Genomic DNA, 57,671 nt, shown 5'->3' with positions numbered 1-57,671 from the left:
AAAGCAGGAATAATGAGCATAGTTATGGAAAGTGGTGAGGTTCACCCCGGAGACCCGGTTAGAATACAATTACCTCCTTTACCTCATATACCTCTTGAAAGGGTGTAATGTTTTCATTTGAACCTCTTTTTTGTTTGAAAAGTATTTAAGAATATAAGATTATTATCCATTCTATCCCCGGAACGACAGCAGAACTTTAAACCCTTATTTAACTGCCGATAGTCCTGAGTATTGTTTAATTAATGGTGCTTCAGCCTCTATTTCATATCTTCCAGCTGCTACTGATCACGAATCGGCTGCAGCTTATATTTTGATGTTATGATGTTAGAATGGGTCACTGAATAAAATATTGTTCAAATTTAGTCAGCTGGCCTTGGTCCAGCGTCTATTCGAGAGTTTTCTACAGTCATGATCGGTCGAATGGTTATGTCTCCATTGACAAAAATTTGACAGGATAAACGCAAATGATCTTCCATTCCTTTTTCCTCAAAAGCCTTTTTTTCTTTATGTGTTACCTCAAAAAAATCACCTGCCAATATTTCTACTCTGCAAGTCGTACATTTTGCTTTCCCTCCACATCGATGGAGAATATTAATGTCGTTATCTTCTAGAGCTAATACTAACTTTTTACCCATTTCAACTTCAAAAGTTCCTTGGTCAAATACAGTTACGTAAGGCATTTTATACCACCTCATATATATAATATCTTCCAATTGGTCTTTAACATATTTATTGTCTTACCTTGCCCTTATGACATAATAAAATGTAAAGTCATTCCTGATTGATGTAAAAAGATGAATGAAGAAATGGAAAACTCGTTTTGCTTTCATTAATGAATAATAACTCTCTTGAAGACAAACTTTAAGTACATTAATAAATCTAGATTGAACAAGATGTAAACCGATATAAATAAATAAAAATCTAGATTGAACTTTTTGCGTTCAATGATGATTATCGCAAAAAAGAGAGTGAAAAAATAGAAGGGAGGTGCGTGTCTGTGAATAATGGTAATTGCGATTTTTCACCAATGAAACAAATATTAAAAGAGGATATTCGCCAAGTAATAACTGAATTACAGAATAACTTAGAAGCAATGGATAATGAAAACTATTGTCTTCTTGGAAATTTTGAAAAAATCAAAGAAAATTTTGTCTACATTGACATGAAAGCTGCAACTTTTTATTTAAACTGTTATTTGTCTCCGTTTACGGACAAATATCCCGAATTATCAATTTGTGTACAAAATATGTCGAATCTGAGACATGGTGGCTTAATTGTGATTCAACGGGAAGATTCTCTTGAGTCTTTGATTCAACCAGGAATTTCAATTGGAGCAGAATTAACCCATTCTTTATTGGAATCAATTTTTTTCCCTGGAAATCCACTACATGATGGTGCTGTACTGGTTACTCTTAATCATATTGATTCCGCAGCAAATGTCCTTCCACTTTCAGACAGATCATCAGGGGGTAAAAAACTTGGAACACGCCATCGTGCTGCTTTAGGTTTAACTGAACGAAGTGATGCTCTTGTACTGGTAGTATCTGAGGAAACAGGTAGAGTTTCATTTGCCTTAAATGGGAACCTGTACCCAATTACTAATCATGGGTCTCTATAGATAAGAATTTCTAAAATCATATTTTTTATTAATTACAGTCGCACTATATATAAATACAGTAACCACCTTTGGTGTTATCCTAGCTTATATTGGATACACAATTGGTCTCGCATTTTATTGAAATTCTGAACGCTTACTCAATTAACGGGCGCTTTAACGGGGGAAGGATCACAGAAATCATCAAAATTTTTAATAAAAGAATGATTCAAATGAATATATTAAGAGCGTGTTTTTGATTAAAATCTTTTTCAAAACACGCTCTTTCTTTTTTTCGTTTATAAAGGTTAATAGTATTAATTTGAGCAAACATTATTCAAAAGTTACAAATGCAACAATTTCATTTTTTTGTAAAAAATATAGCTTGATTAATATTGACCAGATAGGTCAACGATAGTACAATTTGATTGACTGATGTGGTCAACCGTAAATTTAGAATGAAAGAAAAGAGGGCTGCCCCTATGTTTTCAAAATTTTTGAACATGGATAAAGAAAAACAAGACCGTATAATAAATGCTGCGATAAAGGAATTTGCCCAGAAGGGATATGACAATGCATCCACCAATGAAATCGTCAAGGAAGCAGGAATATCAAAGGGGTTATTATTTCATTATTTTCAAAATAAAAAGCAATTATATTTATTCTTGTATGAACATATGATCGATATTCTAATGGATAAAATTATGGAAAAAATAAATTGGGAAGAAAAAGACATTTTTGTCCGCTATCGGCAAATCGCATTACTGAAAATTGAAATATATCAAATTTACCCTGAAATGTTAAATTTCGTTAAGTCGATCTATAAAGACTCCTCCCCTGCAGTTAAAATTGATATAAACAGCAGGGGGAAGGAATTGTTCGAAAGTTCCTTTAATAAATTATTTTCCGATATTGATCTTTCTAAATTTAAAAAAGGGATTGATATTAAAAAGGCGATCAACATTATTAATTGGACATTAGAAGGGTTTGCGTATCAAATGCAAGAAAAAGTATCGTCCCTATCCCTGGAGCAAATCGCTAGCGATAAGACAATGGCAGAAATGGAAGAATACTTGGAAATACTAAGGGATTCTTTGTACGAATAAGGTAGTGATCCATCATTTCTAAAATTGGTAATTCCGCATACCGATGAGAAAAAAGGGAGGAATTATAAATGAACGTAATAGAAATTAAAAATCTAACCAAAACTTACGGCAAATCAAGAGGAATATCCGATATTAGTTTTAATGTTGAACAGGGTGAAATTTTCGGGTTTATAGGACCGAATGGTGCCGGGAAGTCGACAACGATTCGCACATTATTATCGCTCATTTACCCAACGAGCGGCAGCGCCACTATTTTTGGGAAAGACTGTATTCGTTTTGCTCCAGAAATAAAAAAGGAAATTGGCTATTTACCATCAGAAGTTTTTTACTATGACAATATGAAAGTAAAGGAACTTTTAAATTACTCAGCCAGTTTTTATAAAAAGGATTGTAGTAAGAGAATCAAAGATTTAGCAAAAATAATGGACTTGGATCTCAATAAAAAAATTGATGACCTTTCTTTAGGAAACAAGAAAAAGGTCGGGATTGTTCAAGGGCTTCTCCATGAACCTAAACTTATTATTTTGGATGAACCCACGAGCGGGCTTGACCCATTAATGCAGCAAAAATTTTTTGAACTATTAGAGGAAGAGAATAAAAAAGGTGCTACGATTCTATTTTCGTCGCACATCCTCAGCGAGGTTCAAAGATTATGTAATCGAGTTGCCATCATTAAAGAAGGTAAAATCGTAACGGTAGAAAAGATTAGTACGTTACAGGAGAACAACTATAAAAAGTTTAAAATTGAGACGAAATCTGCCCTAGATAAGAATTATTTCCAAATCGGAGGGGTCAATAAATTAGAGGTTAACAATAACGTAATCAGCTTTTTATTTAGAGGTAATATCAATACAGTGATGAAAAGAATCGCGGAAATTGAAATCGCGAATCTATGGATCGAAGAGCCGGACCTTGAGGAGATATTTATGCATTATTACGAAAAGGAGGCCTAAGAAACTATGAATATCTTTATGCATGAATTGAAGGCTTATCGAAAGTCTACAATCATATGGTCTCTATCGTTAATTGTGATCATCGTTATTTTCATGTCGATGTATTCCTCATTTGCAGAGGATGCAGAGGATTTTAAAAAAATATTGGAAAATTATCCGGCTGCAATAAGAAACGCACTTGGGTTTAATCAAGAAAATTTCTTTACTATTATAGGATTCTATAGCTTCCCATTATCGTTCATTACTCTTTGCGCAGCAATCCAGGCAATGAATCTCGGCACTTCTATTGTCAGCAAGGAAGTCCTTGCAAAAACAGCGGACTTTTTGTTAACGAAGCCTGTTACCCGTACTAAAATTTTGACAGCCAAGTTATTGGCAGCTTTTGTTTCGATTGTCATGACGAATATCGTTTATTTCGCGGCAGCTAGCTTTGTGGCATTACAAGTCAAGACTGATGAGTTTAGCTTGAAAATTTTCTTTTTGCTGTCGCTTACAATTTTTTTCATTCAACTCCTATTCTTAGCCTTGGGGATCATCATTTCTGTTATTGTCCAAAGGATCAAATCCGTGCTGACCGTCTCGATTGCCACTGTCTTTGTTTTCTACTTTGTGGGAATGTTCAGTGATACGACAGGTGATGAAGTGAAACGTTATATTTCCCCGTTTAAATATTTCGACGCGGCTTATATCATTAAACATTCCAGCTATGAAGCAACATTTTTGATTGTTGGTGCAGTTATTATCATTCTTGCCATAGCAGCTAGTTATGTCGTCTATAACAAGAAGGATATACATGCTGTTTAAGAATGCTTGCTTTACTTGTGGAACGCTATATGGAGGAGTTGGGTCATGAATATATTTTTAAAAGAAATGAAGTATCATCGAAAATCGCTCATATTTTGGAGCATCGGTGTCTTCCTTATGGTGACATCAGGAATGACTAAATATGAAGCATATTCGTCATCGGGGCAATCGATAAATGATTTGATCGCAGATATTCCAAAATCGCTGCGGGCTGTATTGGGTTTCAGTGATTTAGATTTAACGAAGGCCAGCGGCTACTATGGAATGCTTTTTCTCTATTTATTATTAATGGCAACCATTCATGCGGTAATGCTTGGAGCAACCATTATTGCTAAAGAAGAACGGGATAAAACATCCGAGTTTTTATTCGTCAAACCAGTATCTAGAAGTAAAGTCATTACAAATAAGCTATGGGCAGCATTCACTAATATCGTGATCATTAATCTAGCAACATTCGTTTCGTCCATTTTTCTTTTAGGGAAATATAGCGATGGTGAGGCGGTTAATGGTGAAATAGCCATATTAATGGCGGCAATGTTCTTTTTGCAGGTCTTGTTCATGGTCATCGGCAGCGCACTTGCTGCTGTAAAAAAGAAGCCAAAAACGGCTGCATCTGTAGCGGCTGGAATCCTTTTACTAACGTATTTGTTATCAATCGTTATTGATTTGAATGAGAACCTTGATGGCTTAAGATATCTTACACCATTTAAATATTTTGAAGCGAAAAATGTAATGTATGGCGGCGGTTTGGATGTAATATTTGTAGTAATTTCACTAATATTGATTCTAACACTTTTGGTCGTAACCTATGTTTTTTATAAAAAAAGAGATTTGAATGTTTAGTACAAAGACCGTAATTTTCGGTCTTTTTTCATGGAAATAAAAAGCAACAATGAAATGTAAAATAGCCTATTAAATAAAACTTTTGAAAGCAAACAGCTAAAAGATTTATAAAAAATTCAACTATTATTACTCAGGATTTGTAAATATTTAAATCCTTGAGCTTTATTCCAGAAAAGGGCGCTTTTATGAAGTAACTAAAGCCTAATAAATAAATAGTGATGGCTGGAGTTAGTATAGTTTCATGAACACATTTTAGTTAAGTCCTTACAATGATAAAAAAATCATATAACGAAGATTCTTTTAAAAGAAATTAGATTCCTATAGATTCCACAGCTACAATGTGTGAGTTACAAGTTACTGATTCAGGAAAACAGAAAAAGGTCATTTATATATGTATGTGGAGACAGTAGCATTCCTAAAGATGAGGATAAACTGCGGCAGTAATAATGAAAAATGCTTTGGACAATACCAAGCGAAGTGTGGTAAATCAAAAACTAAATAAGGTACTTGTTAATATCTACTTTAATATGTTTTCATCTGAATCAATTTTTAAGCCTATTGAATCAGAAGAGCAAGAAGTAAAAAAGTATGAGTAGGTAGGCTCATTTCCATGCACTTGCACATTATATCAATGAGCAAGGATTCACAGGAATGACTTTATAGAAGCACAGTGCACCTACTGGTCAGCAAAGATAGCCAGAAACTAGCGGAGTTTACGTCTTTTAATGAAAGTTGTCAAAAGGTAAACGATGATAAAACGTTTTATATTTGTGAGAATTACGTTTGTTACAAGCCGATTACGAATACAGAAATGGCGATCAATTTATTAACCCGGTAATTTTACCGGGTTTTTGGTTGCTTTTTATATAAAAAAAGGCATATGATAAATAAGGAGTCTCAATCAGAAAAGATATTAAACGAAAGAGGATTTTAAATGATTACAATAAAAAGTGAACGAGAAATACATTTGATGCATGAAGCAGGAAAGCTTCTTGCTGCGACGCATAGAGAAATCGCTAAAATGATTAAGCCGGGCATTACAACTTGGGAAATTGAAGAGTTTGTCGACAAATATCTAGCAGAGCACGGTGCAACGCCGGAACAAAAGGGCTATAATGGCTACAAATATGCAACTTGTGCATCTGTGAATGATGTAATTTGCCATGGTTTCCCGCAAAAGAAAGCCTTGAAAGAGGGAGACATCGTAACGATTGATATGGTTGTGAATCTTAATGGTGGATTGGCGGATTCAGCGTGGACCTATGCAGTTGGTGAGGTTTCCGAGGAAGCTCAACGTTTGATGGATGTAACAAAAAATGCACTTTATAGAGGCATTGAAGTTGCCCGGGCAGGCAATCGCCTTGGTGACATTGGACATGCGATTCAATCTTATGCAGAAGGCGAAAAATTTTCTGTAGTCCGTGATTTCACAGGACACGGCATTGGTAAAACAATGCATGAAGACCCTACTGTTTTACATTATGGTAAACCAGGTAAAGGTGCTCGTCTGAAAGAAGGAATGGTCATAACAATCGAGCCAATGTTGAATGCAGGAACATGGCATATGAAAATGGACCAAGACGGCTGGACCGCTAGAACAACGGACGGCAAACTTTCCGCTCAATATGAACATACTCTTGTTATTACAAAAGAAGCTCCGATTATTTTAACGGAACAATAAGAGTATTTAAAAAAGCAACGGCCTAATAATTGGCCGTTGCTTTTTTTATGTCGTAAATATCATTATTTATTTGAAAGAATACCTCGGCAGAATATTCAGAATTCTATTCAACCAATAATAGATGAAATCCCAAACTATAGTACTAAGTGGATTAGGCATTAAAAACTTTACTATTATGTGGTAGCACAGGATAATAAGGGGAGGACGAAGAAATATTTATTCTAACGAGTTAACTGATACACAATATAAAGGAGGTTTTGACAGTGAAGAAAGGGGAAAAACTGTCTACAACGGTAGAATCGGTTGGTTTAAGTCAGAGAGAATTTTTAACGATTTTTTTACTGCATTCTTTAACAGTAAAAACAAATTATCCAAGGGCGATTCATCAGGACCTGAAAAATACGTTTACTGGAAAAGTGCATAGCTATGACTACTTATGTAAGATTTCTAATACTCTTGTCGAATCCGGCCATTTATCATTATACACGAACAAGGGAAGAAATTATTATCAAATAACGGAAAAAGGGAAAGAACTTTATAAATGGTACCAGGAGAATTTTCTAGAACGCTTTTCTGAAGTGAAAAATGTCATTGACCGCTTTATGTTCGATTTAAAAGGATCTGGTGAAAACCCTCCGGTTGTGAACGAACTTCCTGAGGAATACCGATCTTATTTCTCGAAAATAATATCCGTAAAGGACTTAGTCCGTTATGTCACATTGAAGGCGGCTTTCAAAAAGAAGCCCATTTATATGGGGGAAATAGGGGACCTGCTTAAAAATCAGTTCGGTTGGATTGCTTCTAACGGGTATTTATACGATTTATCACATGAAATGGAAGAGACCGGCCTGCTTGTTGGCAGATGGGAAAGTGAAAAACGAACAAAACGTTATTTACGAATTACGGATGAAGGACAACATCATTACAAACAGATTGCTGATTCAGCCGCATATCAAGTACAGGAAATTCAAAAATACATGGCCAGTGTGGTTATGTTTCTAAAAGATAAATCCTGACTGAGAAATGAACAATTCGCTCCAGTTCTAGTTTCCTGAAGAACAGATAAATCCCCTTTAGCTGATGTAATGGGATGGTTCGATGAACATGCTTAAGTTGAACCAATCAGGGGTAAATATTATATAAAACAGTTCTTATCAAGGGGGAATTCACATGGTAGAGAAACACGATGAAATGGGCAGTTTGTTTACGTTTATTAAAGGTCAGGTAAATAAATTACCTATTTCAGAATCGAAAAAGAACAAAATGCTCGATCAGCTTTTGAAGCTTAAAACGATGACGGTCGATGCGAGGGAACCGCGGATTGCTCTTGTTGGGAGGCGCGGTTCAGGGAAGTCATCACTGATTAATGCAATGTTTGGCCAAGAACGGCAATACGTTAGCTCCGTTAAATCTGGAACTGGTAAAGGTAAATGGCTTTGGTATCCGAGTGATTCTCAACCTAAAATTCGTCTGCTGGACTCTCGTGGATTGGGTGAGAGTGAGACTCCTACGGAAGACTATGAAGAAGAGACACCAATGGATGAATTAATTAAAGCGGTGACTGAGGAACAGCCGGATGTGTTTCTTTTCTTAATCAAAGCAAAAGAAACGGATTCTCGGATTGAAGAGGATTTACAAGAGTTAAGTAAATTGAGGAAAATTGTGAAAGATAAACATCATTATGATGTGCCAGTAATCTGTGTTATCACCCAGGTAGATGAATTAGATCCGCCACATTATAAACAAGTACCTTTTGATGCCCACCCTAAGAAAAAACATCATATTGATGAGGCCATCGGTTTAATGGCTAAGCGGTTTAAAGAAAGTGAAATCCCACTATTAAACATCATTCCAATTTGTTCATATATTGATTTTGATGAAAAGGGAATAATTGAATATGACATGCGCTGGAATATAGATTTGCTTTCTGATTACTTAATTGAGGCCTTACCCAGTGAAGCGAAACTAAAGACTGCAAAGGCGATACAGAGCCAATTCGTTAAGAAAAAATTTGCGCGGACTATCGTAGGTACGTTCACGGCCATTGCCAGTCTAATCGGTGCCGAGCCAATCCCTTTTGCTGATTTTCCAATATTGACTGGTATCCAAGGACTGATGATTGTTGTGATTGGTTTTATCGCAGATAAAGATATCAATACGAAAACTGCCAGTGAATTCATCACAGCTTTAGGAATTAACGTCGGAATTGGTTTGCTTGTCAGGGAAGGTGTTCGAGCTGCAGTTCGATTCATTCCAGGTGCTGGTCTTGCTGTTTCAGGTGCGGTAGCGGGAGCTGTTACTTATGGTATTGGTCAAGCTGCCATTGCATATTTCATAGAAAATAAAGATATGAATCAAGCGAAAGAAGCTTATAAGAATGCTAATAAACAATATAAAAATGAAGACATTAACTCTTAATGTACAGATTCAAACTGTAATCACCACTAAAGTGATATGATAAAGGTGAGTTCTAGCAGATGCTGATTCCCCTGCTAGATGGTATAGGATATTGTTTTACATATATAGAAGGGATGATCTTCATGTCGTTTTTTCAATCAGCAGAGCAAAAAGAATATATACAAAAATTAGAGGCGGCGATTAAGTCTTTTTCCGGACGATCTGAAAATCTTGATGAATCAAAAGGCTTTCCTTTTGAAAACATTCAGGAATTAAAGGATTTCGGATATCCTAAATTAACGCTAGCAAAAGAGTATGGAGGTAATGGTGGATCCTTGTATGATTTCCTCCTTAGCCAGGAGAAAATAGCTGAGTATTGTGGTCCAACTGCCTTAGGAATCGGCTGGCATGTAGGAACGGTACTTTCTCTGACTGAAAAAAGACCATGGGAAAAAGAGGTTATGGACGAATTGTTTGATGAAGTGTCCAAAGGTGCCCTCATCAACACGGCAGCATCAGAGGCAGGAACAGGAAGTCCGACACGTGGAGGACGTCCTGAAACGACAGCTATCAAGAAAGGTAATCAATGGGTATTGAATGGCAGAAAAACCTTTACGACCCTATCACCTGTCCTAGATATTTTCCTTGTTACAGCCTGGGTACCTCACGATGAGCAACTTGGCACCTTTTTGGTTCATCGAAACATAAAAGGGATAAGTATAGAAGAAACATGGGATATGATTTCTATGCAGGGTACAGGAAGTCATGATTTAGTGTTAAATGAAGTCATCCTTCCAGATAAGTATTATGTCATGCAAAGCAAACCTGGCAAGAAGAAACCTGAATCATGGCTGTTACATATACCAGCCTGCTATTTAGGAATCGCGATGGCTGCAAGAAATTATGCAGTCGAATTTGCGAAAACTTATTCACCAAATAGCCTGCCGGGACCAATTCGAGATCTTCCTAATGTTCAAAGAATGATTGGAGAAATTGAACTGGAATTAAGTGAAGCACGCCATTTTCTCTATTCTGTCGCGGAAAAATGGGAAACACAAACTGAAAATCATGATGAATTATCGAAAGAGCTGGGTGCGGTTAAGTTATCAGTCGTAAACAAATCAATATCTATCGTTGATAAAGCGATGAGGGTCGTTGGGGCCAAAAGCTTACAACGGACGAACCCATTGCAACGTTATTACAGAGATGTACGTGCGGGACTTCATAATCCTCCAATGGACGATGCAACGATTACTATGCTCGCAAAAGCAGCTCTTTATTAAAGAATTATATTTGTGCTGCACTGAAATGACTGTTTCAGTGCTTTTTTTTGTCTTTTTTGAGAAGTTCTCACCTATTCATTTTTTAGACTGAATCGACCGCTTCTTGTTTCGTATTCTATTATGTACTTCAGTGTTTTGCGCTTTTCTTTATTGAAAATTACTCAATAATTTTACTAGATTAAAATTCCCTAACTTGTTATGATTTATATGCATTTCAAAATTTTCGCAAAACATTGAAAGTTCGGTGTAGATATGAATCTTATGACCAAAGATTTACTGATTAACTTTTTATTAATTCTTCTTCCCATCTTTTTATTGCAAATGGTGTATCTAGTGAAATACGTGTACCGTTTAGATGCATTAAAAGGATGGTTCTTAGCCATTTTTCCTATTCTTTCACTTGTTCTATGTATGTTATTTCCAGTAGTAATAGAAGAACACTTTGTTTGGGATCTCCGATGGATTCCATTTCTTTTAGGTGGTTTATATGGAGGTTATCGATTAAGTTTTTTATTAATAGCTATCACTCTTATTATTCGATATTTGTCGGGGGGAGAAAATGGATTTTATATTTCATGCATCACTTTTCCGTTAATTGGTATTTCAATATCTTTTCTTTCTAAATACTATTTACAAATGTCTGTATTCAAAAAAAATATCGTTGGTATTTTATTAATCTTTATTGTTCAGATTCTTACACAGTTTATTGCAACACAAATATTTGGAATCAATATAGGTATAAGTTTATGGAAACAATACTTTATAATCCAAGTCGTTGGCATTGTTATTGTGATTATTCTGTGGGAGGCCATCCTTGCGAATTTTCAGATTTTAGAAAAATTAGCAAAAGCAGAAAAGTTACAAATCGTAAGTCACCTTGCTGCAAGTATTTCACATGAAGTTCGTAATCCCCTAACAGTAACTAGAGGATATATTCAAATGTTACAAGAGGAAGTTTCTTCGCAAACAAAGGTAAAGTATGCAAATATCGCTTTGAGGGAATTAGATCGAGCTACAGAAGTCATTAATGATTATTTAACGTTTGCAGCAACAACCCCTGAAAATAAAGAACACTTAAGAGTGTCCGATGAGATTCAGCATGCGGTAAATATTATTAAGCCCTTGGCAAACATGAATGGAATAGACATAAAATTATCGCTTTTGGAAGATGACGCTTATTATATCATAGGAGAAAGAAAAAAATTTCAACAGTGCTTGTTTAATATTTTAAAAAACGGCATCGAATCGATGCAAGTTAATGGTGAACTATACATACATTTAATCCATCACGCCCCAACAACAACTCTCCAAATTAAGATTCAAGATAAAGGCGTTGGCATGACAAAAGAACAAATAAGCCGCTTAGGTGAGCCTTATTTTACGACAAAAGAAAAAGGGACAGGACTAGGTATGATGGTTTCTTATAGTATTATTAAAAGTATGAATGGAACTATTAGTGTGTCAAGTGTGAAAGGGAAAGGAACTTGCTTCTGTATTAAACTTCCTATTCATAGAAACGAAAGTGATAGATTAAAGAATTAATCCATCCTAAGTTTGAGTGAATTGACGGTTTTGAGAGAATACTTTATCATTTAATTAAACTACCAATTATATGAAATAATTCAATAATGCATTTGATGCCAAAGGGAGATGATTTAAATGAAAACGCTTGCAGATGGACAAATCATTTGGGAACCGAGTAAAGAACAAATCGATCAGACGGTATTGAGTCATTACGTGAATTGGTTAAAGGAAAAGAAAGGTTTGGCGTTTCATAATTATCATGAGCTATGGAAATGGTCGGTTTATGAGCTAGAGAACTTCTGGGCGTCAATATGGGATTTTTGTGAAGTAAAAGCTGAAAGAAAATATGACAAGGTTTTAGCAGATAATTCGATGCCGGGTGCAAAGTGGTTTGAAGGATCGAGACTCAATTATGCAGAGAATGCATTATCGAATGATCAAGAAGATAAAACGGCGATTTTTTTCCGTTCCGAGCATATCAAGAAGCAAGAGGTAAGCTGGAAAGAGCTGAAAGAAAAAGTTGCCTCTGTCGCTCATTCATTAAGGAAACTTGGTGTGAAATCGGGTGACCGTGTTGTGGCCTATATGCCAAATATCCCTGAAACCGTCATAGCGTTCTTGGCAACAGCAAGTATAGGCGCCATCTGGTCGAGTTGTTCACCCGACTTCGGGGCAAGAAGTGTCATTGACCGCTTTAAGCAAATTGAACCGGTTGTTTTACTTGCAATTGACGGGTATCAGTATAATGGGAACGTGTATGATAAAACCTCAGTTGTTTCGCAGCTGCAAAAGGAAATAGCCACTATCAAGCATACAGTGTTGATTCCGTACATAGATAAAACGAACTTTGAGGTAAATCTGAAGAAAATAATTCCATGGTCAACCCTTCTAAACGAATCAGCGGATCTATCTTTTGAAAGTGTTCCATTCGATCACCCGCTTTGGATCCTCTATTCATCAGGTACAACCGGAATGCCAAAACCGATTGTACAGGGGCATGGGGGCATTTTATTGGAGCATTTTAAATCCACACGATTGCATCAAAGTATGACTTCCGAAGATACCGTTTTCTGGTTCACAACGACAGGTTGGATGATGTGGAACCTGCTAATGGGTGGTTTGCTTAATGGAGCGACAATAGTTCTTTATGACGGTAGTCCTTCCTTCCCTAACATGGATACTCTTTGGGAATTGGCTGAAGATACAGGCATGACATTCTTTGGAACAAGTGCCCCTTTTCTAACGAATTCTATGAAATTAGGAATCAAGCCAATGGAAAAATATAATCTATCGAAATTGAAAGCTCTTTTTTCTACAGGAGCTCCTTTATCAGGTGACGGATACAAGTGGGTATATGGAAATGTTAAAAAGGATATCTGGCTCAGTTCATCGAGTGGCGGAACAGATGTCTGTGCCGGATTTGTAGGAGGTGTGCCTACATTACCCGTTAGAATTGGCGAAATACAGGGACGGGCATTAGGTGTTCATGTCGAAGCCTTTGATGAACAAGGCCAATCTTTAATTAATGATGTCGGAGAACTGGTCATTACCAAACCGATGCCATCCATGCCGCTTTATTTCTGGAATGACAAAGATGGGATAAGATACTACGAGAGTTATTTTGATACGTATCCTGGTATTTGGAAACATGGTGATTGGATAAAAATTGACGATAAAGGCAGTTGTATCATTTATGGACGTTCCGATTCGACGATTAATCGTTCTGGAGTACGTATGGGTACAAGTGATATTTACCGGGTTGTTGAAGCGATTGACGAGGTAATGGAAAGTCTTGTTATTGATAGAGAAGTGCTAGGGCGTGGTTCTTCCTTACTGATGTTTGTTGTTCTTAAGTCTGGCAACAGTCTAGACCCTACCCTGAAAGCAAAAATTAAGGAACAAATTAGAGGGAATGTTTCTCCTCGTTTTATCCCAGACCAAATTTATGTCGTTGAGCAAATACCAAAAACATTGAACGGAAAGAAAATGGAAGTTCCGATTCGCAAAGTACTATTAGGTTTTGAGTTTGATAAGGTAGTGAATCCAGACTCTATGGGCAATCCAGAATCGCTTCAATTTTTCAAAGATTTAGCATTTGAATTAAATGAGGGAAAAATATTCTAAGAATACTGTGGCTTTAAAATAGAGTCGTGATGTTTAAAAAATGTTCCGACGAAGAGTGGTTAGATAAGATATCCTGTTTAATGCAGGATATTTTTTATTTAACGAAAGTAGTAGGTTGGTGAAAAAAGAGGGAAGTAACTTTTTTCTTAGAAGACAAGGTAGGATAGAGACAACGGAAGAGAAAAATTTGTTATCCATAAGATTGATGAAGAAGTCTCTTTGAGATTATTAAATGAAGATGACGCAGAAGGATTTTATATATAAAAAATGGCTCGGTTGGTTCGACAGCGGGAGAAGCTAAAAGGGTAAAGAAGTACCTAAAACACGTTTTAAATCTACATTCTGACTCAACGGATATTTATTAGTAGATAAGATCAAAACCCCTTGTTCAATATGGACAAAGGGTTTTGATACAAATAAAAGTATAACTTTTCGAGTTAGAAAAATTGTCAATCTCCACAAGGAAAGCTACTTTGTATGATCATCACAGGAAAAAACCTGGGTTTTTGATTGTTCAAAGGCTCCCTGTGCTTTTCTAATTATTTCGCTAAGCTTTCTACCAATCGGTTTTCTTTCCAAATGACTGTAATACCAAGGCCAATGACGATAATGACAGCAGCGAAAAGATAAGGATAGTGGATGTTTATGTCAAATAGTAATCCTCCCATAGATGGCCCGGCGATATTCCCTAAGCTCGTATAGGTTGAGTTCATTCCAGCAACAAATCCTTGCTCTTTCCCGGCAGCTTTTGATAAAAATGTCGTCAATGCCGGACGAAGCAAGTCAAATGCAAGGAAGATGAAGCAAGTTACCACAAGAACTGCCAAAAAGCTAGAGATCATAGTGGACGCTACCGCAAAAATTGCACCGACGATTAAACATAATTGGATAAGCTTTTTTTCGCCGAGGATATCTACCAGTTTTCCAAACATAAATACTTGCACAACAACTCCGAAAATAGAGCTTATTGTAATGATAATTGCAATATCCTTCGGCGTGAAGCCGAATTTATGATCAGAAAATAGGCTAAAAACAGTTTCATAGGCCGATAAACCAAAAGCGAGTACAAATACAATGATGAACGCAATAAAGTAAAGTGGATTAAGTGATCTTTTTAAATCACCAATAAAGTTTGTTTGCTTTGTATTAGCAGAAACTTTTGCAAGCTGTTCCTTTGTCATCGGCTCTTTTAAAATGAATATTGATGAAAGGCATGCTAAAAAAGCAATGGCCGCTGCCAGGAAGAAGGGTAAGCGTATACCAAATTCTGCAATAAAGCCACCGATCCCAGGTCCTATTATAAAGCCCAAGCTAATGGCGGCTGAAATATAGCCCATTGCTTTTGGCCTTTCTTGAACAGATGTAATATCTGCAACATATGCAGTAACACCTGGCATAATAAAGGCGGCACTGATTCCCCCTAGGATCCTTGATAAATAAAACACGGATACGTTCGTGCCTACACCAAAGATAAGTTCTGAAACACCAAAAAGGAATAATCCGATAATGATGATTTTCTTTCTGCCGTAACGGTCAACCCAACGACCCGCGAATGGTGACATAACAAGCTGTGATACCGCAAATACAGCAACAAGATAGCCCATCGTACTTCCTGATAAATGCATGATATTCATAAATGACGGCATAACGGGGATAATGAGTCCAATTCCCAGAAAAGCAATGAATATATTGCTTAGAAGAATAATTAATACCGCCTTTTGTTCTTTTATTGTTTTCTCCATGTATCAACACCTCCTTTCTTTATGAATCATTGATGTGAAATACCTCTCCAAAATACTGTCCAAGAGGCTTCTAATTTATCCTTCAGCCGCTTCTCATCATTGCCATATACAAGCTCCAGCAAAATAGAATCGACTACTCCTAAGAAGGCAAAGGTCGGCGTTTTTGATACATCTCCGACTATTACTTTAGCATCGATCCAATCCTGAAATTTACTTTCCAGTATCACCTGCACCTTATCTTCTATATCGATTACTTCCTTTTCGATTGCTTTCGCAAGATGTGCTGGCGGAAAAAAAGACATACGTAGCCAAAACTTTAACTGCTCATTTTTTTGGAAAAGATCGATTACCAATTGTAGAAATCCGTATAAATCTGATTTAGGATTTTGTGAATCAATTTCACTGAAATATTGGAGTTTTGAAGATAATTCAGTCTCTTTAGCATCACGTAAAACTTGTAGAAAAAGATCATCCTTTCCTTTAAAATGTGCGTAAATGGATTGCTTTTTCATGCCGACTTCTTCAGCTATTAGAGAAAGGGATGCTCCTTCATAACCATGAATTGTGAAATATTTTAGAGCTGCCTCCTTAATTTCATTGCTTTTCAATAAAATCACCTCGAATCTAACGAACGTTCGTCAGTTATATTAGCAAATTAAATAAACATAAGCAAGTGGAAAATATATTTAGATATCTAAACAAATAATTTAATGTTAAATACTTTAGTAATAATAAATATTGTAATACAGATTATTATGTCAGGTATCGACTTACATAACCAAACGGGCCCTATCTGTAATATAGTGCAGCGCGGTAATGCAGAACGATCTTCAACCTAACAGGTGGATTTACTTCTATTACAGGGTTGCTACGCAACTTTTTTTATAAGTTGAGGTAATTTACTTATTATGGGAATCCGAACGATACTGAGAAATATGTTACAAAAGCATCTTAAATATCAACTTTTGAATAGCGACGAACTAAATATTTGCTTTGGTCTGACTAGACAATTTGAATTTGATAGTAGTTGTCTACCGTTATCGCCACTGCCTCTTACCAAAGAGGTAGAACGATAGGTATTTATTTCTTTGCAATATCCAGAAATACTAATCCAAAAAAAGCGTACGAAGAATTTAATAATTCAGTTTTACCTGCCATGGATTCAAGAACAAACAACAAAATCAGATACAGCAATTTTAGGTATAGAAGAATTAATAATCGAACGGAATGAAAAATACATATATTTCATAATGTGAGATTTCTATAATAACCATCTAAAGGTAGGTGGAATCGACGTCTTCTTCAACTTAACGGTGCTTTACTTCAATATCCGGAGCAGGTCAGCAGCACTTTTATGGAACTAACGGGGGCTTTAGCAGAAGAAGGTTCAATGAAATAATCAAACTTTTTTCAAAATGGAGTCTTTGTGTTAACAACCAAATAAGGTTACTTTTTATCAAACTTTATTACAAAGCTACAAATACAGGCGGAGCAAAATGGATCCGTCTTTTTTTGTCCCCATCTCTATTAGTTTTTGAACTGCTATTTAATAGTACCTATCAATTTTGCATGCTAAATCATGTTACATACATTCTATATGAAAAATTCTAAAACCCCCTTTTATCATTTTTTGTTTAAAACGAGACAAAACGAGACAACATTCTCATTTTGTCTCGTTTTGTTTCTTTAGAAAATAGATAAATTCCTAATATAGCGAATTTTCATTTTGGCACGTAAATTGCACTATATATTATTGACTCATTATTAAGATTGGGGGCTGGAATATGGAAACGATTCAAACTAAAGAAATTCAGTTATCACAGGACAAGGCTTATTGGATGTACAAAAAAATGCTTGAGATTAGAAAATTCGAAGACCAAGTTCATGAATCATTTGCTAAGGGAATCTTACCAGGATTTGTTCATTTGTATGCTGGGGAGGAAGCGGTGGCAGTAGGAGTGTGTGCCCACCTTACAGAAAAGGACAGCATTACAAGCACTCATCGGGGTCATGGTCACTGTATAGCTAAAGAATGCGACCTAAATGGAATGATGGCCGAAATCTACGGGAAAGTAACAGGTCTTTGTAAAGGAAAAGGCGGTTCCATGCATATAGCCGATTTAGATAAAGGAATGTTAGGCGCAAACGGTATTGTCGGAGGAGGCTTTCCACTTGCTTGTGGTGCAGCATTAACTGCCAAGTATAAAAAAACTGATCATGTAAGTGTATGTTTTTTTGGAGATGGTGCTAATAATCACGGCACTTTTCATGAAGGGATCAATCTTGCGGCTATTTGGAATCTTCCTGTTGTTTTTATTGCTGAAAACAATGGTTATGGTGAAGCCACACCTTTTAATTATGCTTCTAGCTGCAAAACAATAGCCGATCGTGCGATAAGCTACAATATCCCGGGAGTTCGAGTGGATGGGAAGGATGTAATTGCTGTTTATCAGGCAGCAGAAGAAGCAGTTCAAAGAGCTCGCAGAGGAGAAGGTCCTTCATTAATAGAATGCGTAACCTATAGAAATTATGGACACTTCGAGGGCGATGCTCAGAAATATAAAAAAGAACAAGACAAGAAAGAACATAAACAAGAAAAAGATGCTATTGCTCAATTTAGAAAATACTTACTGAATCAGAATCTGTTAGCTTCAACTGAATTGGTTTCCCTCGAGAATTCAGTTGAAGAGGCAATTAAACAAGCTGTTAAGTTTAGTGAAGAAAGCCCATATCCAGAGGCTTCCGATTTATTAAACGATGTTTATGTTTCTTATTAAACAATAAAAGGAGGAATTGAGATGAGTAGAAAAATCAGTATGTCACAAGCAATAAATGAAGCAATGGCGCTCGCAATGAGAAAAGATGAAAATGTCATTCTTATGGGAGAGGATGTAGCCGGCGGAGCAGAAGTTGATCATCTTCAAGATGACGAAGCATGGGGTGGTGTTTTAGGGGTTACAAAAGGATTAGTGCAAGAATTTGGTCGTGACCGGATTTTAGATACACCGATTGCCGAAGCAGGGTATATGGGAGCCGCTATGGCAGCAGCTTCTACGGGATTACGTCCGATTGCAGAGTTAATGTTTAACGATTTTATTGGGAGTTGTTTAGATGAGGTTTTAAATCAAGGGGCCAAGTTCCGTTATATGTTTGGAGGAAAAGCGCAAGTTCCTGTTACGATTCGTACGATGCATGGCGCAGGATTTAGGGCAGCAGCTCAGCATTCGCAAAGCTTATATGCCTTGTTTACAAGTATTCCGGGACTGAAAGTAGTTGTCCCCTCTTCCCCTTATGATGCAAAAGGGCTGTTACTCTCAGCTATCGAGGATAATGATCCAGTAATCTTTTTTGAAGATAAAACGCTATATAACATGGTAGGTGAGGTACCAGAAGGTTATTATACGATTCCAATCGGAAAAGCAGAAATAAAACGGTCTGGTTCAGATTTAACCATCGTTGCTATCGGTAAACAAGTTCATACGGCAATGGATGCTGCTGAACAACTTGCTGGTAGAGGCATTGAAGTTGAAATTGTTGATCCAAGGAGCTTGTCACCGCTGGATGAAGAATCGATTCTTTCCTCCGTCGCAAAAACAAACCGTCTTATTGTGATGGATGAAGCAAATCCAAGGTGCAGCGTGGCCACAGATATTGCAGCATTGGTCGCGGATAAAGGATTTGATACGCTTGATGCGCCAATAAAAAGAATTACTGCACCACATACGCCGGTACCTTTTTCTCCACCACTAGAAGATATCTATCTACCTACACCAGAGAAAGTAATTAAAGTTGTATCAGAATTGTTAGGAGAACCATCTATTCTTAGGGTGTAAGTAAAAATGAAAAAGGCTCCACCTTTTTGGCATTGATCCTCGAAAGTTGGAGCCTGAAACCAATGATAGGCAAAGAAACAAAGCTGAAGGGAGAAAAAAGACATGGCTGTTGAAGTAGTAATGCCGAAATTAGGCATGGCAATGAAAGAAGGTACTGTTTCGGAATGGAGTAAGGGAGTCGGCGATACTGTAGAAAAGGGCGAAGCAATAGCCAGCATTAATTCTGAGAAAATAGAAATGGATATCGAGTCGCCGTCAGAAGGTACGATACTAAACATAGCTGTACCAGAAGGACAAGGCGTCCCTCCTGGAACAGTTATCTGTTATATCGGAAATCCGAATGAAAACGTATTGGTTAATGAGCCTGTTGCTGAAGAAATCAAGCCGGAAAACCACAAAAAAGAAACACAGAAAAATCCAGATCTACCTAATTTGCCAATTAGTAAAAATGTGGATCGTGTGATGATTACCCCTGTTGCACGTAAAATGGCACAGGCCGCTAATCTTGATATTGAGAAAATTCAAGGCACTGGACCGGGTGGAAGAATTACTAAAGATGATGTACAGAAAGCAATTAAGAGACCTGAATCAAAGCCTGAAAATAAAGAAGATAGTATCTTAATCCCTGCGCAATCTATAGAGAAAACACAGGAGATTCCTGTAAACGGAATGCGGAAAATTATTGCCACACGTATGCAGGATAGCTTACAAAGTAGTGCTCAATTAACTCTTACGATGAAGGCAGATGTAACCGCTTTAATCAAATTGCAAAGACAAGCTACAGAAATTATTCAAAAACATGATGATAGTAAACTGACGGTCACAGACTTTGTTGCCAAAGCTGTCGTCCATTCATTAAAAGATCACCCTAAAATGAACAGTGCTTATGTAGAAGATAAAATCCATTTATTTGAGCATGTACATCTTGGATTAGCTGTTGCCTTGGAAAAGGGGTTAGTTGTTCCAGTTATAAGAAATGCGGATGTCTGTACACTAAAGCAGTTATCGAAGAAAGGAAAGGAACTAGCTAAGCTTGCTCGTGAAGGTCAATTGCCATCTGAAGAAATGAATGGCTCTACTTTTACGATCAGCAATTTGGGAGCATACGGTGTAGAACACTTCACGCCGATTTTAAATACCCCGGAAACAGGAATTCTTGGAATTGGCTCTGCTTATGATACTCCGCTCTATATTGAAGATACGTTGGAAAGAAGAACTATTTTGCCACTCAGTTTAACCTTTGATCATCGTGTCTTAGATGGGGCTCCTGCTTCTGCCTTTTTACAAACAATAAAAAGATATTTAGAAGAGCCAATGACTATGCTTTTATAGAAAAAGGAGGAAATCTCTTGAATCGTATAGCAATTATCGGAGGCGGTCCTGCTGGGTATGTAGCGGCAATTACTGCTGCCCAGCAGGGAAAAGAAGTGATACTGGTTGTCGATGGGCCACTTGGAGGAACCTGTTTAAACGAAGGATGCATGCCAACGAAGTCTTTGTTAGAAAGTGCTGATACGTATGAGTTGGTGAAAAATGCAGGTGAATTGGGAATCCGTCTCCCATCTAACTCAATTGATATCGATTGGGAAGTGGTGCAGAAACGAAAGAAAGCTATTGTGTCGACACTTGTCCAAGGCGTTCATTATTTAATGAAAAAAAATAAAATAAAAGTAATTCAAGGAAGAGCTTCTTTAATAACGAACCACCAACTTCGGATAGAAAATGACAATAAATATGAAGAGATTGAAGCTAGTAAAATCATTATTTCTACAGGTTCCGAACCGATTCCATTACCATTTGCACCGTTCGATGGTAAATGGATCATCCATAGTGGCCAAGCCATGTCACTCCCTTCTATTCCTACTTCACTTTTGATTATTGGAGGCGGAGTCATTGGATGCGAGTTTGCAAGTATTTATAGCCGGATGGGCACTAAGGTTACAATCGTTGAGATGGGTGAAAAGCTGCTCCCAGGGGAAGATGAAGATATCTCAGCCGTCCTACATAAAGAATTGGAAAGCCAAGGGGTAATAATCCATGCCTCCACATCTGTCAAAGACATGAATACCAATAATAAGAAAGTATTTTTAGATAAAGGTGATGGCAGTATTGACGAAGTTCATGCCGATTACGTACTTGTTTCAATAGGGAGAAAGCCTAGAGTAAACGGAATGGACCTAGAGCGGAATGGTATTGATTTTTCCAAACATGGTATTTCTGTAAATAATCAAATGCAAACAAGTAATTCTTCAATATATGCCTGTGGTGATGTGATTGGTGGAATCCAACTTGCACATGTAGCTTTTCATGAGGGAAGAGTAGCTGCTCTGAATGCCTGTGGACACGAGACTAAAGTAAATTATCGAGCAATTCCTCGATGTATTTATACTTCCCCTGAGATTGCTAGCGTAGGATTGACGGAAACAGAAGCAAGAAATAAATATGGTGATATTAAAGTTGGAGAATTTCCTTTTTCCGCAAATGGAAAAGCGCTTATTTCTAACAAACAGATTGGAAAGGTCAAAGTCGTAGTAGATCCTCAATTTAATGAGATACTGGGGTTTTCCATCGTTGGCCCACACGCGACAGAAATAATTGGTCAAGGAACGGTCATGCTCCATGCGGAAATTACGACTGATATTATGGAAGATCTAATAGCAGCGCACTCAACCTTGTCGGAGTGCATACATGAGGCATTATTAAGCGTTAGTGGCCAAGCAGTGCATACTTAAATGAACTGAATCCTATTGAATTGGGGGTATTTTGTATGGTTATTAGTCATCGAACAGCGATTGTCACTGGTTCAGGTCGTGGAATTGGACGTGCGATTGCATTGAGACTAGCTCAAGATGGATTGAATGTGGTGATTAACGACGTCAATTTGGATAGCGCCGAATCGGTTGTAAACGAAATTAAGGAACTTGGACGTGAAAGCTTTGCAGTGAAAGCTGATGTAAGTAAAAGAAATGAAGTATTCAATATGGTTGATCAAGTTGTGGATCATTTTGGACAACTTGATGTTATGGTTTCAAATGCAGGAATTGCCCAAATTAAACCATTGCTTGAAGTAACTCAGGAAGACCTTGAACAGATTTTTAGTATAAATGTAAATGGTGTGCTTTTTTGTCTGCAAGCGGCTGCTGAGCAAATGAAAAAGCAAGAAGGCGGGAAAATTATTAGTGCTGCCAGTATAGCTAGTTACAAAGGGTTTAGCCTACTAGGAACTTACTCAGCAACTAAATTTGCCGTTAGAGGCATTACACAAGCGGCAGCACAAGAATTGGCTCAGTTTGGAATTACGGTAAATGCATACTGTCCAGGTATCGTCGGTACACAAATGTGGGATCTTATCGATGAAAAAATGGGGCAATATATGAATCTGGGAAAAGGAGAAGCATTTAAAAAGTTTTCGGATTCTATTACCTTGGGACGACCTGAGACCCCAGAGGATGTTGCGAAGTTTGTATCGTATCTCGCCTCACGAGATTCTGACTATATGACAGGACAATCTATCATGATTGATGGAGGCGTCATTTTTTCATAAAAACAAGCATTATAGGAATAGGCATTACGCATAAATGATTAATAAGTAAGCTTCACGTGAATGATCATGTGAAGCTTTTATTGTGAAGTTTTTGTTAATTGTAATCAAAATATTGTAAGCGCATACATAATCTACTATAATAAAGTGGACCTCGATCAACATCCTTTTTATTACTCCACGGTATTATTTCTCTTGATTGAAAAGACATGCTCTTATTTTTCAAATGAATGTTGAAAATGTTTAAACCAGATGATTAGAGGAGGATTATATGTTATCCACTAGTTGTTATTTACGTACATGGGAACGTTTTATTAGTGAGGGGGTTCTCGATTCAAATCGTTTGGACAAGCGAATTAAGGAATCTTGGCATCGCTGTAAAAAAGAACAAGTCAATCCGTATCTAAATAAAGGTAATCATGTGTTAACAAATGATTTATTGAACGTTCAAAGAGAAAAAAACTCCGTACTTCTAGATGTAGCATCGCCCCAATTAACAAGAATGAACCAAGCGATTAAAGAGTCTGGAATGATGGCTTTATTAGTAGACCCTGATGGATATGTTCTTTCCCTATCTGGAAACGAAAAAATTCTGGATGAAGCAGGTAAGATAAATTTTGTGGAAGGCGTACGCTGGACGGAGGGTGAAGTCGGAACAAACGCTATTGGAACTGCTTTGAAAACGGGGGAGGCAGTAATGATTCAAGGAACCGAACATTACTCTATTGCCTCACATAAATGGAGTTGTTCTGCAATGCCTATTTTTAATGAAGATAGGATGTTAATGGGCGTTTTAGATATATCGTGTCCGGTTGAATATTTTCATCCATCTATGCTTGGTATGGTTGCCACTTTGGCGTATACGATAGAACAAGAGATGGCGGTTCGCTCCTATAAAAGAGAGTTGTCACTAACTCAGCAATCTATTGAACTAGCAGAAGCTTATCCAGACCGCCCCTTTATTGTTTGTAATCATAAAGAAATCATCATTTCAGCCAGCAAACAAGTTCGTCAAAAAATTTCTCAATCTATTGGAATGAGACTGTCTGATTTTTTAAACTTTGGATACCAAATTGAAAAGGAAACTCTTCTTATTTCTACAGAAGATAAAAGGGTATCAGGAAAGTGTTTATTTTTATCAGAAGGTCTTAGTCATACCCAAAATAGGCTTTTTCCAACTTCTTCGCCATCTAAGTTGTTTAATTTCAAGGGTGAAATGGGTATTAGTGAAGCGTTTCAAAACACATTACATAAAGTAAAGCTTGTTGCACCAACCGAAGCTAATGTGTATATATCTGGTGAAACAGGGGTTGGAAAAGAGCTTGTTGCTATGTCTATTCACGAAAATAGTCCTCGAAAAAAAGGACCGTTTATCACCATAAATTGCGGAGCCATCCCCAAAGATTTAATGGAGAGTGAATTATTTGGTTATGTCGAAGGCGCATTTACAGGGGCTAAGCGTCAAGGGCATACAGGGAAATTTGAGCAGGCTAATGGAGGGACCATTTTTCTCGATGAAATTGGTGAAATCCCACATGCCATGCAAGTGGCGTTATTGCGTGTACTTCAAGAAAAAAAAATCGTTCCGATTGGTGGTACAAAAAGTATTTCTTTAGACATTCGCATTATTACAGCAACACATCGTAACCTTGCAGAGCTTGTAAATGAAGGATCCTTTCGCCAAGATTTATATTATCGTTTAAATGTTTATCCTGTATTTGTACCACCCTTAAGGGAAGGGAAAGGAAAGGGGATATTCCGTATCTTGTCCGCTATCTTAGTGAAGTGAATAACTGGAATATTCCATTATCAGAAGAATTATTAAATAGTTTAAAGGGTTACAATTGGCCAGGGAATATAAGAGAACTACAGAATGTTCTGCAACGATTGTCTATCTTGCTTCAAGATGGTCGAGTAGATTATGAACAATTATTAAATTCTATGCATTCACTAGCAATTACGCAGCAAGTGGATTGCCAGTCTCCGAAGGGAATTGATAAAAATTGGATTAAGGAAAATGAACTGACAACCCGAGAAAAAATACAAAGAGATTTAATGCTAGAGGCATTGCAAAGGACACAAGGAAATGTCACCGCAGCTGCAAAATTGATAGATCTCCCTAGAAGTACATTTTACAAGCGGCTTCATAAATATGGTCTATAGTCATGGATGTGTATTTTTCATTGGAATAAAAGATTATTTATATTTAACGGAATGCATGAGTATAGAGAGGGGTATGGCCTATGAAAACGAGAATTACTGAATTATTAGGAATAGAATATCCAATTATTTGCGGTGGCATGTTTCAAGTTGGCCGAGCTCAGCTTGCTGCTGCAGTAACTGAAGCAGGTGGATTAGGTATCATTACCTCCAAAACACAGGTTACACCCGAAGGTCTTCGTGATGAAGTACGCAAAGTAAAAGCATTTACGAAGAAACCCTTTGCTGTCAACCTGAATCTATTTCCAAGTCAAACTGCTACTCCAAATGAAGACTTTATTGATATTTTAGTAGAGGAAGACGTTAAAATTGTTGAAACCAGTGGCCGAAGTCCTGAGGCTTTAATGCCAAAACTTAAAAAGCATGGTTTTACTGTCATCCATAAGGTTGCAAGTGTCAAAAACGCACTGTCTGCAGAGAAATTGGGAGTCGATGCTGTTGTTATCGTAGGGAATGAAACGGGCGGCCATCCTGGCATGGGGGATGTAGGAACGCTTGTAATGCTCCCTAGAGTGGTTGATTCTGTTAAAATACCTGTACTAGCAGGTGGAGGATTTTCAGACGGTAGAGGCCTTATTAGTGCATTGGCACTCGGTGCTGAAGGGATTGTTATGGGGACTCGCTTTATGGCTACAAAGGAAGCCCCTATTCATGATAACGTGAAGAACTGGATGGTTTCAGCAAATGAATCGGATACAATCGTCATTCAGCGAAATATAGGAAGTCCTTCACGTGTAGCGTTAAATACTGTTAGTAAAGAGGTCGACCGACTAGAAAATGAGGGAGCCACTATAGGAGAATTAATCCCACTAATAACGGGACAAAGAAGTAAAAGCGTCTACTTTGAAGGTAATTTAGACGGAGGGATCTGGTCATGCGGTCAATCAGTCGGTTTAATTAAGGAAGTCATAACAGTTGATGAACTTTTAAAACAAATCGTTCATGAAGCTAAAGGTTCGTTGGAATATATCCAAAATCGTGTCGAATCGATTCGAACTTAATCAACAAAGCTTTTCATATAGAATAGGAAAACGCATATGATTTCCTATTCTATTTTTTATTGATGAATAGTATAAGCGACTATATAAAATGATTTCTTTATTTGTCGTTAATATGTGTTATTTAAAAGTAATTATTCTCTACATAGATTACTCAACTAAAACAGGTCATTGATGCTTTACTTCAAGGGAAGTTCTGCTGTTGCAACCTCTTTCTTAAGGAATGAAAGGATCAGGTTAGTTGACGAAAAAAAAATATGATAAAATACGGGTTTATATAAAAATATAAGCTATATGAGTTAGGAGATTTAAGAATGAGCATTACAATTAGGCAGGAACTATCTGAGGATTATAAAATTACTGAAAAAGTTGTAAGAAGTGCATTTGCTAATATGGAGTTTAGTGATAAAAAAGAACATGAATTGGTGTCTCGTATTAGAAAATCCGACGCATTTATTCCAAATTTATCTTTAGTGGCCGTGAATAAAGAAATTGTTGGCCATATTCTTTTATCTAAATTAAAAATTAATAATGACAATCAATTTGCTGAATCCCTTGCCCTTGCTCCTGTTTCAGTCTTGCCAGAGTATCAAAATGAAGGTATAGGAAGACTCTTAATTCTTGAAGCATTAAAAAAAGCAAAAGAACTTGAATACAATTCTGTTGTTGTACAGGGCACCCAGAATATTATCCAAAATTCGGGTTTGAAAAAACATCTTTATGGGGAATAAAAGCACCTTTCGAAGTACCAGAAGAGGCATTTATGGCATTGGAGTTGCAAGAAAATGCTCTTTATAATATTTCAGGAGTTGTTGAATATCCAAGTGCATTTTTGAATAAGGGAATACCTAAAAAAGGGTTAAATAAAAGAGCGCGATTCTTAAATAAGAAGCGCTTTTTTTTATGAATTAACTCGTACGTTAGTAGTATAAAAAGGAGCTGGTCAAAAAAACTGTTATTAAGATAAAATATTTGTTCATGAGCTAATCTAAAGATATATAATCGTGATTCCTAGCCATACTAATAAAGATTAAAATTTAGTTAGGAGGCAGTATTATGGGAAGATCAAACAATCAAAAATCATCTAGCAGAAAAAAATCATTACCTCAAACTCCCAAAAACTTAAAAATAGAACCGGAACGTGTTAATGAAGAGTTTTCTCGTGAGCTAGGTGAAAGTCCGAAAATAAGAGCTACAAGACCTAAATGAAACTAAGATACGGATTGATTACATGCCTTTATTAAATTTTAGTAAAACAGATACAAAAGGGGCCACAATAAGTGGTCTCTTTTGTATGTTTAAAAATCAACATTATTAAGGTTTACAAAGCTATATGTTGAAAAGATCATATTGTGTTCATATTCAGTAACTTATTTTACCTTAAAGCTATTAATTATCGCGCAATATGCGAAAGTACTCTCCGATTGCTGAATCTTTGTATCTCGTATCCTTTTCTCGAAATGCTTAGTTGTTTAGTGATTTTTTAGTACATTACAGAATACTACTTGAAATGACTTAGTAGCTATTTGAGCATTATTGTGTTTAATATAGCGGAAAAGAGACTCAAACTTAATGTTACGTTTAACATTATTAGTCATAATATCTTTATTATGATGTAATTAAGTTTGATCATTTGAAAGCGGATCTACTTTGTTTTTCTCCATCATTATTTCCTAGTGTGCTTAATAAGAATGGTTAATTAATTCAGCATTAATCTACCTAAGAGCGGATTTAATATTTGATCAAAATGTTTGATATTTATTAACATATTTCTGAAAGTTATTTATGCTAACCGTTCCTCTAACAGCATTTTCAAACACAACTTTGTTTAAGTAGCATTAGCAATAAACAGTTAATTAATAATAAAACATATTAACGGTATTATGAGAATTATGTGGGTAGAGAGAGAAGACTATCTTATTATTTCTTATTGGTAAGCGGAACTTATGATATTTCAGGTTGTTAATTAAACAACTGCATAATTTTTGATGGATTTATTCAATTCAATAAGGAATTTCCGTTTTTTTAAAATTATTTTAATATAACTTTTTCGAAGTGTTAACCCGAAATATTTCTCATTTTGCTTATATTTATATATATCAGAATAATAAATTTGTGATTTTAATTCTTTTTGACCTTTAAAGTTGAAGGATACCAAGTACAGAGCAAAATATTTGCTGAATTTGTAAGAGTTTTTATGTAAACAAATCGTGAGGAAACATTCTGATAATTAATGCTGGATTTAATTTGGGAAAAATCCGAAATAAACTACGAATGAAATATTAGATCCTGGTTAAAATAAAGATTGAAAATCATTTATGTACGTAGCCAGAAGAAATTAGCAGATAATTATAGAAATAAGTAAAAGTAAAGTAAAGTAAATTACATAAGATTTGAACTTTCTGTGAAATTAGTAAGAACCGCAATAATGAGAATTAAAAAACACATTATAATGCTGAGATTCTAAATCAATCAAATTTTTAACGAAATTATGATATATGATAATTATTTGATTTTTTCTAACTAAATGTAATTTCTAAAATTAATAAATAAAACAGATTATAAATAATAAAAATCTGAGTTTCCGTCTCACTTTGTTAAGTATTCTTAAGATATGAGACAAAATTAACAATTAAAATACAACTTCCTATAATATATATTATGTAAACTAGAATAAAAATTAGTTATGATATAGTTAAACCTTTGAACCTCCTTTATTATCTGGACTTTGGAACCTCTACCTCTTAAGATCCTTAGAATTATGAATGCTTTTCATGTGAATTATAATTAGAAGTTATTGAACGAATAATTTATTATCGTATATGCACCTTTGACTATAGTGGTTTGTTTGTAGTTACAGCAAGCAATAGTTGAATCCATTCTGTACATTCAATTTGAAAATAAGCAATTTGAATATGTTTATAGCGTTTTTGAATGGGCTTACAGACTATCACGAAAACAAAACTTGAGCGCGTTTCATACAGCATCAAATTAGATCAAGTTCAAAAACAAAAAAAATTAACCTTGACTCGGAAATTATGAATGGGATTGAAAATGGGTCATAAAACTACCGGTATATGTCTCTGTAGGATTTAATTTAAAATAGTGTTTTTCCGCTTCTTAAAACAAAATACATCGCGATTAGCCAAACCGAATGAAGTGATTTTTAAATACTTGCGACAACAGGAATCGGACGTTACGTAGGAACACATCTACTAAATTAAACGATATGAATTTATGGAAAAAAAGACTTTGCTGCCGTTTCATCCGCTTCTCCCCCCCAAGGGTTCGTTTCAAATCCACGATAAGGAAGTCTTTTATAAAGATGGAAAGTAATTGGGGATACGTGGCTATAAAGTGAAAAAGCACGGTTGCTTACTGCGCGTTTTTCCCTGTCTCATTTTACAGCATACGCTTACGCCCCCTTTTGTGTGTGAGGAAAACCATTTTAACATCGATTTACGGACTCTTCAGGAGCTTTTAGACCATGAAAGTATTACATCAACACAAGTATTTACGCATATCGCGTTTTTACAAAAGAAGAAAACCATCAATTCTTCGTTTGATATTTTGTAATCCCTTTTACTTAAAAAAATAACTACCTCAATTGGGTAGTTATTTTTAAATCTGTTTGATACTCCATTTGAGGATTTGTAGGTCGTTGATAGATTCCCCCATGAGTTAGTACCGGATAGGTTGAATATAAAAGGATTTGTCCTATATGTGGTTGCGTCGGTACATAATATTAGCTGGTTGAACAATGGCTAAGGCAGTCCATTGAAACAACATGGGCGGCATTACACCTGCTAAATAAAGGTATTTCAGACGAAGCTCCTTCCTTCTATATATACCTCACCACATACTATTAAAGGTTACCAGACTAATATTTTCAAATTCCCTTTGGACTCCAATACATTAAGGCTGCATGAAATGGATATTCATACTCATATTTCCCCTCTTTTTCTACCACATATTTATCAAGAATAGTTTTCACCTCATGGTCAGAATAATGCTGATCCAGAATTTTTGTAGTATTATCGCGAATCATTTCCTCATAAGAAGAATAGATTTTTTTGCTTTTCAATTTCACGATCTTACAGTCGGCTAGTATTCCAAGTTGATACAATACATTTAAAATGTGTATGTAATCTCGTTTTCTCAAATTGATTGTATATCCTCGTTGTTTCAATTCCATATAATGAGGTTTTTCTGGTCCTGTTGTCATACCTACGATAACTAAACGTGTTGCTGACTCATTCATTTTTAATAAGGTATGACCGATTTCTTTCATACGGTAGTAGCAATTAAAACCAAATACTACGTCATATTTCTCTCTTTTTGTCTCACTTTCCCACTTATTATTAATCAATTCCATGTTTTCGAAACCTTTTTCATTTGCCTGAGATGCCAAAAAACTGATAATGCTTTTTGAACTATCTATACAAGTTAACTTCCTGACTTCTTCAGCAATAGCGAAGGTATAATTGCCCCACCCAGGACCGATTTCTAAAACATGATCATCTTGATTTAATAATGTTAGTAGCTCTTGTTGCACAAGTTTTGCATAAGGGTCCTCTTTATGTTGTTTTTTCCCTTCAACCCTCGAAGACCAAAAAGCTTCTTCTGCTGCATCATCATTTAGCCTTTTCGGTATATTTCCAGTATGATCTACCATGGCTTGTCTCCAAAGTTCAATATAATCAAAATTATCTGTCTTCATCTTTTCTCTCCTCAAATTATATAATTTATGTATAATACTTTCTTAAACTATTCTACCCCATAGTTGCAAAAGAAAAAGAGCTGCAAATCAGCTCCTGATAATGAACAAAGCCCTTTTCAATAATGATCTCTCAACAGATTAGCATTCGTCATTCTTAACTTCGTTCAATGCTTTGTGTATTGACTCACTGTTACTTTTAAGGATTTCTATCACCCTATTTTATAGGTAATTATTCTAATAATACAATAAGATTATTCAAACAGAATGAAGTAATGTTTACATTACTTGCGAAAAAGGGAATGAGGCGTTCAGAAATCGTGTCTTTTACGGGAGAACAAGTCGATCTAAAGAATCAAACGATAAGAGTGTAAGGGAAATGCTGCCGCTTCTCCCACTCTATAAAAATTATTAAAGGTTTACACGTTTTTAAAATGCTGTTGGATATAAAAATTCACTTTATCAGGTACTTCAATTTGGATGAAATGCCCGGCATTTTGAATGATGTGAACCTGTGCATGTGGTAAACCTTCTTTCTGGAGCTTGTAGGCAAATTCAAAAGGGATATAAGGATCCTTCTCCCCCCAAATTATGGTGACAGGTATTTTGATCTGGTTTAGTTTTTGATTGTACGATTTAACCTTTTCTATATTTCCTGACCGGTATAGATCTAAGATGACTTTACCTGATTCGGGAGTTCTAAAGACACGATAGAAGTCTTCCAGAGTTTCGTCAACTATGTTCGGAATCGAATTCTTCATGTCAGTTTGAAATTGGGAATCATCTGACATGCGCTTCATTATTTTTTCTCCGACATTTGGTGTTCTCCAAATCTGAGCAAGTGAGTGCCACTTGTAATCTCCTGATATGGTTGTATTTGAAACAAAGAGACTTAGTATTCTCTCTGGATGATCACATGCCCATTTAAGTCCAATAAGTCCGCCCCAGTCATGTACAATCAGATGGAATTTATCTAGTTTTAGTTCCCTCGTAAAATCCGAGACAAACTGTTCATATCTCTCCCATGTTGAGGATTCATCAAACCGTTCACTTTCGCCGAATCCAGGGAGATCCGGTGCAATGGTTCTAAATCCACAAGACACAAGGCAAGGAATCATTTCCCTCCACAAAAGGCTGGACTCAGGTACCCCGTGCAATAAAAGAACAGGGGGGTCATTAACATTGCCCTTCTCAATATAAGATATCTTCTTTCCATTTATTATCATATTTTTCTTTTCCACTTTAATCTACCTCCTAAAATAAGTATGGTGAAACCTTATTAGCATAAAATCAGGTCATAGTTACTGGATTGTAGAAAGGAAATTTCTTTGGAAACAGACTATTGATAAAATACTGAATTGACTATACAGAGAGACTCAATGAAATTTCTACCAATCTCCCTCTCTCATTTCTATGTTTAACTGCGATTTAATGCTTGTGTTTTTTTATACAATGCTTATTTAAAAATGCATTCTCAGGGATTTTTTTATGATTAGTCTTTATTAATTCATGCATCTCCAATATATATTAGGTTTATATTGATTTCGAAATGTTTCCACATCAAGAATACTTGCAATGCAAAATTTTTTATTTACATAGAACTTATAAAACAAAACAAAAAAGGTAAAGCATAAAAATCAGGCCTCACCTCTGAAATGATTAAAACCTATATTTCTCTCAAGATATCAAAGCTAATTTATTTTACCTTGTTGTTCCGCTCTTTAATATACTGATCTAATTCTTTACGGGTGTTTCATCTAATTTATTTAATACCTTAAAGATAATTCATTTATCTCCCGCACCTTTTGTATCAAGGATTCTCTATTTTAGCATTTTTAGCAGATGACACTTATCTAGGATTAAGGTATTACCTTTATAAATGAATTTAGACATCTGTGGACTTTTGCTGAGTGAAGAAAAATATGAAAATGATAATGGGAAGGGCTATTAGAAATGCATTGTTTCTAGAACTTTTTACTGTAGGAATATCTGTTAATGACATTTTACTCATTCCCTCTTATATTAGTTAATAATTCTGGTGGTACGATATAATGCTTAGTTATGATTGTATTAAACAAGTTATAATCTTCAATTGGCAGTGCCGGAACAACTTCAGGATAACCAAAAATAGGACCTGAAACATTAATTGTAAACTCACCAGACGAAACAAAAAAGCCAGTCACATGTATTACATCATTGATTAATAATATAGCTATAATGATGTCCAGTATATCGATAAAAAGGTTTCCTTCTTGCGAGTGGTCCTTCCCTTCTAAACGATGTCCTCCAAAAAGAGGACCACCTAATGAGAGACTAAATCTGCCTGGCCTTACAAATATGCCAATGATTGTGATTTGCCCGGTTAATAATAGGATTGCTGAAGTAATTTCGATACTACGTTGAAAGGAGTGAATTACTTTTTTATTTGTATCAAATTCACAGGTCTCATTCAATATCATCACTCCCTATGTAGGCATTTTATTCAGATATACTGACAAACGTCACTTAATTGATTGATTTTTTATATTGTTTATTACTGAACGTATTGATTCTTCAATTTCTTTATATCCGGTGCAACGACAAATATTCGAAGAAAGCCATGATTTAATCTTTTCAGGACTAGGATTGTTGTCATTAAGGAGTAATGCCTGACAAATCAATATAAATCCTGATGTACAATACCCGCATTGAAAACCAAAATGCTCTACAAATGCTCTTTGAATCGGTGTATCCTTGAGACCTTCTATTGTAAGAATTTCTGTATCAATTGCCTCAATAGCTAACATTAAACAGGATTTTATTGGCTGATTATTCACTATCACAGTACAAGCCCCGCAGTCCCCATTTAAACACCCAGGTTTAGCTCCAGTAAGTCCGATTTTATCTCGGAGTACATCAAGCAATATATCTGAAGCCAGTATATCTATCTCGTACCACTCTTTATTTATTTCTAAATTAATTGTGATTCTTTGATTTGTGGGGTACCTATTCAAGTTCTTCACCACCTAAATATGACAAAATATTAGATAGGGTATTTTCTAAAACAAATAATCTATATCCATCTGATCCTTCAATATCGTTTAATATAGGACTTGGTAAATACTCAAAAGAAGCTAAAACTCGCTCCTTATAAGATAATTTCTTGTCATTTAGTATTTTTTCCATTGGAATTGAACGAAATGGATATGAGCATACCCCACTGAATGCAAATCTAATAATCCCGTCTTTTTTTAAAGCAGCAACTGTTAAAAGTGGGTATCCCGTGTCCCATTGCTTACGTTTCTTTACACTTAGGTATGGTGCTTTTAGATATTCTTTTTCTGTACCAATTTGAACTAGAAATTCCCCTTGGTCCAGGCGTAACTCTTTATTAAAAATCTCATTAATTAAAATTTTTTTTACTCCGCTTGGTCCTGCAATAATAACAGTACTATCTGATAATAAAAATGGCAGTACAGCCTCCCTATAAAAAATTTGTCCACATATATTTCCACCTATAGTAATTGAATTTCTTGATGAATAATCCGCAACCTCTTTTGAAGTATTCGTTAATAAAGGGAACACCTTGTTTTCTTCAAATACACTTAAACTCAATGTTGAACCAATGATTAGTTCATTGTTTTGAAAGCCGAATACCTTACATTCAGGAATACCCTTCAAATCAATAATCGCATCGGTATATATATAATTCAGACGTCCTAATGTTAAAATTTCTGTTCCTCCACCATAGTACAAAGGTTTTTTATCTTGTGATTTTAATGTTTGGTATTGTTCTATCGCTTCTTTTATGGATTTTGGTTTATAGTATTCGAAATTGTAAGATAACATCACAGTCTACTCCCTTTCTTCCCTCTCCAAATAAGTTCAGGGATTAACGGCAACTGGTTTAATGGTATTCCAGCAGCAAGAGATAAACAGTTACCGAGAGCAGCTGGCATGCCAAGAAGACCATGTTCTCCAAGGCCCCTAGCGCCATATGGAGCATCTAATTGTGGTGTATTTACAAATTCACAAATATATTCAGGATTTTCTCCATATCTTAACGGTCTATATGTTCTAAATTGAGGATTCAACACCCTACCAAAGTTATCAAAGTAGAACGTTTCACGTCCGCCAAAAGCTAAGCCCATGCTCATTGCACCCATTATTTGTCCTTCTGCAGTTTTTTGATTCAGTACCCTTCCTGCATCAATGACAGATATTGCCCTGACTATCTTGTAAGTATATTCATTTATGTCATACTCTACTTCAACCCCTTGTGCACCAACTGTCCATTCAGGTCCTGGCTTGCCTGCACCTGTTTCGGGGTCTAAATTTGTTATGTGTGGAATGGTATATTGTCCTCTACCGATTATTTGTCCTCCTATTGCACTTCCATCAGGATATTTATATCCATAAACTAACTGATTGAATGGTATTCCAATTTCAGGATCGCCCCTTAGATATACCCTTTCTTGACCGAGGTCGATGTCTTCAACTGGGGCTCTTAACACAATGGAAGCAAGTTGCTTTATTTGTAATAGAGCATCTTCGGCAGCTTGAATCGCTGCCCTCCCTGCCATTAATGTCGCACGACTTGCTACAGTTTTCCAATGTTCTGGAGTACTCTGTGTATTTACCTCCATCTGAACTTTTACATGATCAATATCCATCTTCAATTTTTCAGATACAATCTGTGCTAATACCGTTTTCGTTCCTGTACCGATTTCTATTACTCCTGATATGACGTTTACACTTCCATCAGGATTAAAGGTTAAAATGACACCTGAGCCAGCGTTGGTATCAATCGTAGAAGTTTTCCATACACAAGCTATCCCTTTTGCCCTTATTGTATTGTCGTTTATTTTAACTAGCTGGCCCTCTTCCCAATTCATTTTTTTCTTAAGCTCACTTATACATTTAGGAAGATTACCTACCGTGCTAGAATTCAATTGAACCTGGGTTGGAGTGGAATTACCTGGGAGTATCGCATTCATTTCACGAAGTTCAAGTGGATCTATTCCAAGCTTTTTAGAAAGGGAATCCATAGTCCGCTCAAATGCAAACAGAACTTCTGAATGCGCAAAGCCACGATAAGGTGAGGCATATGGATGGTTCGTATACATACAAAGAGAATCGCACCAAATATTTTCTATATTGTAAGGACCAGTGCAATCAACTGCTCCAGCACGACTCAGGTCTGTAGCCTTGTCAGCATATGCTCCTCCGTCCCAAAGATAAGTCATTTCCGCAATTTTAAGCAAACCAGATTTTGTACATCCTAATTTCACTGTCGCATCTAATCCTATATGACATGGTGATGTCAAAATATCCTCTTCACGACTATTTTCAACTTTTACTAGCCTTCCATTAACAGCCTTTGATGCAATATAGGCTAATAGTTCAAGTTGTACCGAGGCTTTACCACCAAAAGCACCTCCAACTAGAGGCGTGTTTACAATGACATTTCCGATTTCAACACCAAAATAATCACTTATTAAACGCTTGATCATGAATGGTGCTTGAGAAGAAGAGCTTATCACGACTTTATTATCTGCCCGAATTTCTGCCAAGGAACATCTTGTTTCCATAGCAACATGATCTGAAGGGGAAAAAGAGAACTTTTCCTCGACAATAATATCGCTCTCTTGCCAACCTTTTTTCATATCACCTTTTCGGATTTTGGTTCGATTTGCTATATTTGTACCTGGCTCAGGAAATACCTCGGATATTTTTTTATAGGTATCTAAATCTGGGTGGAGTAAAGGATATTTAGGATTTATGGCATCCATTGGTGAATTGATAACAGGTAAAGGTTCATAAATAACTTGAATACTGTCTGCTGCAAATTTTGCTTGTTTGGGTGTATCAGCAACAACAAGTGCGACAACTTCTCCATGATAGCGGACTTTATCTTGAGCTATGGGGTACCGATCCCTGATTTCTTCTCCTGTTAGCGGTAAATTCCCGCCAGTTATGATTGCACGAACTCCAGCAACTTTTTCAGCCTTGGTTATGTCAATATTTTTAATATTGGCATGTCCATACGGACTAATTACCTTTTTAACATGAAGGATTTTTGTTTCTTTATGGTCACCGGTGTAAATCGCTTGTCCTGTCACCTTATCCCATGCATCTTTACGAATTACACCTTTTCCGATAATATCCATATAGAATCCCCTCGTTATCATTATTATTCTTGGTTAATTGTTATCAAATACCAATTTTCCAAAATAAGTAATCTAATATATCATCAATGTAAGCAAACAGATTTCCCTCTAAAAAAGGCACAAGTATTCCTGTGCTATCTAAAACTTCAGAATATGTTTTGCCTCTTGGTTTCCTTGTATATTGTTAATTTCAGAAAAAGATATTTTTGTCTCTAAGTATTGGAGGTTGTAAACAGCCTTGAAAACTAGAAGCAACTAAGGAGTAGATAGGCTTTTTGAATACTTCGATGATGGTAGCCACCATTAAAGCAAATACTAAAAGGGTTTTTCGTGTTATGTAATTAACATCTATATCTTTGGACATTAAATTACTTCTAGGAGAAAAGTTTTCTATCAATATCAGATCAACATACTCAAGCTCAAGCATAATATATACCGTTCATTAACGTATGAATTCAAATATATGTATTACTAACTTTATGTTGAGTTATAAAGAAAATGTGTTTTTAGGGGGAATTAATAAATAATTCATTATATATACAATGAAATGTACAAAGTGTTTGGAGTGCATTTTGGAGCTAAGGTTTCCCATTAGAAGACCCTTTTGCTTTATGGCTTCATCTATATTGGTTTTCTCAGCTTATGCTTTGTAAGACAACACCTAATATGGAATATGATTAATGATTAATGATTAACGGTGAATCAGAAGAACATTACTTTTGTGATTTTTAATGTAATGATATTTAAACATAAGAAAAAGGAGCAAAACAATGCTCCTTTTTCTTATGTTATTAAACTAAAACGCTAATAGTTGAACGAGTAACTTACTTTATATTCTTTAAAATAAAAATTGTGTCATTTAATATTTACTTTTTAGATAAGGCTGTCCATGTGTTTTCAAGCCAATTATCAAAGTCCGCTCCCTTTTCACCTTCGTAAGTATCATAAATGTCCATTCTCATTTTCTTTAACTTCTCTTTGAATTCTTTAAACGTATGATCTTCAGGTAAGCTCTTCTTAATTCTTAACAGGATTTTTCGTAATCCCTTAATCAATTCTCCTTTTTTCCTTGAAGGTAATTGAACATCTTCACCGAATGCTTTAAGTTTACGGTAAGCGGCCTCTTGAATCTTATACACAGCATCGTTATTTATTATATGTGTAAGTACATCAATAACTTGTTTATTTTTGAACTGACCTAACTCTTCAATCGCATCTAAACGTTCTCTCCAATTCGATGTACGATTGGCAGATTTTTTTAATTCCTCATAATTTGCAGGTAACTCAATTTTTTTTGCTTCTTTATTATTCAAACGAATCATTTCTCCTTCTGTCTTTATGTAAGTATCTAAGGTTTTATAAAAAATTAAACCCGATACTACAAATATCCTTTTTACTAAGAAATTTATTCTTACATTTCTTATTATACCCTTTTCCATATGTTAATATAGTAAAATTTCAAGGCCTTATGATTAGTAATATCAATTAAAGGTTTTAATCAATCGAACTAAAAGGGGTCATCGAGGCGGCTCACCCTAACTTTCGATAAAATGAAGTTAAAAAAATGGAATAGAAACATCCGCTTCTGTACAATAAAAATTAAACTGTTTATATAAGTTCTCCTTAGATTTCTTACCAGCACATTTCGAGCAACTGATAATGCCATCTACCGAGTCAGACAGCTATAGTATGTATTGAAATCAATCATATAATTTCGTAACATATGCTTTAAGAATTGAGAATGAAATAGATTATTATGGATTAACAAAAAGAACCAGCAATTTCTCCTTATTTAAAGGAATTGCTGGTGCTTCTTATGCTTACTTGTTCTATTGACTAATTACCGCATTTTTCTTTCCATTCATTAATGTAATCCGCAAGCCTCAGCGAGTATTTCAACAAGATGCATACTTTTGATTCGCTTTGCCGCTCCCTCTCTTTGAATGCCAATGCTCATTTGCATCTGACAGCCAGAATTAACAGTGATGGCTGTGGCCACATTGGAACTACTAGGGTCAGGTGGATAGAACAATCCACTTCTTCAGCTTTTATATGTATATTTGCCAATTTTACTAATTTACTAATTTCAGTTGCATTCTTTGGTTGAATAACTATTTCAGGTAAATACTCTCCAAAAGAAGCATCATAGCTATAACAATACCTTTCTGATAAATCATTAAATATTCTGTCACTGGGGATAATCTGACTTATTTCAGCAAGTACTTCTTTCTCCATGCTTCTCACTGCCTTCTCTATAATAATCTAGAGATAAATGAATAGAAAAAATCATCATACCCACTTTATAGTTTTCGAATAAAAATATGGCTGATCGAAAAGATTGTACACATATGAATCGAGTTTCACGACAGAAAAGATCATCGATAAGTGATATCACTTCTTCAGTCAAACACTTTATCATTTTCCTAACAAGAGACATACTTTATTGAACACCTATCCAACATTTTTTATTAAATGAGGTTTTTATCGAAGTGATTTTGTAACCTCTGTCATTCGTATTCATTTTTAAGAATATAATAGCGTTGCAGTGTCCTGCTAGATATAATGAAATTAAAGAAAAAGGAGGATTTCTATTGAAAATTGCATTGATTCATGCAACAACAACCGCACTAAATCCGATTGAAAAAGCGTTTCAGACAGTTGAACCAGACCTTGAGCTTCTTCATTTCATGGACACGAACCTGCTTGCTTTAATGGAAAAAAGCGGCACGCTAACTCCAGAAATCATTCGCCGCTTTTCTTTATTAGTGAACTTAGCCTATGACTCTGGTGTTTCCTGTATTCAACTTACCTGCTCTGCATTTAACGATATTACATCAATTTTACAACCTCTTTATCCTGTGAAGTTATTTCGGTCAGATGAGGCGATGCTTGATGAAGCACTTCAATATAATAGTATCGGTCTAATATCTACAGTAAAAGAAACACCAATCGCCCTTCAAAACTATCTAAGAGATAAAAACCCAGACTGTATTGTGGAATCCATAGTTGATCCTGGGATTATTCACTTATTATCGCAAGGAAAAAGAACAGAACATGACGAGCGGGTAAAAATGATGGTTGAACAAATGGATGGAAGAACAGAAGTGATTGTGCTTTCCCAATATAGTATGGAACATGTAGCAAAGCTGGTTAACCCTTCTGTCCCCATCCTAACGGCTCCTTTATCAGCAGCAAAACGGTGTTTAGCTTATTTGAATGGACAAATTGTGTAAAAACCCGCAGGAAAAATGTCTGAAAAATTAATTAATTCAAGCTAGTGAATAATAAACTTATTGTCTACGTTTCTATTAACCGTTCGTATGATGAGAACCGCCGAAAACCTTTCCGACACCTTGAATTTTTTCAAGTATAACGATTAGAACGACTGATATGAAAATAACTACGCTTGACACGGAAGCAACGATTGGATTATAGGCATCCTGCATTTGTGAAAAAATCTCAATTGGAAGCGTACGCATTTCAGGTGATACCATAAAAAGAGAGACAGTTACATTATCAAATGATGTTAGAAATGCAAATAGTCCTCCTGAGATAGCAGCTGATCCAATAAGCGGAAGTGTCACTTTCAAAAAAACAGTAAGTGGATTAGCACCAAGTATAGCTGCAGCACGTTCAAGATTATAATCAAATCCACTTAAACCAGTTAAAACGAGACGCATTACATATGGGATACAAATGACAATATGGGCAATTAAAAATCCTGTAGAAGTACCGGCAAGCATCATTGGTGTGAAATACATCAACAGTGCAATACCTAAAACAAGCTGCGGCACACTTAATGGAGAAGTTAAGAGTGCCGTAATGTACGATTTGCCGGGTATATCATACTTTGCAATGCCAAGAGCCCCTAAAGTTCCAAATATGACGGAGAAAATAGCTGCTAAGGCGGCGAATTTGGAACTATTAATAAATGCTTCCAAAAACTCAGGGCGTTCTAAAATTTTGGTATACCATTGTAGTGAGAAACCTTCTGCTGGAAAACTTGGATAATTAGCACTTGTAAAAGAAGCAGGTATAACTACAATGAGTGGTATTAAGATATAGATTATTGCTAACACAGCAACAGCGATGCGAAGGCCACCAAGAGTTTTCATCATCGGAATACCTCCTTAAATTTCCCTTTTTCAAACATTCTAGTAAAGACAGCTACTGAAATGACCGTTGTTGCTAATAGAATATAAGAAAGCGCTGATCCAAATGTCCAGTGAAGCAAGTTATTTATTTGATCATATATGACAACTGGCATAACAGGTACATTTGCTCCACCCATTAGTGCAGGTGTAACATAGGCACTCATCGACAAGCTAAATACAAGAATGCAACCAGAGACAATACCAGGTATACTTAGCGGCAAAGTAATTGAAAAGAACCTTCTGAAAGGACTTGCCCCAAGAATTGCTCCCGCCTTATCTAAAGAAGGATCAATATTATATAAGCTAGCAACAATAGATAAGATCATGAAAGGCAGATATGCATTAGAAAGCCCGATAACAACTCCAATTTCCGAAAATAGTAGTTTCAATGGAGTATCTATAATACCTAGAGCCATCAACGTTTGATTTATCGTTCCGTTAGGCAGTAGCAATAGATACCAACCAAAATTACGAACCACTATACTTACCAAAAGTGGTGACACGATCAAGAGAGTGATGTACCCTCTAATTCGTGGTGAACTTTTTGCCATTGTCATTGCTACTGGATAACCTAGAAATAGAGAAACTAAAACCGAATATAAACTGATTTTCACTGTCAACCATAAAGAAGACAAATAGTAACTATCCGTAAATATTTGTGTATAGTTTTTCAAGCTATATACTGCATCTGCCCCACCAAGATTATCAGTTGAAATAAAGCTTAAATATAGAATGTATAGCATTGGAATGACAAAGAAACCAAAGATAAATAATAAAATAGGTGTTAAAAGGAGTAGTCCAGGTATCCAAACTTTTCTTTTTTTGAATTTAGGTTCTTTTTGTGGCTCTATTGGATTCATATCCTTTTCTATTTCTTGACTAGCATAACTTCTGATGGGCTCCATCCGATATACACCTCACTCCCATTTTGCCATGAATAATTAAAAGAAGAAGTCAAAACTTGAACACTTTTCCCTTGTAATAAAACATTAATTTCCCATGACGTACCAAGATAATTAATTTGACTAATCTTGGCTTTATGGTAATCAAAAAGTGATAAAGCGGTTTCTTCTGCAGGAACAATTTGTACCTTTTCGGGTCTAATATACATCTTCACCTCATCCCCAGCTTTCAAATTGCTATCATTTCCCATGATATTATCTGCATCAACATGAGTGATATCATCACCTATTTTGACTGAAATTCTCCGCTTATCCACTTCTGAAACTTTACCTTCAAAACAATTTGACTTTCCAATAAATTGAAAGACGAATTCTGTTTTAGGATGATTGTAAATATCAGTTGGGGTACTGATTTGTTCGATTTTACCTGCATTCATAACCACTACTCGATCTGACATAGACAGAGCCTCTTCTTGATCATGTGTTACAAAAATAGTTGTTACCCCAATCTCCTTTTGTAAACGTTTAATCTCGGCTCTTAGCTCATGGCGTAACTTAGCATCAAGATTTGAAAGGGGCTCATCAAGTAAAAGGAGTTCTGGCTCAACTACAAGTGCCCTGGATATAGCAACACGCTGACGTTGCCCTCCTGATAATTCTCTCGGATAACGATTTTCCAATCCTGACATTTTTACTAATTCCAGTGCTTTACTTATTTTCTTTTTTTGTTCAGCTTTACCTACTTTTCGCAACTTCAATCCAAAGCTAAGATTTTCATATACTGTCATATGAGGAAAAAGGGAATAAGTTTGAAAAACCATACCTAAATCTCTCTTATATGGCGGAACTTTCGTTACATTGTTCCCTTTAATATAAACCTCACCTCGATCTGCATCGAGGAAACCTGCAATAAGATTTAAGGTTGTCGACTTTCCACATCCAGAAGGACCAAGAAGAGTAAGTAACTCTCCTTGCTTCACCTCTAAATCAATGCCATTTAATACAACATTTGATCCAAATTGTTTAAATGCTCCTTTTACCTCTACATCATTTTTATTTGAACCTAAGTGTTGTACTGGTTCAAGATGTGTATGTGTCCTTTTAATTTCTACATCGTTTTTTAAGACTTCCATGTGTTCAACCCGCTCCTTTTTATTTGAGTTTTTTACCTAGTTCAGGAGTTACTTCTTTTGCCCATCTGTCAGATACTTCAGCACGAATCTCAGCAAACTTAGCAAAATCAGGTTTGAATGTTTTATCGGTTTCTTTAAGTCCGATTGACTCTTCGAATTTTTCTGAAATTTTCATTCCTTCTACCGTCGGATAAAATCCTTTCTCAGAAATTAGCTCTTGTGCTTCTTCACTAATTAAATAGTTGATAAATTCAAGTGCTTCTTCATTGTTAGGTGTATTTTTCACAAGTGAAGCACTAAATGCTTGAAGCGGCACACCTTCTTTAGGAACAGCCATTTTGATTGGAACTCCTGAAACAGCAAGTTCGCCAATAGAATAACTTCCCATCACGGTTACGTCAGCAGCTCCTTGTTGGATAGCTGGCATCATTTGTGTTGAATTTTTATAAAAAGTATTCGAATATCCTGCAAGATCTTTTGCTTTTTCAAGCCCTGGCTCCATGTTGTCTGTACTGCCGCCATTTGAAATTGCTAAACCATTAAGAGTATTAAAGCCCCAATCATTCGTAATGTCTGAAAATGCCGTTTTACCCTCGTAATCTGGAGATACAAGATCGTTCCAAGATTCAATCGATTTTAACCCTTTCTTTTTAAATGTTTCTGTATTGTAAGCTGGTGCAATAACCAAGCCGAATACTGGAGCAGCAGCCTTTTCAATTGGAATGAATCGCGAATCTACAGATTTCATATTTGGAACATTAGACTCATCAACGGAATCAATCAGTCCCTTGTCTTGAGCTCGTATTACATCAACAGGTACAAAAAGGGCGACATCAATTTGTGGAGAGTTTTTCTGTAATTCCACTTTTGACAAAATTTCACCTGATAAACCCGAAATATAGTTAACTGTAATCCCAGTTTCTTCTTTGAATTTTGGAGCAATCACATCTCGAATGGCACTTTCAATAACCCCGCCATTACCGGCTATCGTAATTTTTTTCTCACCTTTTTCACCTGTACTTGTTTGAGTTGCTTCCCCCGGCTTTTGTGGCGTCGGATTACCACATCCTGCAAGCATAACCAATAATATTATTGAGAATAAACTAATTATTTTTTTCAATTGATGAACCTCCCCATTTTACTTTATTAATGAATAATTCCTTGTTCGGTAAAATAATTTATGGCACCTTGATGATACTCAATTGGAATTTGCTTAATTGCTTCATTTAATGAAATATCAGAAGCAGCTGGATGTGTATGCTGCAACTCAGGCAGATGTTCATATAATGTTTTAACAAGATTGTACGCCTGCAAATCTGACATTTCGTCGTAAGTTAATAAGACATTTTTAATTGAAATCGTTTGAATATTCTTTTTCATTCCTTTATATGTGTCACTTGAAATTTCATTCTTTGTATAACCACCATTTTGTTTTTGAAGGCGGTCAATGATATCTTCCGGTATAGGTATAAATGAGAGATTCGTTTCCTTTGAGATGAAAGCGATTTCATTATTCGGGATACCTGAAGAGAAGAAAGCCACATCAATAGTACCATTACGTAATGCTTCTGCAGATTGAGAAAATGAAAGATAGGATAAATTCAATTGGTCAAGCGGTAAATCAGTTTCCAAGAGGACCCGTTCTGCAATCAGTCTTGTACCACTTCCTGACGTGCCAATACTAATGCGTTTCCCAACTAAATCTTCTAAGGAATCAATATTGTTTTGTTTCGTTGTAACAATTTGAACATAGTTTGAATAAAGGGTGGTTAATGCACGTAACTTTGATTTATTCGTTTCTGGCAAATCAAGTACATCTACAGTAGTAAACCCAATTTCTGCTTGATGTTGGCTAACTAATTCAGTATTTTCAATAGATGCATGAGTGACTTGAGTCCCCGATACAGCTCCATTATATTTTTCATACAAGTTGGACAATACTTGTCCTAATGAAAAATAAACTCCTGACATATCTCCTGTTGCAATAATTAGCAGCCGATTATTTAAATCCTGACCCTCAGAAATTAATTGCTTCTGAATTAAGGTATTAGCAGGTGTAGTTATTTCCTGCTGCTCATTCATAAAAGAGCATCCTGTTATGAAACAAAATAACAAAGCAGCTTTTATAAAGAGTGCTCCATTTTTCATATTGGCCCTCCTTTCTTAGTAAAGTTAAATGCAAGTACTGTGCCAAGTCGATTTATAGCTATAAAATGCAATTCCTGCCGAATTTTTGTGCATTTTAATCTTAAAAATCGGCATTTTTTGCCGGGTACCCAGAAAAAAATGCCGGTAAGTGGTTGATTTAATTTATCTCTTATTCCCCATTTGAAATAAGCTTAATTTTATCGCGAAGGCTTCTTTCTGAAATTTTTAGAATTTGTGCTGTTTTTTGTCGGTGATTTTTACAGTATTGAAGTGTAGCTGTTATTACTTTTTCCTCTATCTCTTTCATCGAGATTCCGATTGGGATACTAAAACTGTTAAAGTCTTCATTGGGACTGCCAGACTGTAATATTAGCTTTTGTTCTTGAACATATTGTGGCAGGTCAGTATCTTCCATATTATTTGAGTTTGAAAGGGCAACAGCATACTCTATAATGTTACCAAGCTCGCGCACATTCCCTGGATAATGATAATCTAGCAACAACCGACGTGCTGATGCTGTGAACGTCTTATCTTCCCGATTCATATCCTTAGCGTGTTTTTTGATGAAATAATCCATAAGCAATGGTAAATCTTCTTTTCTTTCTCTTAATGGTGGCATAGAAATTGGGATAACATTTAGTCTGAAATACAAATCCTCTCGGAACTTACCTTCCATTACCATTTGTTCTAGATTTTTGTTAGCTGCGCTTATAATACGGAAATCCAATGATATTTTTGTATTGGAACCAAGAGGTGTTACTTCCCGTTCCTGTAGCACACGTAATAATTTAGCTTGAAGAGGAAGTGGCATTTCACTAATCTCATCGAGAAAAAGGATACCCCCATCGGCAGCAACGCATTTCCCTTCCTTCCGCTGTGTGGCACCGGAAAACGCTCCTTTTTCATAACCGAATAATTCAGATTCTAGCAACATCTCAGGTATAGCTGCACAATTAACAATCTGCATTGGATTGTTTTTTCGTCTTCCTAAAGTATGAATGCTTCGGGCGACAAGTTCTTTTCCAGTTCCGCTTTCTCCTGTAATAAGAACACTTGAATCAATATCCTTCACTCTTTCGATCATTGAAAAAATACGTTGCATTGCTTTGCTGTTACCAAGGAAATTTCCGAATCCTCTTGTCTTCTCTAATTCTTCATGAAGCGTCTCTAACTGATTGGACATCTGTTTAAATTCGGCTGCCCTCATTAAAAGCAATGACAGTTCTTCTATATTGATAGGCTTTTCGATATAGTAATAGGCCCCATTTTTTATTGCCTCAATGGAAGTATCAATAGATGAATAGGCCGTCATCATAATTACAGTAACATTGGGGGACCTGTGTTTAATTTTTTGAAGAATATCTAATCCACTTTTACTTCCAATCCGCAAATCAAGTAGAACAATATCAACTGAAATCTGTTCAATATGTCGAAGACCTTCATCTGGATCTGTAGTAGTGACAACTTGATAATCGTCTTCTAATGCAAAGCTAAGAGCTGTACAAATTGCAGGTTCGTCATCGATCACTAGCACATGTGGCTTCATATTTCTGTTCCTCCTTTTATAATCATAACAAAAGATTTAATAACATTATTAACTCAAAATGGCTTCTTGTTCTTCAGATAAAGGTAATAAGATGACGAACTTTGTTCCTGAATTAAGATAACTTTTCACATAAATATCCCCATTATTTTCTTTAATTAGTCTGTATGATAACGTAAGGCCTAATCCGACCCCTTTTTCTTTATTGGTGAAGAAAGGTTCAAAGATGTGATTTTGTTCCTCCTGTTTCATCCCCTTGCCCGTGTCAGCTATGACAATCCGTCCTGTTTTTTCGTTCATTTTATCAATTGTAATTTTAATAGTTTTATGCTCTGTTTCTTCTACCGCTTGAATAGAATTTAATACTAAGTTAAGAAGCACCTGATGAATTTGTTGTAAATCTATATAAAAAACAAGATCTTCATCAATTGTTTGTTCAAAATTAATTTGTTTTTTTTCCATAGTTACCTTATGAAAAGCAAGTAAAGAAATAAGTTCGTGAGCGTAATAATTTCGTATATTTGGTGGACGTGGACGTGCATAATCAATTAGATCAGTAACAATCGCATTTAACCGGTTTACTTCAGTAGGCAAGTGTTCCATAAGAACTTGGCGAAATTGAGGATTTTCATATTTACTCGGAAGCAGATCTATGAAAGTTTTTATAGATGTTAAGGGATTCCGAATTTCATGTGCAACACCTGCGACTAGTTGACCAAGTGCATGCAACTTTTCTTGAGTGACCAATTTTTTCTCTAATAGTTTCTTTTCCGTCTCATCATTCATGGAAAGTAAGAATCCTGTTTGTATTTCTTCAGAATTGTACATTTTATGTACCGTATACGAGATTACTTTGCGTTCACTCTCCTCATTTAATACCAAAACTTGAAAATAGTTTGTCCCATTTTTCTCTTCATGTTCTTGATAGGAACTATTAAATAACCTTATTAGAGTTGGATAATTCCTAAGATTCAAAATATTTTCCGCGGAGATGTTAAGAATATCCGATGCTTTTGTATTACAGCTAGTTATTACAAAATCAAGGTCGAATGTAATGATCCCTGTATTTATATTGTTTAAAATTTGATCTTTAAATGCTTTACTATTAGCAATATTTTGCCGTTGCATCTGTAAATCCTTATTTAAAAGGTGTAGACTCTTTGTTTGGGCATGGACTGATTTCTTAAGTTTTTGATTCCATATGTAAATAATTAAAAGGATCAGAGCTACTGCGGCTAAGATTATGATTAACCAAAAGATAAATTGCTCCAGCTTGGCAATTTTTTGATTGGATTGAGGCATGACCCATTTATCAATTATCTCGTTTAAATTTCGATTTGCTTTAAGTTCAGTGAGTGTATTGTCCATCATGAAAAGCAACGTTTGATTCCCTTGTTTAACTGCAATCGTATAATCTGCGGGTTCAATAACTTCATCAAGTATGATGTAATGATTTTCTTGTCTGAACTTTTTTAAATAATAGTCTGCAGTCCATTTGTTTCCGATAAATACATCTGCCCGTTTGTTCAATAATGTTAGAATACCCGAGTATTGATTAGAAACAGTAGTTAGGTTTGTATTTCTCATGTTCAAAAATGTGCTGATTACTGGCGTGTTATTATCAAGTACAACATGTGAATTACGTAAATCTGTGAGAGTATGAATATCATTTTGCTTGGCGTTTGGGATAATTATTGATTGAGACATTGTGAAATATGATTGGGTAAAATCAAATTGATTATCTTTTTCGGTACTATATGTACTACCAACAATCGCATCAATAGATCCATCCTTTAATGCCTTTTCCGCATCTTGCATACCCATAGGAATATATTCAAAATCAAGCCCATTATAATCCGCTATTTTCTCCATTATATCAATGTTAATACCAGTCAGCTCTCCATCCTTATTTTTAAATGAAAAAGGTGGAAGAGCCCATTCTCCCGCAATTTTATACGTTTTTTGTTCGGCAAAAATATCAGGGGACCATATTGTTTGAAAAAAGAGAGTGAAACAACAGATACCTAATATTTTATACAATTGTTTTATAATTAAGAGCCCTCCTTAAAGTTGAAATTCTTAATTCCATGTAGTTATACTCTCGTTAAAAAACGCCATGATATTAATATTTCTCCAATAAGAACTTGATACCTTTAATATCAAACATATTATTAGTGAAATCTGACACAGTTTTACATGTTGCAACAAATTATTTGCCGCTATTCTACAATAAATAAATCAACTTTATTGTAGTAGGTAGCCACGCTGCCACCCTTGCATCAGCACGTTTGCAAAATCTGTATATATGTAAATCGGGCTTAATGTCAAAAGCGTAATTACTATATAATTAAGTACCACATATTCACACTAAATACAGAAAGCTAAGCAACTAAAGTAAGAATAGCCCCTCTCACATTGAGAAGGGCTATTCAAACATTTCATATAATTTTCATTCACTTTTAGAAATAGCATCTGATTCTATTTAGTTTAGTTTAGAAAAGATTAACCTAGCAGGTGCCGATTTCAGAGAATTCCAACAGAAATAAATAGTCCGCATAGGCAATTGTATACTCCTAAAAAGTAAACTCTTCCTCGTATAAAATTAATGTAATTTTGGCAAATTGAGATTAATTAAATTGATATATGTCAATAATATTAAGAAAAGGAGTGAATAAAATGTCGATACAACAAACTAGGTCAATTAAACACCAAGTAGTCTCTGAAACAGAGAAGACCTTAAGGATGTTAGTGAAGAATGAAAATATGTCTCCAGAATTACAAGATTGCTATAAATTAGTGATTGGACACTTAAAACATACAATGGGCCATAAATATAACGGAAAGTAATGTTTGGTCATACTCACTATTTAGATTTAGTTCCGGATGTTTATTAGATTCAATTTCAACTTAAAGTCAATTTTTTTCGTTCAGTTTACTCCATTTCACTATCTTATACAAAAACCCTAATAATAGGAAAACGTTTGAAAGTCTATTTTCTTAGGTTCAGATATAGAATCCAATTCGAACATTTAGGGTGTTTTCCTAATTAAATTTCATAGGACAAAATTGTCTATTCATTGATTATTTGCCCAATTTAATTTCTAACAACTCAAAAAGCTAATATTACTCTATAGATGGAAAAATTTTGAAAAGCATTTCCTTAAAATTACAAGGCTTTATTTATGGCAGGTTCTGTTATCTTGTTCAACTAACGGTTCAGATTTGATTCCAAATGCTCCTCTAGAGACAAAATTCTAAACGCTAACTCTTGATTTAGGTCCAAGACCCCTATAACAATCTGATTATCTTCCGTTATTGTTACATATCTTAAGGTTTCATCACCTTGAATCCGAAAATTGGTTTCCAATGGTGTTTCCATCTTTGCAAAGACAGTATCTGTGTACGTAAGTGGAAGAAAATCATCTAAACCTTCTTCGGGGTTACCTAGCCACTTAAACATAAAATCTTTCAATGAAAGTTGTTCAATCGTCGATAGATGATTTTTAAATGTTAATTTGTCTATTGTTACCTTTTTCAACTTAACCACTCCTCAATATTAAATAAAGTTTATACGTATAAACTCCTAACATCAAGGGTATTACAATGACAAACGATTTACATTTTGATTACTAGCCAACTTAATAAGCCATCTATTCCAACCATTTACTAAGTATCTAATTACTTCTTCTTAAATCTTTTTTTTAAATAGTAAGGTATTTTTTTTCAAATTTCCAAATCGTATTTCACCATTCCCTCTAAACAGTAGCTTTGCCTACCTATCATTAGTACTCATTTTCTTTTAACTCCTTATATATTTATCTACCATGAGGTTTTGTAGTTTCCTTTACCATTTAAAGGAGTTTTATAGCTATTATTTTTACCATCTTGCCATGTAGTATTTCCATTTTCATCTTTTATGAGAAACTTGAATTCATAGAATCGATCTGCGGCTAAATGGAATGTTCCACTCCAGTTGCCTTCTGGATTTTGGGTTAGCTTATATTCGTAATCTGCAGGATTCCACCTGCCGATTTCTCCTCTATCACCAATCAAGTAAACACCCTGATTGGGTGAGACAGGTACATTTTCAACTGTGAATGTAACTGGAATAGACTTACCTTCTAATTTATCTGCCAGCATCCTAAACTCATTTGTTGGATTTCCTTCATCATCGAATAAATATGACATTCTAAGCAAGGTAAAGCCGTCAAAATCGTAGTTGAAAACCATTTCTGCTATATTATCGAAACCCCATTCATTATTGATAAGAGGAAGTGCATTTTCACCGTTTAAGGAAATTCCTTTCTTTTTAGCTAAAGTAGCGATTTGAGTCACTAACGTTTTAGGAGCGCTGTAGTATGGTGCAGTATGGGCGTCGTAATCACCCATTTCTAAACAAGTAAACGTGAGGGCCAAATTAGACTTTTTAAACTGCTCAAGTAGTTGAGAGTAATTATAGTAACCAGCGCTATACTCTGCTGAATGCGGCATAACTGGATCATTCATTTTCCAATGGACACCTGAGATTTTAGCCCCAATTGGTACATTAAAAACTTTATCAAAATGTTTATGGGCAAATTCCGAAATTTTTGAAAGATGATTTTCAAGAGCTCCTTGATACCACTCCATAAAGTCGTTTCCAAATTGTGTGTCACTTGCTTCACCACTAGTAAAAAATTCATCCCCGTTACCTGGCGGTTGAATCTCATTCCATTTTTTATACTCTGTTCCCCAAGCAGCATTGAGTTTTTTAATAGTGGAATATTTTTCTTTCATGGTAAGCCTGAAATTCCGTTTCGCACCTTCTGTATAAACTTGAAGCTGTCCCCTCTCAGGATAGTTCCAACCGTCTGCATTTTGATAGGAGGGATATCTCAATTCCCCAGCTGGACCTGCACTTAGATAGATTTTGACAATTAGATCCTTTTTATCAGCAAAGTTCGTTGCAAAGGATTTGTACAATTCGTTGTATTGATCAGCTGTTCCATCCCACCATGGAGCAAGTACTTCTTTATTCCAGTAACCACTTTCACTCTTGAATGCCATGTTTTCGGCAGAATCTTTCTTCCAGAGCCAACTTGGGATGGGATAGTTACAATCATCACCCACATTACCACCACATTGATGCGTAGATAAAATGGGCACCCATTTTAAACCGGAAGCTTCCACTACCTCCCCATATTTTTTATAATAGGACCATTCAAACTTATTATCTTTTTTACTCTCGACTAATCCCCACCAGATATCTGTTGTTATTGCATATACTCCATTTTCCTTCAACTGAATCAATTCTGCTTTAAATGCTTCCCAATCTGTTATTTCACCCAATGGCGCCATCACATATAGCTTGTAATCTGGTTTTACTTCTGCAAAGCCAGGTGAAGTACTTGATAAAGGAACAAAATACAGCATAAAGGTAAACATTCCAATAGATAATTTTTTCAAAAAACCACACCTTCCCTTATTGATAATAGAATCCGAGACTTAGTAATAAAATCAGAAATAAGGTTCATGATGTGATAACGTTTTCATTTTCGTGAAAAATAAAGTTGACCTTTACAAAAAAGTATATTTCACTTGGAAATATTTATCAATTATTTTTTCGGGAAAGAAAGGGAAATATCCGTCTCGCTAAGCAGGGACTTCAGGAATTCATAACTCCTCAAAAAAGAAAAACTGGATAGTCCTAAAAAAGACTATCCAGAAAAAAATTCCTAATGGATCTCTTTCTATGTATGTTCAGTTAGGGATATATATTTTCGAACCGTTAACGATTCAAACTATTAATGAGCTTCATCAGCAAATGTCATTAATAGATTGAATCGGTATCTCTCAATTAGAATTTTCATTAAGGATTTTGCATTCTTAATAAGACCTATTTCTTACATTTCCTTTTATTGATGACTACATCTTCATTTGAGGGTTGGTTCTACTCACTGCACGAAACAAGAACTTACTTCATATGATGTGTTATTGGCGGGGAGTAGATATGGAACAATCAGTATTATAGCCAAGGAAAGGTTGGGTGCAACAATATGAGGCAATATCCAATTCATAACATTCCATTTCAAAATCTTCAGGAAAAAAACATGTCATTTGAAGAGGTATTCGATCATATTGTAAAGTTCATGAAATTAAATCCATCTGGTAACTATCGATTGATGGTCGGTACTGATTCTCAAGTACATAAAAAACATACGGTTTTCATTACAGGCATTGTGATACAGCAGGTCGGGAATGGTGTGTGGGCTTGTATAAGAAAAGTGACGATTCCTAGAAGGATGACCCAATTACATGAACGTATTTCCCATGAATTGTCGTTAACTGAGGAGATTGTATCCATGTTTACGGAAGAAAGAAAAAATCAGTTAATCGATATTGTACTGCCTGCTGTATATCAAGGGGCAACGTTCATCATGGAGGGCCACATTGATATCGGGATTGGAAAACGGAACAAAACAAGTGAGTTTGTAAAAGAAATGGTAGCTAGGATGGAATCCATGGGAGTGGAACCCAAAATTAAACCCAATGCTTTCGTTGCCTCAAGTTATGCCAATCGGTATACAAAGCAAGAATAAATGTTGCTAATAAACAACACGTAAGGTACCAAGCTGTAAACTATGGAAAAAATGTAAGACGGTTGAAAATAAATATATTAGTTCAATATAGGTTCGATATTATCGGTTCGGTTCTTCAGACTACAAAGCGATACATACAATTCCGATAGTACGTTGTGAAAAAAACAGCAAAAAACCGGCCTCAGACCGAGACCGGTTTCAACATTTAAAGATGTAAGCCGCCATTGCCGTATTCAGTAAGAAAGTTTTAAACCACCACTCCTCAAAGTGGGTGTTTGCAGAAACAATCCTGTTGTCCAAGTCAATGACAAGGCATAACATTCCTGTTTCAATATAAAACTCCCTATTACAGCTTAAAGGTTAAAACTTAATAATCATTACGAACAGCGCAGCTTGTATACTTATATTACCTAAACTCCGCTCATTCCACAATGTAAACAATTACCATTATCTAAAAAGATTCAGCAAAGCCCTATACAACCTAAAAATAGCTACGAATGAATTGAACATTTGTAAATCAAAATATCGGTAAATTCCCATTTTTACTAACTTAAATGATCACTGTCTCAAAAGTTTATGTAACACCCATTCGATAAAAATATATTTATATTGAAATAAACGATTGATTAAAAAAACCTATATAATCCCCATGTTTTTTCTTGAAGGTGTAATCCTGTTTTTTTGTCAGAAAAGGTGGCTGGCTACTGATATAATAGAATCTATTAAAAAAGGTCAACCAGTAATTTTTACTGGTCGACCTTATAATACGAACTATCCGATAGTTAAACAAGCACCTTATTTTCTATTGCATTATTGCGTAATTCTGAAATAAAAGCACGAGCGAAAGTAGACGCTCGGTGAATGTAATTTAAGATGGATAATTAATTTTACCAGTTTCTACCAATTGTTTTAACCCTTCAAACATATAACCCCAACCTTGTTCAGTTTGACTATTATATTCATCATGTGCTTTTTCAATGTCTTCCTCAGTCCAACCTTCTTCGTGAGGAACGACAATCAATTGTGTGAAGGTCATCTCGCAGCCATTTTCAAAAGGATTAATTTCAACGGTAATCCTGTCCTCCGTATCACTGAATTGAGGCATTTTAAATGTGAAAACTAATTTACTTGGTGAGTCAACTTCTATGTACTTACCAACTGCCCTGTAATCTTTACCTTCTCTATGGTCGACAATTTCCCAGGAGCCACCTACAATAGGCTCATTGTTTGCCACTTTATTCGTTGATTCCATTGTAAAAAACCATTTTCTCATCATTTCTGGGCTCAGCCAAGCGTCAAATATTCTTTCCGCAGGGACATCAAAACGACGAATCATAGTAAGTGTTGTGGTTGATGTATTAACCATCTTTATCAACCTTTCCTAAATAAGTTAATTATAAAATTGTACTAATAATCTAATGTTCTTCCTTTTTGGCTTTATTTAGCTCACGTTCAAGAACATCAAACTGCCTGTTCCAAAATCACTCATAAAAACGAAGCCATTCTATAACGGATGATAACGAATCGGGATTTAGACGACATATATATGTTCTCCCTTTCGTTGTCTTATTAAGTAATTCTGTCCGTTCTAAAACTTTGATATGCTTAGAAATTGCTGCTAAAGACATTTCAACAGGTGCTGCCAGTTCTGAAACTGTTCGGTCATTAGAAGCAATAAGACGAACTATTTCTCTTCGAGTTGGGTCAGCCAAAGCTTGGAAAATATTATCTAGGTAATCATTATTTTGTTCAACCAAATGGTTAACTATAATGGATTAAACTAAATAACTCAACCATTTGGTTAAATAAGATCTTTGTGCCTTTTATTTTTAACAGATTCGTGTAATGTATAACATCAACTCTTTATTTGACTATCTTGCTTACGTTAGGTCAACAAGAAAAGCGATTTATTCCGATAACTGCCTAATATAGCGGAAGCTCTTCTATATAATGTAAGTTCCTCATAGAATAAGCGATGGATGATAAATAAATACTTAGCTGTAAGCTAAATTGGATTGCAACTCTTAAATCATTCCCTTTTCTTTATGTAGATAGGGTAAACGCTACTTTTGAAAGAAATAATATGAACAAATTATGTATACTCCAATAAAAACTAAAAATATATTATGAAATTACTAAAATTTCTCTTTTACTAATGTCGATCTTGTTGTAATATAAATGTAACAATTGTAATATTAATTGCGCTATTGTTACATAATTATCCTAATTAGAGATTGGGGAGAGAAAGTATGAAAAAATTTTCAGGTATGCTATTATCAATCATCATTCTTTTTTGTACAATGAGTACCGTAGTTACAGCACAAAATACATCACAGAATTTATCTGACAAAAATGCATTAAAGATAGCCGATAAAGCCAGCAATCATTTCTGGAATGCATTACATGGATACACTAATCAATCCTGTTCACAAAAAACATTTAATTATAAAGGTACAGAGTATTCTTACCTTTGCCAAGAATTTAATACTAAAGACAAGCTAGTTAAATACTTAACTGAAACATTTACTAATAGTGCAGTAGAAAAAGGGCTGACAAAGTATAAATATATTACGTATAAAGGAAAATTAGCTCGTCCTATAGGAGACGGCGACAGCATGTTAGAGTGGAGAAAAGCGAAAATTAAATTGGTCTATCAAAAACCGAACGTTAAATCCTATAATTTAACGGTCCCTACAGTCGACGGTGAGTCGGTTAAAAGAACAGTTACTTTTTATAAGTCCGGATCCAAGTGGAAAGTTAATCAGTTCGATGCAGTTCAATAAGTTAATGGCTTTGATGAAAAACCTCTTATGCAGTAAACATAAGAGGTTTTTCATTTGAATGTTTCCCCGCGAGTTCAGATTCCCCATCACCACACTATTTAAAAGCTTCATATTAAGAACTGATTTAATGGATTATATAAATGAAACAGACTTTAATATTACATCTCATAAATAGTCATACGAATCAACATAATTATTTATGAGGCACGTAAAACATAATTTAGCAATGAAGTTTTTACTTTTCAAGAAAGGAAATGCTCTGCAAATGCTTCACATGTTCTTTTATATCTTTAGTTAATCTTAACCATTCTGTTTTGGTTTTTAATGCATCAGAATCACTTGCATCAGGAGCTATTACTTCGTCTCTAAGACTTCCATAGGTCTTCTTGAGGTGTAAAGTCGCCATACTTGTTTCTGGTACAGGAATTTTATTAAACATCTCGTCACTAACTATGGCAATCACAGTTTCGAAACTTGGGTCTGGGATATATCCGAACCAAGCTGGATCATCATGTTGTGCTTTAAATTTAATATCATTCATCGTAACTTCCTTTAAACGTTTTACATTTTCCGAGCTATCGTATCGTGATAATAGCAATGCGGTATCTTTTTCAACATCGGGTAAAGATTGAATGGAATAAGAATCAGAAAAAGTAGGAGATTTCACATTCTTTGGTCGACGTAACAATCCTTGTTTTACAAGCTCTTCAGCTGTATCTCTCTTCAAAATTAACGTATTTAAATCTTCGATTGTAGATTGTTTAATTTTATATACGGCATTTGATTGAATTTTATTTTTATATTGATTAACTATGTCTTGTAATGGTTGTTCGTTACCTATCAGTAACATCCCATTTCTAGTCTGGGTTTCGTGCTTATTATCGAATAGTGAACAAGCACTCAAAAGAGAAATAGCCATTA

The 57,671-nt window shown here is 35.5% G+C and carries 46 protein-coding genes, 1 other RNA gene and 2 pseudogenes (2 of these 49 running past the window's edge); 25 read left to right on the top strand and 24 right to left on the bottom strand.

Annotation, left to right across the window (positions count from 1 at the left end):
- Positions 1 to 108, top strand: partial view of an MOSC domain-containing protein gene (locus RE409_RS13965; RefSeq protein ID WP_201249449.1) — the final stretch only. 456 nt of this gene lie to the left of the window's left edge; the window shows 108 of its 564 coding nt (coding positions 457–564); the start codon falls outside the window, past its left edge; its stop codon occupies positions 106 to 108.
- Positions 109 to 359: 251 nt separating this feature from the next.
- On the opposite strand, the gene RE409_RS13960 is transcribed toward RE409_RS13965, so the two are convergent.
- Positions 360 to 680 (bottom strand): 2Fe-2S iron-sulfur cluster-binding protein, encoded by a 321-nt coding sequence (locus tag RE409_RS13960; protein WP_056522869.1) that lies wholly within the window; start codon positions 678 to 680, stop codon positions 360 to 362.
- Between the two features lie 317 nt (positions 681 to 997).
- Here RE409_RS13960 and cdaS point away from each other — a divergent pair, with 317 nt between their 5' ends.
- The 11 genes from cdaS to RE409_RS13905 all read left to right on the top strand — a co-directional run bounded on the left by cdaS (position 998) and on the right by RE409_RS13905 (position 14,309).
- A complete protein-coding gene (gene cdaS / locus RE409_RS13955) occupies positions 998 to 1,618 on the top strand; it encodes a sporulation-specific diadenylate cyclase CdaS (protein ID WP_082527466.1) in 621 nt (206 codons plus the stop codon).
- Positions 1,619 to 2,076: 458 nt separating this feature from the next.
- Positions 2,077 to 2,700 carry a TetR/AcrR family transcriptional regulator gene (locus RE409_RS13950; protein ID WP_201224499.1) on the top strand — a complete coding sequence of 208 codons (624 nt, stop codon included), beginning with the start codon at positions 2,077 to 2,079 and terminating at the stop codon, positions 2,698 to 2,700.
- Between the two features lie 68 nt (positions 2,701 to 2,768).
- Complete coding sequence (locus RE409_RS13945) at positions 2,769 to 3,653, top strand: ABC transporter ATP-binding protein (protein ID WP_201184690.1); 885 nt, start codon at positions 2,769 to 2,771, stop codon at positions 3,651 to 3,653.
- Positions 3,654 to 3,659: 6 nt separating this feature from the next.
- Positions 3,660 to 4,457, top strand: a complete 798-nt coding sequence (locus tag RE409_RS13940; RefSeq protein ID WP_309557695.1) for an ABC transporter permease subunit — start codon at positions 3,660 to 3,662, stop codon at positions 4,455 to 4,457.
- A gap of 45 nt (positions 4,458 to 4,502) precedes the next feature.
- Entirely contained in the window at positions 4,503 to 5,300 is a 798-nt protein-coding gene (locus RE409_RS13935) for an ABC transporter permease subunit (RefSeq protein ID WP_309557694.1), read from the top strand.
- 934 nt (positions 5,301 to 6,234) lie between these two features.
- On the top strand, positions 6,235 to 6,981 hold the full coding sequence (gene map / locus RE409_RS13930; RefSeq protein WP_057215668.1) for a type I methionyl aminopeptidase: 747 nt from the start codon (positions 6,235 to 6,237) through the stop codon (positions 6,979 to 6,981).
- Between the two features lie 263 nt (positions 6,982 to 7,244).
- Positions 7,245 to 7,997 (top strand): helix-turn-helix transcriptional regulator, encoded by a 753-nt coding sequence (locus tag RE409_RS13925; RefSeq protein ID WP_056522848.1) that lies wholly within the window; start codon positions 7,245 to 7,247, stop codon positions 7,995 to 7,997.
- Positions 7,998 to 8,151: 154 nt separating this feature from the next.
- A complete protein-coding gene (locus RE409_RS13920) occupies positions 8,152 to 9,399 on the top strand; it encodes a GTPase (RefSeq protein WP_201253538.1) in 1,248 nt (415 codons plus the stop codon).
- A 122-nt stretch (positions 9,400 to 9,521) separates the two neighbouring features.
- On the top strand, positions 9,522 to 10,661 hold the full coding sequence (locus RE409_RS13915; RefSeq protein ID WP_201184681.1) for an acyl-CoA dehydrogenase family protein: 1,140 nt from the start codon (positions 9,522 to 9,524) through the stop codon (positions 10,659 to 10,661).
- Between the two features lie 342 nt (positions 10,662 to 11,003).
- Positions 11,004 to 12,203, top strand: coding sequence for an ATP-binding protein (locus RE409_RS13910; protein WP_309559214.1), 1,200 nt, complete (start codon positions 11,004 to 11,006; stop codon positions 12,201 to 12,203).
- Positions 12,204 to 12,320: 117 nt separating this feature from the next.
- Positions 12,321 to 14,309 (top strand): acetoacetate--CoA ligase, encoded by a 1,989-nt coding sequence (locus RE409_RS13905; RefSeq protein ID WP_201253537.1) that lies wholly within the window; start codon positions 12,321 to 12,323, stop codon positions 14,307 to 14,309.
- A 539-nt stretch (positions 14,310 to 14,848) separates the two neighbouring features.
- On the opposite strand, the gene RE409_RS13900 is transcribed toward RE409_RS13905, so the two are convergent.
- Both RE409_RS13900 and RE409_RS13895 read right to left on the bottom strand, forming a co-directional pair.
- Complete coding sequence (locus RE409_RS13900; RefSeq protein WP_201249455.1) at positions 14,849 to 16,051, bottom strand: MFS transporter; 1,203 nt, start codon at positions 16,049 to 16,051, stop codon at positions 14,849 to 14,851.
- A 26-nt stretch (positions 16,052 to 16,077) separates the two neighbouring features.
- Positions 16,078 to 16,659 (bottom strand): TetR/AcrR family transcriptional regulator, encoded by a 582-nt coding sequence (locus RE409_RS13895; protein WP_201184675.1) that lies wholly within the window; start codon positions 16,657 to 16,659, stop codon positions 16,078 to 16,080.
- Positions 16,660 to 17,835: 1,176 nt separating this feature from the next.
- Here RE409_RS13895 and RE409_RS13890 point away from each other — a divergent pair.
- From RE409_RS13890 to RE409_RS13850, 9 genes and pseudogenes are all read left to right on the top strand, one after another.
- Positions 17,836 to 18,828 carry a thiamine pyrophosphate-dependent dehydrogenase E1 component subunit alpha gene (locus tag RE409_RS13890; protein ID WP_201224509.1) on the top strand — a complete coding sequence of 331 codons (993 nt, stop codon included), beginning with the start codon at positions 17,836 to 17,838 and terminating at the stop codon, positions 18,826 to 18,828.
- 21 nt (positions 18,829 to 18,849) lie between these two features.
- Positions 18,850 to 19,884: an alpha-ketoacid dehydrogenase subunit beta gene (locus RE409_RS13885; protein ID WP_053346095.1), complete on the top strand. Its 1,035-nt coding sequence runs from the start codon at positions 18,850 to 18,852 to the stop codon at positions 19,882 to 19,884.
- Between the two features lie 102 nt (positions 19,885 to 19,986).
- A complete protein-coding gene (locus RE409_RS13880) occupies positions 19,987 to 21,216 on the top strand; it encodes a dihydrolipoamide acetyltransferase family protein (RefSeq protein ID WP_201224511.1) in 1,230 nt (409 codons plus the stop codon).
- Positions 21,217 to 21,233: 17 nt separating this feature from the next.
- Complete coding sequence (gene lpdA, locus RE409_RS13875) at positions 21,234 to 22,616, top strand: dihydrolipoyl dehydrogenase (protein WP_309559211.1); 1,383 nt, start codon at positions 21,234 to 21,236, stop codon at positions 22,614 to 22,616.
- A gap of 35 nt (positions 22,617 to 22,651) precedes the next feature.
- A complete protein-coding gene (locus tag RE409_RS13870) occupies positions 22,652 to 23,428 on the top strand; it encodes an acetoin reductase (protein ID WP_201224515.1) in 777 nt (258 codons plus the stop codon).
- A 268-nt stretch (positions 23,429 to 23,696) separates the two neighbouring features.
- Positions 23,697 to 25,588, top strand: a pseudogene (locus tag RE409_RS13865) (sigma-54-dependent Fis family transcriptional regulator).
- A gap of 80 nt (positions 25,589 to 25,668) precedes the next feature.
- A complete protein-coding gene (locus RE409_RS13860) occupies positions 25,669 to 26,646 on the top strand; it encodes an NAD(P)H-dependent flavin oxidoreductase (RefSeq protein ID WP_201249459.1) in 978 nt (325 codons plus the stop codon).
- A 311-nt stretch (positions 26,647 to 26,957) separates the two neighbouring features.
- Positions 26,958 to 27,475, top strand: a pseudogene (locus RE409_RS13855) (GNAT family N-acetyltransferase); the annotation flags it as partial.
- Positions 27,476 to 27,699: 224 nt separating this feature from the next.
- Positions 27,700 to 27,852, top strand: coding sequence for a YfhD family protein (locus tag RE409_RS13850; protein WP_152952274.1), 153 nt, complete (start codon positions 27,700 to 27,702; stop codon positions 27,850 to 27,852).
- Between the two features lie 2,680 nt (positions 27,853 to 30,532).
- Here the strand turns inward: RE409_RS13850 and RE409_RS13845 are convergent.
- The 8 genes from RE409_RS13845 to RE409_RS13810 form a co-directional block, all read right to left on the bottom strand.
- Positions 30,533 to 31,363, bottom strand: coding sequence for a methyltransferase domain-containing protein (locus RE409_RS13845; protein ID WP_201253533.1), 831 nt, complete (start codon positions 31,361 to 31,363; stop codon positions 30,533 to 30,535).
- A gap of 416 nt (positions 31,364 to 31,779) precedes the next feature.
- Positions 31,780 to 32,601, bottom strand: a complete 822-nt coding sequence (locus RE409_RS13840) for an alpha/beta fold hydrolase (protein ID WP_201180484.1) — start codon at positions 32,599 to 32,601, stop codon at positions 31,780 to 31,782.
- Between the two features lie 762 nt (positions 32,602 to 33,363).
- Positions 33,364 to 33,819 (bottom strand): hypothetical protein, encoded by a 456-nt coding sequence (locus RE409_RS13835; RefSeq protein ID WP_201180485.1) that lies wholly within the window; start codon positions 33,817 to 33,819, stop codon positions 33,364 to 33,366.
- Positions 33,820 to 33,861: 42 nt separating this feature from the next.
- Complete coding sequence (locus RE409_RS13830) at positions 33,862 to 34,353, bottom strand: (2Fe-2S)-binding protein (protein ID WP_201180486.1); 492 nt, start codon at positions 34,351 to 34,353, stop codon at positions 33,862 to 33,864.
- Complete coding sequence (locus RE409_RS13825; protein ID WP_309559210.1) at positions 34,346 to 35,188, bottom strand: FAD binding domain-containing protein; 843 nt, start codon at positions 35,186 to 35,188, stop codon at positions 34,346 to 34,348. The genes RE409_RS13830 and RE409_RS13825 overlap by 8 nt, the downstream gene beginning before the upstream one ends.
- A complete protein-coding gene (locus RE409_RS13820; protein ID WP_309559209.1) occupies positions 35,188 to 37,509 on the bottom strand; it encodes a xanthine dehydrogenase family protein molybdopterin-binding subunit in 2,322 nt (773 codons plus the stop codon). The genes RE409_RS13825 and RE409_RS13820 overlap by 1 nt, the downstream gene beginning before the upstream one ends.
- An 866-nt stretch (positions 37,510 to 38,375) precedes the next feature.
- Positions 38,376 to 38,822 (bottom strand): HEAT repeat domain-containing protein, encoded by a 447-nt coding sequence (locus RE409_RS13815; protein WP_309559275.1) that lies wholly within the window; start codon positions 38,820 to 38,822, stop codon positions 38,376 to 38,378.
- A 640-nt stretch (positions 38,823 to 39,462) separates the two neighbouring features.
- The gene (locus RE409_RS13810) at positions 39,463 to 39,744 is read right to left on the bottom strand and encodes a hypothetical protein (RefSeq protein WP_309559208.1); all 282 of its coding nucleotides are present in this window, start codon (positions 39,742 to 39,744) and stop codon (positions 39,463 to 39,465) included.
- A gap of 356 nt (positions 39,745 to 40,100) precedes the next feature.
- On the opposite strand from RE409_RS13810, the gene RE409_RS13805 reads away from it, so the two are divergent.
- Positions 40,101 to 40,742, top strand: a complete 642-nt coding sequence (locus tag RE409_RS13805) for a hypothetical protein (protein ID WP_309559207.1) — start codon at positions 40,101 to 40,103, stop codon at positions 40,740 to 40,742.
- Between the two features lie 75 nt (positions 40,743 to 40,817).
- Here RE409_RS13805 and RE409_RS13800 read toward each other — a convergent pair whose 3' ends face one another.
- The 7 genes from RE409_RS13800 to RE409_RS13770 form a co-directional block, all read right to left on the bottom strand.
- Positions 40,818 to 41,624: an ABC transporter permease gene (locus tag RE409_RS13800; protein ID WP_309559274.1), complete on the bottom strand. Its 807-nt coding sequence runs from the start codon at positions 41,622 to 41,624 to the stop codon at positions 40,818 to 40,820.
- On the bottom strand, positions 41,624 to 42,568 hold the full coding sequence (locus RE409_RS13795; RefSeq protein ID WP_397329748.1) for an ABC transporter permease: 945 nt from the start codon (positions 42,566 to 42,568) through the stop codon (positions 41,624 to 41,626). Before RE409_RS13795 ends, RE409_RS13800 begins: the two co-directional genes overlap by 1 nt.
- Positions 42,532 to 43,698 carry an ABC transporter ATP-binding protein gene (locus RE409_RS13790; protein ID WP_309559206.1) on the bottom strand — a complete coding sequence of 389 codons (1,167 nt, stop codon included), beginning with the start codon at positions 43,696 to 43,698 and terminating at the stop codon, positions 42,532 to 42,534. The genes RE409_RS13795 and RE409_RS13790 overlap by 37 nt, the downstream gene beginning before the upstream one ends.
- A 19-nt stretch (positions 43,699 to 43,717) precedes the next feature.
- On the bottom strand, positions 43,718 to 44,818 hold the full coding sequence (locus RE409_RS13785; protein WP_242485258.1) for an ABC transporter substrate-binding protein: 1,101 nt from the start codon (positions 44,816 to 44,818) through the stop codon (positions 43,718 to 43,720).
- Positions 44,819 to 44,844: 26 nt separating this feature from the next.
- Positions 44,845 to 45,846 carry a TAXI family TRAP transporter solute-binding subunit gene (locus tag RE409_RS13780; protein ID WP_309559205.1) on the bottom strand — a complete coding sequence of 334 codons (1,002 nt, stop codon included), beginning with the start codon at positions 45,844 to 45,846 and terminating at the stop codon, positions 44,845 to 44,847.
- A 169-nt stretch (positions 45,847 to 46,015) separates the two neighbouring features.
- Positions 46,016 to 47,392: a sigma-54-dependent transcriptional regulator gene (locus RE409_RS13775; RefSeq protein ID WP_201224535.1), complete on the bottom strand. Its 1,377-nt coding sequence runs from the start codon at positions 47,390 to 47,392 to the stop codon at positions 46,016 to 46,018.
- 48 nt (positions 47,393 to 47,440) lie between these two features.
- Positions 47,441 to 49,429 (bottom strand): transporter substrate-binding domain-containing protein, encoded by a 1,989-nt coding sequence (locus RE409_RS13770; RefSeq protein ID WP_201224537.1) that lies wholly within the window; start codon positions 49,427 to 49,429, stop codon positions 47,441 to 47,443.
- A gap of 636 nt (positions 49,430 to 50,065) precedes the next feature.
- Here RE409_RS13770 and RE409_RS13765 point away from each other — a divergent pair.
- Positions 50,066 to 50,236, top strand: a complete 171-nt coding sequence (locus RE409_RS13765) for a hypothetical protein (protein ID WP_201180498.1) — start codon at positions 50,066 to 50,068, stop codon at positions 50,234 to 50,236.
- Between the two features lie 361 nt (positions 50,237 to 50,597).
- On the opposite strand, the gene RE409_RS13760 is transcribed toward RE409_RS13765, so the two are convergent.
- Together RE409_RS13760 and RE409_RS13755 are read right to left on the bottom strand one after the other, a co-directional pair.
- Positions 50,598 to 50,927, bottom strand: coding sequence for a hypothetical protein (locus tag RE409_RS13760; protein WP_201224539.1), 330 nt, complete (start codon positions 50,925 to 50,927; stop codon positions 50,598 to 50,600).
- Positions 50,928 to 51,208: 281 nt separating this feature from the next.
- Entirely contained in the window at positions 51,209 to 52,834 is a 1,626-nt protein-coding gene (locus RE409_RS13755; RefSeq protein WP_309559204.1) for a family 14 glycosylhydrolase, read from the bottom strand.
- A 590-nt stretch (positions 52,835 to 53,424) separates the two neighbouring features.
- Between RE409_RS13755 and RE409_RS13750 the strand changes: the two genes are divergently transcribed.
- Entirely contained in the window at positions 53,425 to 53,967 is a 543-nt protein-coding gene (locus RE409_RS13750; protein ID WP_201180502.1) for a ribonuclease H-like YkuK family protein, read from the top strand.
- A gap of 211 nt (positions 53,968 to 54,178) precedes the next feature.
- Here the strand turns inward: RE409_RS13750 and ssrS are convergent.
- The 3 genes from ssrS to RE409_RS13735 all read right to left on the bottom strand — a co-directional run bounded on the left by ssrS (position 54,179) and on the right by RE409_RS13735 (position 55,724).
- A non-coding RNA gene (ssrS, locus tag RE409_RS13745) (6S RNA) lies at positions 54,179 to 54,365 on the bottom strand.
- A 470-nt stretch (positions 54,366 to 54,835) separates the two neighbouring features.
- The gene (locus tag RE409_RS13740; RefSeq protein WP_201249466.1) at positions 54,836 to 55,333 is read right to left on the bottom strand and encodes an SRPBCC family protein; all 498 of its coding nucleotides are present in this window, start codon (positions 55,331 to 55,333) and stop codon (positions 54,836 to 54,838) included.
- Positions 55,334 to 55,448: 115 nt separating this feature from the next.
- Positions 55,449 to 55,724 (bottom strand): ArsR/SmtB family transcription factor, encoded by a 276-nt coding sequence (locus RE409_RS13735; RefSeq protein WP_309559203.1) that lies wholly within the window; start codon positions 55,722 to 55,724, stop codon positions 55,449 to 55,451.
- 492 nt (positions 55,725 to 56,216) lie between these two features.
- On the opposite strand from RE409_RS13735, the gene RE409_RS13730 reads away from it, so the two are divergent.
- Positions 56,217 to 56,750, top strand: coding sequence for an IseA DL-endopeptidase inhibitor family protein (locus RE409_RS13730; RefSeq protein ID WP_309559202.1), 534 nt, complete (start codon positions 56,217 to 56,219; stop codon positions 56,748 to 56,750).
- A 235-nt stretch (positions 56,751 to 56,985) separates the two neighbouring features.
- On the opposite strand, the gene RE409_RS13725 is transcribed toward RE409_RS13730, so the two are convergent.
- Positions 56,986 to 57,671, bottom strand: the 3' portion of a protein-coding gene (locus tag RE409_RS13725) for a lipoprotein BA_5634 family protein (RefSeq protein ID WP_309559201.1). It continues 34 nt past the right edge of the window; only the last 686 of its 720 coding nucleotides appear in the window; the start codon falls outside the window, past its right edge; it ends in the stop codon at positions 56,986 to 56,988.

The sequence above is a fragment of the Peribacillus sp. R9-11 genome (genome assembly GCF_031345095.1).
GTDB lineage: Bacteria > Bacillota > Bacilli > Bacillales > DSM-1321 > Peribacillus > Peribacillus butanolivorans.
The sequence above is the reverse complement of the archived record's forward strand: the minus strand, read 5'-3'. Positions and strand labels throughout refer to the sequence as shown.

Excerpts from the sequence above, each read along its gene's own strand:
- RE409_RS13960 (WP_056522869.1), bottom strand. The coding sequence starts at position 680 with ATGCCTTACGTAACTGTATTTGACCAAGGAACTTTTGAAGTTGAAATG.
- RE409_RS13950 (WP_201224499.1), top strand. The coding sequence starts at position 2,077 with ATGTTTTCAAAATTTTTGAACATGGATAAAGAAAAACAAGACCGTATA.
- RE409_RS13945 (WP_201184690.1), top strand. The coding sequence starts at position 2,769 with ATGAACGTAATAGAAATTAAAAATCTAACCAAAACTTACGGCAAATCA.
- RE409_RS13940 (WP_309557695.1), top strand. The coding sequence starts at position 3,660 with ATGAATATCTTTATGCATGAATTGAAGGCTTATCGAAAGTCTACAATC.
- RE409_RS13935 (WP_309557694.1), top strand. The coding sequence starts at position 4,503 with ATGAATATATTTTTAAAAGAAATGAAGTATCATCGAAAATCGCTCATA.
- map (WP_057215668.1), top strand. The coding sequence starts at position 6,235 with ATGATTACAATAAAAAGTGAACGAGAAATACATTTGATGCATGAAGCA.
- RE409_RS13920 (WP_201253538.1), top strand. The coding sequence starts at position 8,152 with ATGGTAGAGAAACACGATGAAATGGGCAGTTTGTTTACGTTTATTAAA.
- RE409_RS13915 (WP_201184681.1), top strand. The coding sequence starts at position 9,522 with ATGTCGTTTTTTCAATCAGCAGAGCAAAAAGAATATATACAAAAATTA.
- RE409_RS13905 (WP_201253537.1), top strand. The coding sequence starts at position 12,321 with ATGAAAACGCTTGCAGATGGACAAATCATTTGGGAACCGAGTAAAGAA.
- RE409_RS13900 (WP_201249455.1), bottom strand. The coding sequence starts at position 16,051 with ATGGAGAAAACAATAAAAGAACAAAAGGCGGTATTAATTATTCTTCTA.
- RE409_RS13890 (WP_201224509.1), top strand. The coding sequence starts at position 17,836 with ATGGAAACGATTCAAACTAAAGAAATTCAGTTATCACAGGACAAGGCT.
- RE409_RS13885 (WP_053346095.1), top strand. The coding sequence starts at position 18,850 with ATGAGTAGAAAAATCAGTATGTCACAAGCAATAAATGAAGCAATGGCG.
- RE409_RS13880 (WP_201224511.1), top strand. The coding sequence starts at position 19,987 with ATGGCTGTTGAAGTAGTAATGCCGAAATTAGGCATGGCAATGAAAGAA.
- RE409_RS13870 (WP_201224515.1), top strand. The coding sequence starts at position 22,652 with ATGGTTATTAGTCATCGAACAGCGATTGTCACTGGTTCAGGTCGTGGA.
- RE409_RS13860 (WP_201249459.1), top strand. The coding sequence starts at position 25,669 with ATGAAAACGAGAATTACTGAATTATTAGGAATAGAATATCCAATTATT.
- RE409_RS13850 (WP_152952274.1), top strand. The coding sequence starts at position 27,700 with ATGGGAAGATCAAACAATCAAAAATCATCTAGCAGAAAAAAATCATTA.
- RE409_RS13845 (WP_201253533.1), bottom strand. The coding sequence starts at position 31,363 with ATGAAGACAGATAATTTTGATTATATTGAACTTTGGAGACAAGCCATG.
- RE409_RS13835 (WP_201180485.1), bottom strand. The coding sequence starts at position 33,819 with ATGATATTGAATGAGACCTGTGAATTTGATACAAATAAAAAAGTAATT.
- RE409_RS13825 (WP_309559210.1), bottom strand. The coding sequence starts at position 35,188 with ATGTTATCTTACAATTTCGAATACTATAAACCAAAATCCATAAAAGAA.
- RE409_RS13820 (WP_309559209.1), bottom strand. The coding sequence starts at position 37,509 with ATGGATATTATCGGAAAAGGTGTAATTCGTAAAGATGCATGGGATAAG.
- RE409_RS13810 (WP_309559208.1), bottom strand. The coding sequence starts at position 39,744 with ATGGAGAAAGAAGTACTTGCTGAAATAAGTCAGATTATCCCCAGTGAC.
- RE409_RS13800 (WP_309559274.1), bottom strand. The coding sequence starts at position 41,624 with ATGAAAACTCTTGGTGGCCTTCGCATCGCTGTTGCTGTGTTAGCAATA.
- RE409_RS13795 (WP_397329748.1), bottom strand. The coding sequence starts at position 42,568 with ATGGAGCCCATCAGAAGTTATGCTAGTCAAGAAATAGAAAAGGATATG.
- RE409_RS13790 (WP_309559206.1), bottom strand. The coding sequence starts at position 43,698 with ATGGAAGTCTTAAAAAACGATGTAGAAATTAAAAGGACACATACACAT.
- RE409_RS13780 (WP_309559205.1), bottom strand. The coding sequence starts at position 45,846 with ATGAAAAATGGAGCACTCTTTATAAAAGCTGCTTTGTTATTTTGTTTC.
- RE409_RS13775 (WP_201224535.1), bottom strand. The coding sequence starts at position 47,392 with ATGAAGCCACATGTGCTAGTGATCGATGACGAACCTGCAATTTGTACA.
- RE409_RS13765 (WP_201180498.1), top strand. The coding sequence starts at position 50,066 with ATGTCGATACAACAAACTAGGTCAATTAAACACCAAGTAGTCTCTGAA.
- RE409_RS13750 (WP_201180502.1), top strand. The coding sequence starts at position 53,425 with ATGAGGCAATATCCAATTCATAACATTCCATTTCAAAATCTTCAGGAA.
- RE409_RS13740 (WP_201249466.1), bottom strand. The coding sequence starts at position 55,333 with ATGGTTAATACATCAACCACAACACTTACTATGATTCGTCGTTTTGAT.
- RE409_RS13730 (WP_309559202.1), top strand. The coding sequence starts at position 56,217 with ATGAAAAAATTTTCAGGTATGCTATTATCAATCATCATTCTTTTTTGT.